This is a genomic window from Larkinella insperata, from assembly GCF_026248825.1.
GTDB classification, from domain to species: Bacteria; Bacteroidota; Bacteroidia; order Cytophagales; family Spirosomataceae; genus Larkinella; species Larkinella insperata.
The window spans coordinates 5137333-5195003 of sequence record NZ_CP110973.1; the positions used below are offsets into that span (position 1 = coordinate 5137333).

42 protein-coding genes (2 of these 42 only partly in view) are annotated in these 57671 nt (G+C 55.1%); 18 read left to right on the plus strand and 24 right to left on the minus strand.

All coding sequences use genetic code 11. From position 1 onward, the window contains the following. Positions 1–2870, minus strand: partial view of a PAS domain S-box protein gene (locus OQ371_RS20695; RefSeq protein ID WP_265990238.1) — the 5' portion only. 2041 nt of this gene lie to the left of the window's left edge; 2870 of the gene's 4911 nt are visible here — the first part of the coding sequence; the start codon lies at positions 2868–2870; the stop codon falls past the left edge of the window. Between the two features lie 390 nt (positions 2871–3260). Between OQ371_RS20695 and OQ371_RS20700 the strand changes: the two genes are divergently transcribed. Next, positions 3261–3761, plus strand: coding sequence for a response regulator (locus OQ371_RS20700; protein ID WP_265990239.1), 501 nt, complete (start codon positions 3261–3263; stop codon positions 3759–3761). Between the two features lie 420 nt (positions 3762–4181). Here OQ371_RS20700 and OQ371_RS20705 read toward each other — a convergent pair whose 3' ends face one another. Beyond that, positions 4182–4436 carry a hypothetical protein gene (locus tag OQ371_RS20705; RefSeq protein WP_265990240.1) on the minus strand — a complete coding sequence of 85 codons (255 nt, stop codon included), beginning with the start codon at positions 4434–4436 and terminating at the stop codon, positions 4182–4184. A 417-nt stretch (positions 4437–4853) separates the two neighbouring features. On the opposite strand from OQ371_RS20705, the gene OQ371_RS20710 reads away from it, so the two are divergent. Continuing rightward, positions 4854–5039, plus strand: a complete 186-nt coding sequence (locus tag OQ371_RS20710; protein WP_265990241.1) for a hypothetical protein — start codon at positions 4854–4856, stop codon at positions 5037–5039. Between the two features lie 134 nt (positions 5040–5173). Here the strand turns inward: OQ371_RS20710 and OQ371_RS20715 are convergent, their stop codons facing one another. The 4 genes from OQ371_RS20715 to OQ371_RS20730 form a co-directional block, all read right to left on the minus strand. Beyond that, positions 5174–5590, minus strand: coding sequence for a helix-turn-helix domain-containing protein (locus OQ371_RS20715; RefSeq protein WP_265990242.1), 417 nt, complete (start codon positions 5588–5590; stop codon positions 5174–5176). 743 nt (positions 5591–6333) lie between these two features. Then, positions 6334–6594, minus strand: a complete 261-nt coding sequence (locus OQ371_RS20720; protein WP_265990243.1) for a hypothetical protein — start codon at positions 6592–6594, stop codon at positions 6334–6336. Between the two features lie 672 nt (positions 6595–7266). Then, positions 7267–7656, minus strand: coding sequence for a response regulator (locus OQ371_RS20725; RefSeq protein WP_265990244.1), 390 nt, complete (start codon positions 7654–7656; stop codon positions 7267–7269). Between the two features lie 133 nt (positions 7657–7789). Further along, positions 7790–8371, minus strand: a complete 582-nt coding sequence (locus OQ371_RS20730; protein WP_265990245.1) for a hypothetical protein — start codon at positions 8369–8371, stop codon at positions 7790–7792. A 182-nt stretch (positions 8372–8553) separates the two neighbouring features. Between OQ371_RS20730 and OQ371_RS20735 the strand changes: the two genes are divergently transcribed. Then, positions 8554–9360: an MBL fold metallo-hydrolase gene (locus OQ371_RS20735; protein ID WP_265990246.1), complete on the plus strand. Its 807-nt coding sequence runs from the start codon at positions 8554–8556 to the stop codon at positions 9358–9360. Between the two features lie 121 nt (positions 9361–9481). On the opposite strand, the gene OQ371_RS20740 is transcribed toward OQ371_RS20735, so the two are convergent. The 4 genes from OQ371_RS20740 to OQ371_RS20755 all read right to left on the minus strand — a co-directional run bounded on the left by OQ371_RS20740 (position 9482) and on the right by OQ371_RS20755 (position 16758). Beyond that, positions 9482–12961, minus strand: a complete 3480-nt coding sequence (locus OQ371_RS20740; RefSeq protein WP_265990247.1) for a PVC-type heme-binding CxxCH protein — start codon at positions 12959–12961, stop codon at positions 9482–9484. Between the two features lie 2 nt (positions 12962–12963). Continuing rightward, entirely contained in the window at positions 12964–14214 is a 1251-nt protein-coding gene (locus OQ371_RS20745) for a GDSL-type esterase/lipase family protein (RefSeq protein WP_265990248.1), read from the minus strand. A 97-nt stretch (positions 14215–14311) separates the two neighbouring features. Then, positions 14312–16210: an AAA domain-containing protein gene (locus OQ371_RS20750; protein ID WP_265990249.1), complete on the minus strand. Its 1899-nt coding sequence runs from the start codon at positions 16208–16210 to the stop codon at positions 14312–14314. 56 nt (positions 16211–16266) lie between these two features. Then, on the minus strand, positions 16267–16758 hold the full coding sequence (locus OQ371_RS20755) for a GNAT family N-acetyltransferase (RefSeq protein ID WP_265990250.1): 492 nt from the start codon (positions 16756–16758) through the stop codon (positions 16267–16269). A gap of 214 nt (positions 16759–16972) precedes the next feature. On the opposite strand from OQ371_RS20755, the gene OQ371_RS20760 reads away from it, so the two are divergent. Further along, positions 16973–18295, plus strand: coding sequence for an MFS transporter (locus OQ371_RS20760; protein WP_265990251.1), 1323 nt, complete (start codon positions 16973–16975; stop codon positions 18293–18295). Between the two features lie 88 nt (positions 18296–18383). Next, a complete protein-coding gene (locus tag OQ371_RS20765) occupies positions 18384–19175 on the plus strand; it encodes an NIPSNAP family protein (protein WP_265990252.1) in 792 nt (263 codons plus the stop codon). A gap of 44 nt (positions 19176–19219) precedes the next feature. Here the strand turns inward: OQ371_RS20765 and OQ371_RS20770 are convergent, their stop codons facing one another. The 4 genes from OQ371_RS20770 to OQ371_RS20785 form a co-directional block, all read right to left on the minus strand. Further along, complete coding sequence (locus OQ371_RS20770; protein WP_265990253.1) at positions 19220–20071, minus strand: hypothetical protein; 852 nt, start codon at positions 20069–20071, stop codon at positions 19220–19222. Between the two features lie 178 nt (positions 20072–20249). Next, on the minus strand, positions 20250–21719 hold the full coding sequence (locus OQ371_RS20775; protein ID WP_265990254.1) for a RagB/SusD family nutrient uptake outer membrane protein: 1470 nt from the start codon (positions 21717–21719) through the stop codon (positions 20250–20252). Positions 21720–21837: 118 nt separating this feature from the next. Continuing rightward, positions 21838–25266: a TonB-dependent receptor gene (locus OQ371_RS20780; RefSeq protein ID WP_265990255.1), complete on the minus strand. Its 3429-nt coding sequence runs from the start codon at positions 25264–25266 to the stop codon at positions 21838–21840. A 130-nt stretch (positions 25267–25396) separates the two neighbouring features. Next, positions 25397–26488 carry a FecR family protein gene (locus tag OQ371_RS20785; RefSeq protein WP_265990256.1) on the minus strand — a complete coding sequence of 364 codons (1092 nt, stop codon included), beginning with the start codon at positions 26486–26488 and terminating at the stop codon, positions 25397–25399. Between the two features lie 272 nt (positions 26489–26760). On the opposite strand from OQ371_RS20785, the gene OQ371_RS20790 reads away from it, so the two are divergent. After that, positions 26761–30105, plus strand: coding sequence for an FG-GAP-like repeat-containing protein (locus OQ371_RS20790; protein ID WP_265990257.1), 3345 nt, complete (start codon positions 26761–26763; stop codon positions 30103–30105). On the opposite strand, the gene OQ371_RS20795 is transcribed toward OQ371_RS20790, so the two are convergent. Continuing rightward, entirely contained in the window at positions 30079–30663 is a 585-nt protein-coding gene (locus OQ371_RS20795) for an RNA polymerase sigma factor (protein ID WP_265990258.1), read from the minus strand. The two genes, OQ371_RS20790 and OQ371_RS20795, sit on opposite strands and share 27 nt — an antisense overlap. 381 nt (positions 30664–31044) lie before the next feature. Between OQ371_RS20795 and OQ371_RS20800 the strand changes: the two genes are divergently transcribed. Continuing rightward, positions 31045–31413, plus strand: coding sequence for a YopX family protein (locus tag OQ371_RS20800; RefSeq protein WP_265990259.1), 369 nt, complete (start codon positions 31045–31047; stop codon positions 31411–31413). A 114-nt stretch (positions 31414–31527) separates the two neighbouring features. Here the strand turns inward: OQ371_RS20800 and OQ371_RS20805 are convergent, their stop codons facing one another. Then, complete coding sequence (locus OQ371_RS20805) at positions 31528–32583, minus strand: zinc-dependent alcohol dehydrogenase (protein ID WP_265990260.1); 1056 nt, start codon at positions 32581–32583, stop codon at positions 31528–31530. A 664-nt stretch (positions 32584–33247) separates the two neighbouring features. On the opposite strand from OQ371_RS20805, the gene OQ371_RS20810 reads away from it, so the two are divergent. After that, the gene (locus OQ371_RS20810; protein WP_265990261.1) at positions 33248–33856 is read left to right on the plus strand and encodes a glycoside hydrolase family 30 protein; all 609 of its coding nucleotides are present in this window, start codon (positions 33248–33250) and stop codon (positions 33854–33856) included. Between the two features lie 280 nt (positions 33857–34136). Next, a complete protein-coding gene (locus tag OQ371_RS20815; protein WP_265990262.1) occupies positions 34137–34613 on the plus strand; it encodes a response regulator in 477 nt (158 codons plus the stop codon). 20 nt (positions 34614–34633) lie between these two features. On the opposite strand, the gene OQ371_RS20820 is transcribed toward OQ371_RS20815, so the two are convergent. Further along, the gene (locus tag OQ371_RS20820; protein WP_265990263.1) at positions 34634–35608 is read right to left on the minus strand and encodes an outer membrane beta-barrel protein; all 975 of its coding nucleotides are present in this window, start codon (positions 35606–35608) and stop codon (positions 34634–34636) included. Between the two features lie 191 nt (positions 35609–35799). Between OQ371_RS20820 and OQ371_RS20825 the strand changes: the two genes are divergently transcribed. From OQ371_RS20825 to OQ371_RS20855, 7 genes are all read left to right on the plus strand, one after another. Further along, positions 35800–37182: a glycoside hydrolase family 88 protein gene (locus tag OQ371_RS20825; protein ID WP_265990264.1), complete on the plus strand. Its 1383-nt coding sequence runs from the start codon at positions 35800–35802 to the stop codon at positions 37180–37182. Then, entirely contained in the window at positions 37179–38057 is an 879-nt protein-coding gene (locus OQ371_RS20830) for a sugar phosphate isomerase/epimerase family protein (protein ID WP_265990265.1), read from the plus strand. Before OQ371_RS20825 ends, OQ371_RS20830 begins: the two co-directional genes overlap by 4 nt. Before the next feature lie 60 nt (positions 38058–38117). After that, on the plus strand, positions 38118–39263 hold the full coding sequence (locus tag OQ371_RS20835) for a Gfo/Idh/MocA family protein (protein WP_265990266.1): 1146 nt from the start codon (positions 38118–38120) through the stop codon (positions 39261–39263). Beyond that, positions 39260–40030, plus strand: coding sequence for a 3-ketoacyl-ACP reductase (locus tag OQ371_RS20840; protein ID WP_265990267.1), 771 nt, complete (start codon positions 39260–39262; stop codon positions 40028–40030). Before OQ371_RS20835 ends, OQ371_RS20840 begins: the two co-directional genes overlap by 4 nt. 121 nt (positions 40031–40151) lie before the next feature. Next, a complete protein-coding gene (locus OQ371_RS20845; RefSeq protein WP_265990268.1) occupies positions 40152–41450 on the plus strand; it encodes a Gfo/Idh/MocA family oxidoreductase in 1299 nt (432 codons plus the stop codon). Positions 41451–41566: 116 nt separating this feature from the next. Next, positions 41567–42811 (plus strand): MFS transporter, encoded by a 1245-nt coding sequence (locus OQ371_RS20850; protein WP_265990269.1) that lies wholly within the window; start codon positions 41567–41569, stop codon positions 42809–42811. Then, a complete protein-coding gene (locus tag OQ371_RS20855) occupies positions 42795–44276 on the plus strand; it encodes a hypothetical protein (protein ID WP_265990270.1) in 1482 nt (493 codons plus the stop codon). Before OQ371_RS20850 ends, OQ371_RS20855 begins: the two co-directional genes overlap by 17 nt. Here OQ371_RS20855 and OQ371_RS20860 read toward each other — a convergent pair. The 3 genes from OQ371_RS20860 to OQ371_RS20870 form a co-directional block, all read right to left on the minus strand. Next, positions 44273–45346, minus strand: coding sequence for a sensor histidine kinase (locus OQ371_RS20860; protein ID WP_265990271.1), 1074 nt, complete (start codon positions 45344–45346; stop codon positions 44273–44275). The two genes, OQ371_RS20855 and OQ371_RS20860, sit on opposite strands and share 4 nt — an antisense overlap. Positions 45347–45560: 214 nt before the next feature. Beyond that, positions 45561–47852 carry a GH92 family glycosyl hydrolase gene (locus tag OQ371_RS20865; RefSeq protein ID WP_265990272.1) on the minus strand — a complete coding sequence of 764 codons (2292 nt, stop codon included), beginning with the start codon at positions 47850–47852 and terminating at the stop codon, positions 45561–45563. A 71-nt stretch (positions 47853–47923) separates the two neighbouring features. After that, positions 47924–50329: an ATP-binding protein gene (locus OQ371_RS20870; RefSeq protein WP_265990273.1), complete on the minus strand. Its 2406-nt coding sequence runs from the start codon at positions 50327–50329 to the stop codon at positions 47924–47926. Positions 50330–50841: 512 nt separating this feature from the next. Here OQ371_RS20870 and gyrA point away from each other — a divergent pair. Together gyrA and OQ371_RS20880 are read left to right on the plus strand one after the other, a co-directional pair. Then, entirely contained in the window at positions 50842–53391 is a 2550-nt protein-coding gene (gyrA, locus tag OQ371_RS20875) for a DNA gyrase subunit A (protein ID WP_265990274.1), read from the plus strand. Between the two features lie 72 nt (positions 53392–53463). Further along, a complete protein-coding gene (locus tag OQ371_RS20880) occupies positions 53464–54906 on the plus strand; it encodes a tetratricopeptide repeat protein (RefSeq protein ID WP_265990275.1) in 1443 nt (480 codons plus the stop codon). A 595-nt stretch (positions 54907–55501) separates the two neighbouring features. Here the strand turns inward: OQ371_RS20880 and OQ371_RS20885 are convergent. From OQ371_RS20885 to OQ371_RS20900, 4 genes are all read right to left on the minus strand, one after another. Further along, complete coding sequence (locus OQ371_RS20885; protein ID WP_265990276.1) at positions 55502–55693, minus strand: hypothetical protein; 192 nt, start codon at positions 55691–55693, stop codon at positions 55502–55504. Beyond that, a complete protein-coding gene (locus OQ371_RS20890) occupies positions 55690–56418 on the minus strand; it encodes a Dph6-related ATP pyrophosphatase (protein WP_265990277.1) in 729 nt (242 codons plus the stop codon). Before OQ371_RS20890 ends, OQ371_RS20885 begins: the two co-directional genes overlap by 4 nt. Before the next feature lie 74 nt (positions 56419–56492). Continuing rightward, the gene (locus OQ371_RS20895) at positions 56493–57611 is read right to left on the minus strand and encodes a YncE family protein (RefSeq protein ID WP_265990278.1); all 1119 of its coding nucleotides are present in this window, start codon (positions 57609–57611) and stop codon (positions 56493–56495) included. Then, a protein-coding gene (locus OQ371_RS20900; RefSeq protein ID WP_265990279.1) for a TonB-dependent receptor plug domain-containing protein crosses the window boundary here: on the minus strand, positions 57608–57671 show its final stretch. Its footprint extends 1853 nt past the window's final position; only the last 64 of its 1917 coding nucleotides appear in the window; its start codon lies off the right edge, out of view; the stop codon is at positions 57608–57610. The genes OQ371_RS20895 and OQ371_RS20900 overlap by 4 nt, the downstream gene beginning before the upstream one ends.

The following is a 57671-nucleotide window of genomic DNA, read 5'->3' on the forward strand; positions in this document are numbered from 1 at the left end:
GCCTGTTCGAGCATCCAGCGGTATTGGCCGTCGCTGCGCAGCAGGCGGTATTCGGTGGTGAACGGCTGCCGGTCTGCAAAGCGGGCGTGGTAGGTGGCCAGATACTGCACCCGGTCGTCGGGATGAATGCCCTGGGCCCAGCCCTGACCGACTTCTTCCTCCATCGAACGACCCGTGTAGTTCAGCCACGCCCGGTTGAGGTAGCTATACCGCCGGTCGACGCCGGCCACCCACGTCAGCGCGGGCGAATTGTCGACGATGGCGTGAAACCAGGCTTCACGTTCCTGCGACAGGCGCTGGGCCCGGCGGTGCTCGGTAATTTCCTCGATGGCCATCAGAATGGCTTCCTTCCGCTGCTGACGGACCACCCGCCGGGCGTTGAGCAGCAGCACCTTCTCCAGGCCGTTTGGTAAGGTGTATGAATACTCAAATCCTTGGATCTGAACGTCCTGCGTAATAACGCCCGCCAGCCGTTCGCGCAACCGGGCGCTGTCCCACTGCCGGCCGTTGAGCTCGTACAGCAGCCGGCCTTCGACATCTTCCCGGCGAATTTCAAACATCTCGTAAAAAGTCGAATTGGCACTCCGCACGCGCAGGTCGGCGTCGAGAACGAGGGTGGCTTCGCGCAGGGTGGCAAAAATGGCTTCGGCAAACTCGTAGGCTTCCGAAAGCTGCTCGTTGCGGACCTGGAGTTCCTGGTTAATGGTCAGGAGTTCCTCGTTGGTCGATTCGATTTCTTCCTTGCTGGTTTCCAGCTCCTCGTTGATGCTCTGCAACTCCTCGTTGCTGCTGACGATTTCTTCGTTGGCCGATTGCAGTTCTTCGTTTCCGGCTTCCTGTTCTTCGATCAGCGAATGCATGTCGCGCCGGACGGTCGCCAGTTCCTCTTCGAGTTCCTTGATCCGGCGGTTTCGGGCTTTGACCGGACCGGTTTCGGGGATTTCCGGCGGGCTGGTTTCCTGAAAGACAATGAGAAATAACCGTTCGTCGCCGTCACTTTCGAGCGGAGCGGCTTCGATGGCGACGTAGTGGGTTGAGCCGCCGACTTTCATTTCCAGCCCGCTTTTGCGAACAGACTGCCCTGATTTGAGCACCTTATGAACGGCATTGCGCAGTTCAAAGGAGAGCGAAGGCCGGGCCATTTTCAGCAGATTCAGGCTGGCGCGGCCCTGCGAATGTTCCAGATACAAGGCCGTTGATCCGCGAAAGCTCAGAATGTCCAGGTCCTGGTTGACGACCACACTGGCGGGAACGTATTGGTTGAGCAGCAACGCATCAATCCGTTGTTCAATGTCGTTGATGGGGGGCACGCTTGGCCGGTTGGACGGAGGTCGCCGGGCTACCTGGGGGGGAGGACTGGGCTCAATCGTGCGGGGCTGAAGCTCAAAACTGGCCCGCCGGGCTACGTCGTTTTTACGGGCGTAAATCTTGTAGGCTTTCTCGACCGGGATAAACAGGGAGGCCGAGGAACCAACGGTTTCGGATTTGCCCAGCAACAGATACCCCCGCGGGTTGAGCCCGTAATGAAACATGGTCAAGGCCCGGCGTTGCAGGCTGCCGTTGAGGTAAATGAGCAAATTCCGGCAACTCACCAGATCGACCCGCGAGAAGGGCGGGTCTTTGAAAATATTGTGGGGCGCAAAAACGCAGAGGTCGCGGATGGATTTGTTGATCCGGTAATGATCGTCCTGCTTGGTGAAAAAACGGTGGAGTCGCCGGGGAGCAATGTCCATGACTTCCGAGCGGGAGTAGCTACCCAGCCGGGCCTTGGCAATGGCGTTTTCGCTCAGGTCCGTGGCAAAAATCTGAATAACCATCGAGGAAGCCCGGTCGCCCAGTACTTCCATCAGCAGCATGGCCAGTGAATAAGCCTCCTGGCCCGTTGAGCAGGCCGGTACCCAGATTCGCAGCGGTTCTCCTTCGTTGTTTTCACTGATCATGCGCGGGAGCAACACCTTCTTGAGGTATTCCATCACCTCCGTATCGCGGAAGAACGACGTCACATTGATCAGCAGGTCGCTGTAAAGCAGGTTGGCTTCCTGAGGATTCAGCCGCAGGTGCTGGGCGTAATCTTTCAGGGTTTCCAGTTTGTAGAGCAACATCCGGCGGATGATCCGGCGCCGGATGGTGGTTACTTTGTACTGACTGAAATCGACGCCTACCGACTTGCGGAGAAACGCCAGAATGGGTTTGAGTTCTTCATCGGATGTCTGGCTTTCTTCGGCGTCATCGGCCTGGGCCGTCAGTTGAAATACATCCGACTGCTGGCTGAGCCGCCCGAGTTCACTGGCAATTTGTTCGGGCGGTAAGACCAGATCCACCACGCCTTCGGCAATGGCCGAACGGGGCATTCCCTGGTACAGAGCGGTATGGTCCTGCGCAATGGTGATACCCCCGGCATCTTTGATGGCTTTTAAACCCTGGGTACCGTCGCCATCCAGCCCCGACAGGATCACGCCAATGGCTCCGGTTTTCTGGCGGGCCGCCAGCGAAACAAAAAACCGGTCGACGGGCATTTGAACCACTTCATCGTCGGTTGCCAATGCCTTCTGACGGGAAAATTGCATCAGCAAACCGTCGACGATTTCCATGTCCTTTCCGGGCGGAACAATGTAAACGTGGTTGGGAGCAATGGGTTCCTGGTCCCCGGCTTCGATCACGGGGATCCGGCTGACCTGACTCAGCACATCGGCAATCGTATACTTGGCATTCGGGTCGGGATGCTGCACATAGACAAACGCAAATCCCGTGGTGGGGGATAATTCTGCCAATAGGGCCGACAAAGCTTCGAGTCCACCCATTGATGCTCCAATCGCCACGACCGGAACGGGTTGAGCGGGAGAATCTCGAAGCGATTTTCGTTTGGCCATAAATCAGGACACGTTAAAGTTTATACACGAAATGGATGCTTTCCCGGTAGAATCGGTTGGTCTGCACATCCAACAACGGATTAAGAGGGCCGGCTGTTTGCAAGACTGAGCGCTCAAAAACCGGTTACCGTCGGTAATATACGATTAATTTAATCGCTTTAAGATTGACGCATCGGTCAATCCGGTTTCATTCAAACTGGGCAAAAGCGCTTCCAAATTACCCTAAAAATTTACCTTGGGTCAAGTCGGAATGGCAATGTCTGGGCATTTTGTTGGCTGTAGGTATAGTCTCGGTGGACAGTTTTGACCGTGGTCAATATTTTGGAGCAACGGACAATCGGTAAGGCAATCAGAATCGTATATGGCTCTGAACCACCCTGCGGATCGTAAATGTACAAAACATTCATCACGAATCAGGCTGTCCCCCAGAAGAACCGTACCCAGCGCTTGGAAAAAGCAAAAATTCTGATCATCGAAAATAGCCCGGAGCAGGGGCCGTTGATCGAAACGTCCATGCAGTATTTTTTTACGGAGGTGGAGCTTGTTCGAACGCGCACGCGGGAGCAAGCCCTGGCTTACCTGGAGGGATGCTTAATGACTGGGCAGGCGTTGCCTTTATTTATCATGCTGGATTTGTACCTGCCCAACAAAGCGGATAGCTGGCGGCTGCTGGAGCAGTTGCGGGGCCACGGCAGTGCCATGAGCTCCCTTCCTGTAGTGATGTTGAGTGCTTCGGATTACGATGAAGACATCGCAGAGTCGTACAGCCGGGGAGTGACTTCATACTTGGTCAAGCCCGTCGAAACGGAGGGCTGGAATAAGCTCCTGCGGGCGCTGAAACGATATTGGTTGAGTACGGTTTTGCTGCCTGATTCGCCAGATAAGCCTTGAACGTTTTAGAATCACTTAAAAAAGACTGAGAGGAGGTTTTGCATTAGATCCCGCTTAGGCCGTCAAGCAGCGTTTCTTCGGGGCGTTTTGCCGTTGCGTCGGGTGCGGAAAAAGGTTGGCATTAGGAACAAATACAATGCCAATGGTAACTATCTTAGAAACAATAGTAACAATATTGGCAATTCAACGTTAAAAAGGTGGTTCGAGATCATATGAAATATTCTGGAGGCATCGTTATCATACGGCACAAAAGTTGTTTATAGCTTCTAAACCGTAACTATTTCAACTTTATATCCATGAACCATTGCATTGATTTCGTTCCTTTTAGTAAGCCCCAGAAGCAGTATCCCTGGGCCATGCTGTATGTTTTTGGCCCGACCTTTCGGTTTGGTTACTTTATTTCGGCGAATTGACGCCCTCTTAATAAGGATTTAGTACCTGTTCATATTCCAGTTGAAGTTCCCGGATGGCATCATCAACGGGCATGCCGTCAAAGGCTTCAAGCGGGAGGTCCGTCTGCCTTCCTTCCGGATCAGTCAGGCTGGCCGACCGAATCTGGTAGCCCGTAGCAACGAAGAAATTCAGCGCATTGAGGTGCGAATCGAGCTCGGTGGCGTAGAAGCTGTGATTAAAGCGTTCGCCCGTAGGAGAGTCTATGATGAAGTGTAGCAGCATCAGAATAGCAGACGGGAACCGGATAGGCCGGCAAGCCCGGTCATTTTGAAGCTGTAAAAATAACCGGATGAATGGTAACTGGCAACCCGCTTAATAAGAAAGCCCGGTCTAGTTGCGGGTCCTTTATTTCCGGAGCGGTTAGTCCAACGGTTTAGTGATGGTTAATTGAAAAAAAAGTCCTTTTTTATTTTCATTAGTCCACAAAATGCCGTTGACAGTCGCATCCGTCCGTGTTTTCAGGTAAAAAATTGATGAGCTATTTTTCAATTTAAACCGTTCACTCAATAAAAAACGCGCAATAAAAACTGCCGTTAATACAAAAACGTTATAAATATCGGATTAATGTCTTATTCTTACTGAGGCAAGTGGTAGCGTCACAAAGTAGCCTGCATTTCCTGTTTTAACCAACGTCGACCCATGAAAAAACAGATTCTTATTTTAAATATGCTGGCCTTCTTTTTCGCCCTGGCTACCACGGCGACATGCGGTATTCTGCAAATTGCCGGCGCTATGGTGGCGCTGGGCCTTTGTGCCGGCGCTTTGATGTTTTCTTCAGCCCGTAAGGTTGACGAAAACAACAATCCGGTATCGTCGGATCTGTGAGATCCTGCAGCCGATGGCGGCTTGCGAAGACTTGTTTCCTGAAGAATACGGGTTTCGCTCTTCAGGACAGTGAAATATAATACCACCAACGAGCGAATCGTCGGTTAGTGAGCGTCTTAAAAGATTAGTGGCCTCTACACCTTTCCCGTTTCCAGCCTTTTAACAAACCGTCGTAGCGTATCACGGCTAATGGGCTGGGTGAGCGATGAGTTAACGTACTTTAGGGCTAGATGCATGTTGTTGGGGTACAACGAAAAAGCCTGTTTAATGCGCTCAACCTGCTCCTGGCATTCCAGACTAAGCCTGGGCTTGACCCCCCGGCCCGGTTTATCCTTCAACGCCTGAATTCCACCTTCTTCCCATCGATCCATCCAGTTATAAATGCTGCGACGGTCCACGTTAAAAAGCTCCATCAGCTCCCGCGCGCTCAAACCATAGTAGCTGTAGAGAATGCACTGGCTGCGCTTCTGTAGAATGCCGCTGCCCTGTTGAAAAGCTAAATAACGAAGTTGCTTGATCTCCTCGGGAGACAAATTTTTAATGGCTCTCATAATGAATAACGGGGTTGAACAGAGAACTTGACTCAACGGAACTATTTCAAGCAAAGTGATTAATTGAATTTCAATCGATTAATAGGCAGTGGGTTAATTACCAAAGTTAGTATGAAAAAACTAGCGTATCAAGAGAACCGTTACACTATACGTTATAAATGTTGAAAAATTTATATATTCAAGTACATAAGGTGAAATTGATCTTTTAGCAGGTCCATCGGCCGGGAGCGGAGATCGGTTGATAAGACCGTAGTTTCCAGAAGATACCGCGATCATAAAATTGAAATCTACAAGAAACGCGGGATAAGTACTTGAAGATAAATTCCTTTAAAATTGCAATAATAAATAGGAGGAGTAATAATGGAAATGCCTCTCGGACATATAAACGTCTCCTGTGGCAGGCCACAGCCGTAATTACCACGGCAGAGAGGGGTTAGAAAGAATTGCCTTTGCGGTAAAGTGGCAGAACCAATCAAATAGCTGATTGCCCGTGCTGGCAAACTTTACGCGGATAAATGGATTGTTAGAAGGGGGATTCCTGTAAAAACAAGCCGACTGCACCGCAGTCGGTTTGTAAAAATACGTGTATGGCTGATGCTCGAAATGGGCATCAATCCTTCGTATGACGCAGGCGCCTATAAGAAGTCACATCGGTCCGTAAAAAGGTGGGGATCGTATCTATCCCTGAACTTTGGCCTTCGGGCAGAGACACCGGAAAGCCCGCCCGCTCCAGGAGTAATGCATTAGCTCAACTGCCTTCGTGCCACCGCCGACAGGATGGTGTGCCCTTCCAGAGCCAGCGCTTTGGCCGACCGGGTACATACTACCCAAAAAAGATCGTCTTTCTGATGCTTGACAATGGAATAGGTCTTGCCCATAGCCCGGTACAACCGATTGCATTCGCGCAATGCCTCGATGTGGCTGTTGTATTGACGCAGTTGAGTTTCGTACAGGGCTTTGGCCAGCCGACTCAGCCGAATGTAAGATCGGATCGATTCAATCATGATGTATAGGTCGTTAAATGTCCCAACCGTCACTATCGCCCTACAAGTTCGGTGGTCAAAAGAGCGATAGGCGGAAACTTAGCTTTAAAAGAGAGCCTGGCCGGATGGTCAGGGCTCTCGTAAAACGTTGAGTAAACCAAAGGTGAATCTGCAAATGCTGTACCAGAGACAGCAAACTGACGAAAATCAGTTGGTATTTTCGTGTCCGTTAATACCCCGGGGTAAAGTCGTGCTATACGGCAAGCGGATTGGCTTAGTAAAAAACAAACCCGGCTTAAACAAGCCGGGCTGTAAATCTTTTTCTCTGTCCTACCTATACTCCGGTAGTACCGTATTTAAGGGCAAAATCAATGCCATGTTACCAAGACGATAGTATAAGTCACATATATTCATTTAAAATTGCTAAAGTCGTTAATGAGTGTGGACAAATAGATGCAATAAATATCGGCGTGGTGTCTGGAAAACGCTGGCACCCTTGCTGAACAGCCTGAAGAAAGGGGCTAAAATAGACAATCCCGCCATTTGACGGGATTGTCTATACGAATGACGGAATAACAGACGGTGTTGATAGGAAAGCAGGATTTTCGCCTGGAACGCGTCTGGTAAATTGGTTTATTACGGTTTCCCGATTCAGGTTTCCTCCAGGCCAGCGTCCCGCCGGATTTGCCCTTTTCAGCGGACCTCCGAGATGGGTTTAAGCAGGTTTTCGATTTTTTGCAGCAGATCCGGAATTTCAAACGGCTTCGGCAAAAAGGCGTCGGGCGTGGACTGGATCACTCCCTGCCGGGCAATGGGCATTTCGGCCCCCGACATGAGAATAACAGGCAGTTTACGGCGGGATGCCTTGATGTTCTCCAATACTTCAATTCCACTTTTCTGGGGCATCAGCAAATCCAGAAGGATCAGGTCGGGTTGTTGCAGGGAAGAAAGAAGCCAGTCAATCGCTTCCTGCCCGTCTTTGGCAATCAGTACCTCGTACCCGGCTTTCGTCAAATGGATAGTCAATAACTGCCTGTATGTGGCGTTATCGTCAACAATAAGAATGGTTTGTTTGCGATTCATTTTTTTTTGTTGCATCCTACGGTGTTACTGCGGATTCATTGGGCTTAACGATATTATCCGGACAAAATCTCGTCGGGAGAATTTCACTAAACGGGGTGCGTGTTAAAATCAATTTCAAATGTTGTTGCATCCTTTATTTAGGAACCGAATCCTGACCGGGCTGCGTCAGGTCCAGAGCCAATCCTTTCTCAATCCAACCCCGAACGTCATATCCTTTCTTGGATAACAAATCCACCAAATCAACGAGGTTGTACGGTGTTGTGTATGAGCCGTCGTGCCGCCATTTAATCTGTAAGTCTTTTCGAATAAAAAGCTCAACCGCCTGACCCGATGCCGGCGAAAACGCAATCTGAACGCCGGATTCCCGGCCGGTTTGTTCTTCCCGATACACGCTTATCTCCATCTTCCCTTCTTCCAAACCAAGGGGAGCGTTTGAATACTGCACCAGTTTGAGAACCTCCCGGGCGTCTTCCTTTAAAAGCCTGGTCAACGGCCGAAGAAACGGTACAATCTGGTCAATTGGAATCCAGTCGCCCGATACACCATCGATCGGGTCCGGGAAACTGATGTAAGCACGGTCCTGATCGGGATGATCTTCTTCTCCCGTATGAAGTCCCATTAGCAGGGCCAGCCGCCACCCCGAACTGTCGGATCGGTAAACCACTCGAAAGCCAATTACCTGGGCCAAATCCCGAATATCCAATTGAGCGGTCATACAAAGATAATGGTGGGCTGTCACCAAATATGGGATGTCTGCTAACAATAGCTTAATTCGGAGGCTTTTTGTTTGTTACTTTGGATGCAATGTGTTTAAATATTTAGTTAACGGCGTAGAGACCGTTTAACGCCACCCCGAAAACCGTTGGCTAACCCTTCCTTTTAATTCCGTTAAAGACCATGACTGAATCAATGATCTGCACCACCTGCGGAACCCAGTATCCGCCCAACCAGCCGCTGCCCGAGCTGTGTCCGATCTGCAACGACGACCGCCAGTACCTCCCCGAAACGGGCCAGAATTGGACCCGGTTGGCCGAATTGAACAAAACGCACCAGGTCCGGATCAGTCAGCTATCCGCTCAAATCTGGAGCCTGAAAATGCAGCCGGATTTTGCCATTGCTAACCGGGCGTTGCTGGTTCAGTCGCCCGGCGGCAACATCCTGTGGGACTGTATGCCGCTGCTCGACGAGCAGACGGAAGATTTCATCCGGTCGGTTGGCGGATTGAAAGCCATTGCTTTTTCGCACCCGCACTATTATACGACCATGAACGAATGGGCTGCCCGGTTCGCCTGCCCGGTTTACATTCATGAAAACGATCGGCCCTGGATTCTGTATCCCGGTGAAGCCATCCGGCTCTGGAACGGGGCGCGTCATGAACTCTGGGACGGTATTCAGATCATCCATACGGGCGGCCATTTTCCGGGTAGCTGCGTGCTGCACCTGCCGTCGGAAACCGACCGGGGCACGCTTCTGTGCGGAGACAGCCTGTTGCTGTCGCGCAGCAAACGCCATCTGGCGGTGATGTTCAGTTACCCCAACCAGATTCTGTTGCCCCGGGACGAGTTTGCGGCTTTCGACGGACGGACGGCGGGGCTGGCGTTCGACAACCTGCACGGCGCTTTCGATCATCAGGACCTGACGGGCAACGCCATGACGGTTTTTACCACGTCCATGCAGCGGTACCGGGATAGCTACGGTTTGTAGATCATCGACGGTTCCTATCGTTACTATACGGTTTCAGCCGCCTGGTTTCAAGGAGCGTAAAAACAGAAAAACCGACGTTTGCCGCGTCGGTTTTTCTGTTGATAAATCCAGGTTCGCTGCGTCACCGCCCCATCACCAACCGCGTTTGGGCGGGAGTGTTGGCGGCATCCTGCAATTGCAGGCTCAGGGAACGGTCCTTGTAAGCGGCCCGGTCGACGGCCAGCGTGATGGCGTGAACGCCCTGCGGCAAATCGGCAACGATGCCCTGCTCGGTGAGTCTGGCGGGTTTCGAACCAATCCAGGCGGTAATGCCGGCCGTCGAAGGAAACGCGAGATTCACCGTGCCCGGACTAACCACCTCAATTTCAAACCGCACGAAGCTGTACCGTTTGCCGTTGCTGCCGTCAACCATCGGCAACTCATCCAGCGGCAGATCACCGGCCACTTTGCTGTAAACCGGCTGCCAGTACGCTTTCGCGTTGTCTTTAGCGAGGTAACCCGCGCCTTCCGCCTGAATCTTTTTCGACACATCCTTGGTGGCCGAAACCGTGTTCCAGCGCCGGACAAACCGGGCCGTGGGCACGCGGAACTGGCCGGATTCCCCCATTTTCGACAGGAAGCCGATCAGGTCGATGAATTCCTGCTTGTCCAGACTGGCCGTCAAACCCGCGGGCATGAGCGAACCGGGCACGCGTTCGACGGTGCTGATCTGGCTTTTCGGCACGGATACTTCCTGGCCGGAAATGTCGCGCACCACGATGTCCGAAGTGCCGCTGCCGACGATGTAGCCCATCATCTCGCTGCCGTCTTTCTTGGCTACCCGCTGCAATTCGTAGCCTTCTTTGATGGACACGTTCGGATAAAGAATCGAGCGGGTGATGGTTTCGATGGGTGAACTGGTTCCGAGGCTGCTCAAATCCGGTCCGATGCGGCCCCCGGCCCCGCCAATGGCGTGGCAGGTCTGACAGGTCAGCGCGGCCCGCCGGAAAATGAGTTCGCCTTTCGCCGGATCAGCCGTTTCCCGAACCAGCTGGGCTAGCCCGCTGATTTCCTGGGCCGACAGTTCCTGCGGCATTTTTTCGGGCGGCAACACCCCGCCGGACGCTTCCAGGGCGGTGGTCAGCAGTTTAACGTTTTCGTCGTTGCGCCGGTTGTAGGGCACCCGCTGCTGCAGCAGTTGCCGTCCTTCTTTCGCCCGGTTGGCCGGAATCTTTTTCGCCGTCAGTTCGTCGGCCAGGGCTTTGGCGCCCGGCCGGTTCGTCAGAAATGCGGTAAAAAGCTCGGAAACGTCGGTTTGGGCGGGTAACGTCCGCAGCAGTTCCGCCCCAACTTTTGCCCCTTCGGCAGTATTCACGGCAATTAGCTGAGCGGCCGCCATCACCCGAAGATCGGCCGAGTTTTTGGCCGTGGTCAGGTCCGTCAGGAGTTGCCGGGCTTTGTCTTTGTCGAGGGATGCCAGGGCCGACAGAGCCGCTTTTTTCGTGTTTTTATCGCCTTTCTGGGCCAGATTCACCAACGTGCCCGTCAGGTCTTCCAGCCGCCACAAACCGATCAGGCGGATGGCGCTCGTGGCTACGGCATCGTCGTCGTTTTCGATCAAACCCGTAATGCGATTCAGGTTCTGCGTCGGCTTGACACCCCGGCGAGCGGCTTCTTCCAACGTTGCCAACTGAGCGGCCACGGCTTTGCTGCCGCCCTGAACGGCTTTTTCAAACAGCATGTTCAAGTCGGACGATTTGCCGTATTTGGCGATGGAACTCAGAACATCTTTCTGGTATTCGTCCGGAACCTGATCTTTTTGGTAAAGCTGCGTCAGTTGCGCAACGGCTTCCGGGCTGCTCACCGATTTAAGGGCAAAAGCCGTGTTTTTGGCATTGCCGAAAAAGCCCGCTTCTTCCTTCAGCCGACTCGCCCACATCGGTTCGAGTTCCCGGACGGTTTGCCAGAGCGCGTAATCCAGAAATTCATCCATCGGTTTATCCAGTACCGTCAGGGCCGTCCGGGCGGCTTCCGCCGAGGGAACGGTCCGGAGCGCAATCACGGCTTCCATCCGGACCTGCGGGTGGTTGTCGGCCACGGCTTTGGTCAGCAGCGCCGGAACGTCTTTCACCTGATTGTGCCAGAGCGACAGCGCCCGAACAGCAGCCGCCCGCGCCTGGGGTGTCTTGGCGTTCAGCAGCGTCCGCAGAAGGGGTTCGTTGACCACTTCCAGCGTCTGGTAGGTCCAGAGCGCTTCGAGCAGATGGTGTTCGTACTGGGCGTCGTTTTTATCGAGTTCCTGCACCCATTTTTGCAGCGCCGGAACCACTTCCTTCGCGCCCCGGGCTTTCAAGACCTGCTTGGCCTGCGAGCGGGTCCAGTCTTCCGGCAGTTTCAGGGCGTCCAGCAATTCGGTTACCGAGGCTTTGGTCAACTGCGGCTTTTTCACCAGTGGACGGTTTTTGGCCACAATCCGCCAGATGCGACCGTGCTGCTGGTCCCGGCGCGGGTCGTGGAAGTCCACTTCGCCGTGTTGAATAATCGGGTTGTACCAGTCGGCCACGTAAATCGCCCCGTCGGGTCCAACGGAAATATCCACCGGGCGGAAGGCGACGTGATCGGTCCACAGCAAATCTTCTAGTTGTTTGGATGCGTAGCCGCTGCCCTGTTCTTCCAGCCGGAAGCGGTTGATTCGGTTGGCCCGGAAGTCGTTGGTAATCAGCGTGCCCTGCAGGTTATCGGGCAGGTGACGGCCCGAAATGACGTCCAGGCCGCTGTGTTTGGGTTGGCCCGGATTCAAGCCGCGCAGGATGCGGGCTGCCCCCGGTGCGGTCACAAACGTAGCGCCCGGAAACCCGTAGTTGATGCCTTCGCCCCCCGCGCCGTCGGTCAGAAACGACTGGCCCCAGCGATCGAACTGAAGGCCCCAGGGATTGATCAACCCCCGCACGTACACGTCCATGTTCAGGGTTCTGGTGTTTAGCTGCCAGGCGCCCCCGCCTTCGAGCCGTTTGATGCCCTGGGGCGTTTCAACGTGGCTGTAGATGTAAATCGACTGGTTGAAGTACAATAGCCCCTCCGGCCCCCAGCGAAAGGTGTGAATCAGGTGGTGGGTGTCACCCGTACCGAAACCGTTCAGAATCCGACGCTTTTTATCGGCTTTGCCATCGCCGTCCGTGTCGGCAAAGTGGAGAATTTCGGTGGAGTTGGCCACGTATACCCCGCCATCGCCGGGCAGAATACCGGTGGGCGTGATGAGTCCTTCGGCAAAAATCGTCGATTTGTCGGCCTTGCCGTCGCCGTCCGTATCTTCCAGCACAAACACCTTGTCGTTGGCTTCCTCGCCGGTTTTCAGGTGCGGATAAGCCGTGCTGCTGACCACCCACAACCGACCGTCGGCGTCCCAGTTCATCTGGATGGGTTTGGCCACCAGCGGTTCGGCGGCAAACAGCGTTACTTCAAAACCGTCGGCAATTTTGAAGGACTCCAGTTCTTTTTTTACATCCGGATTCGGAATGTCTTTGCGGTCGTCCTGGTGGAAAGACGCGGTCATCACCAACCCGATTGGCAGGATGATGGCGCGTAAAACGTTCGGAAACCGTCTTATTTTCAAGGCTTTCATGCTTATTTCAACAGGGTAAGGGAATAGACTTTTGATTTGGGCTGGCGGGTCAGGGCAATCTGACTTTCGAGCCATTTGATGAGGATGTTCTGTTCTTCCAGTCCCTTCACGTGCCGGCCCTGCTCGTAGGAGCGAAAGCCCAGAATGTAGGTCTGGTTCAGCGGGCGGTACTGGAAATAAAACAGTTCGTTCTTTTTCAGGATCAGCTGGCGCAGTTGTTCGGCCTGGGTGTAGGAAGCGCCCTGCCGGATGGGAACGCCCTCGGCCCATTGCTTCGCCGATGCCGTGATCACCTCTTCGTGGTCGGCGGTGAGGGTGTAAAATCCTTTTTTCAGACCGGTTATTTTAAGCGTCCGGCCGTCGGCCACCCCGGCTCCGGTTTCCGGGTCGTGGTCGGGTAGGGGCAGCGGCAGGTAGCGTTCGTCCATCGTAAACTTCAACGAACCGTTCTCCTTGCCGGCGTCCAGAATTTTAGTCGGGGCAGGGGTTTCGGCGCCGTTTTTACCCACGTTGATCGCAACGGTTTCGACCGCGGGAGCCAGCCCGAGTCCTTTTTCCAGCGCGGTTGCCAGGTAATAATAACCGGTTGCGTTCAGGTGCACGCCGTTTTCCAGAATGGGCGCTTTCTGGCTAAGTTCCTGAATCCGTTTGTACAGATCGATAAACCGTTTGCCGCGCTCGGTCGCCGTTTTGGCAATTTCAGCCGCGTAGCGCTCCAGCATCGCGTTGCGTTGACCCACGTTCTGCGACGAATCAAACGCGACGACCGGGATGGGGGAGAGCAGAACGGTCTGGGCACCCAGTTGGTCAATTTTATCGAGCAGTTTGGTCAAACCCTCCTTGAACCGGGGTAAACCCGCTTCGCCCTCCTGCGCTTCCACCCCGCCGTAGCCCAGAAAAACGATGGTCGGTTTGGCCTGCGTCAGTTGGTTCATCAGGTGTTCGTAAGCCGTCGGTGGGTTGGTGAAGGTGCTGCGGGCATCGCCAAACACGTTGTCGCCCGTCCAGCCGAGGTTCCGGAACGTCACGAAGCGGTCGGGCCAGCGGGTAGTCAGGGCCAGTTCGAGGTAGCCGTACTGGAAGTCATTTTCAAACAGGGAGTTGCCGAGGAAAACCACCCGGTCGCCGTCTTTCAGCTCAAAGGGGGCGCTGGCGGTTCGGGGTTGGTTTTGGGCAAAAACCCGTCCGTTCAGAAGGATAACGATTAGTAGGAAAAGGAAACCAAGCGTGGCCGGAGCCTTAAGCTTTCTCATGCATTGTTAATTAAAAGTAATCAAAGGGTTTGGGGTATTGTAGCAAAAGGCAAACAAGGAGCTTTTTCTACTGACAAAAAGCCGCTCCCAAGCGATTTTAGAGCCATTCCCAGGCGCTCCGGTAGCCGTTGAGGTTTTCTGAATACGTAATGAAATCGGCGTAAAAGGGCAGCCCGGCCAGCGTCGCACTGTCGCCCACGATGATCAGCTTTTTGCGGGCGCGGGTCATGGCCACGTTCATCCGGCGAATGTCGGACAGAAAACCGATGTCGCCCGCGGCATTGCTCCGGGTCATGGAAATATAGACAATGTCCCGTTCCTGGCCCTGAAAACTGTCGATGGTGTTGACCGAAATCGTGCGCAAATACGGCTGTAACTCCGGCGTGTGCAGCAGCTGCTCGTTCAGAACGGCCAGTTGCTGTTTGTAGGGCGAAATGACGGCGATGGTCGGGAAGTTCTCGGGCAGATAATGCGGGCCCAGTTCGGCCACCAGTTCGGTCAGGTGCTTCATCAGCAGGGCCGCTTCCTCCGGATTGGTGGAGCTGGTGCCCTCCAGTTTTTCGTCGAACCCGCAGCCCGCCGTATCGATGAATTGCAGGGAGGTGTCGCCCTCAAACAGCGCATGAGCCGCCACCGAGGGGTGGGCCTTGACCTGGTTGGCGTAAAACACCTGCGAGGAATAGCCCATGATGTGATGGTGCATCCGGTACTGCTCCTCCAGCAGGCTGACGGCTTCGGGGTGCCGGGCCACGCTTTTTTCCAGCAGGGTGGTATTCAGCCCCTTGCGGGCGGCTTCGGTCGATTTGATGGTCGGCGGCAACTGGCAGTGATCTCCGGCCAACACCACCTTCTGGGCTTTCAGAATCGGAATCCAGCAGGCCGGTTCCAGCGCCTGCCCGGCTTCGTCGATGACCACCGTATGGAAGCGCAGGTTCCGGATCATGTACTGGTTGGAGCCCACGAGCGTAGCCGTAATGACCTGCGCTTTCGTCACCAGATCGTCCACGACGTACTGCTCAATATCCGTCACCTCCTTCATGATGCGGTGGGCTTCATCAAACAGGGCTTTCCGCTGGTCGCGCTCGGCTTTCCCGAAATTGCGCTTGTACTTGTGGGCCATGTTTTTGAACTCGGCAGCCTGTTTCTTCAGCTTCTTGGCGTCCTTCATCTGGGGGTGGTCGGCCATTTTCTGGTCCAGTGTGAGCGCCATCAGCCGCTCCGACACGCGGGCCGGATTGCCCACCCGCAGGACGTTTAGCCCCTGTTCATGGAGTTTTTCGCTCAGCAGATCGACGGCGGTGTTGCTGGGAGCCGCCACCAGAATTTGCCGATGATCCTGCTTCACCAGGGCTTTGATGGCCTGCACCAGCGTGGTGGTTTTGCCGGTACCCGGCGGGCCGTGAACGATGGCCAGTTCGTTGGCCGCCCGGATTTTGTCGACCGCCCGTTGCTGGCTCTCGTTGAGTTGCGGCATGGGCAGGGGCGGCAGGTCGGGGTGGAACGTCGGGGACGCCTGGCCGGTCAGAATCTGGACCAGCCGGTTTTGCGGTTTCTCGGTCAGGGTGCTGGCCAGCTTGAGGGCGTCCTGCATTTCGTCGTAGCTCTTGTCGTCGAACAGCAGTTCAACGCCCAGCTTGCCATCGCGCGACCAATCGGGCAGTTCGTCGGTCAGCAGGGTAATTTTAAGCCGGTTGCCGCTCTGGTGGGCAATGGTGCCTTCCACCCGGTCGGTTTTCGGGTCGTGGTTGCTGAAAAATACGGCGGGCATTCCGGCCCGGAACTGGTGCGATAGATCGTGGTGCGTGGTGCGTTCCACTTCCACCGTCAGGTAATCGCCCCGGCTGGGTTCGGAGCCGCGGATGGCGATGGGGTACCAGGTCAGGCCGTTGGACCGGCGCTCGGCAATGGAGGTGGTTTCGGTGAGTTTGCGGTATTGGGTACGGTCTTCTTCCCGTTCAATTTTCAGTAACTCAAGCAACTGTTTAAAGTAATCCATTCCCAAAGATAACGCTTATTCCAGCGCCCTGAAAACGGGAAAAAGCCATATTTTGGTCAAAACCGCATCACGTAATACTGGCAGAGAAAGGTTTGCCCGAACTCCTCGACGGGCCGCTGGAACGTAGGGCTAAAACCGTTGCGTTCGTAAAACCGCATCAGGGCCGGGCGGGTGGCGTCGGTTTCGAGCTGAATTTCGTGAATCCCCCGTTTGCGGCACTCGCTGCGGCAAAATTCCAGGATGGGCGCGAACAGGTTTTGCCCGGAAAAGAGCCGCCGAATGGCCAGTTTGTGAATGAAACCGGCGGTGTTGTCGGGTACGTCTCCGAAATAAAGCGGGTCTTTCCATTGCAGGATAAACGTAGCCGCCGGAACGTCGTCGGCGTAGAGCACGTAGCTGTGGTCGCGCGTGTCGGCGTCGAAGAGGTTTTCGGCGGTGAGCGTGTTGGGTTGCCACAATTCCTGCCCGGAATCGGTCAGCCACTGGCCCACCTCGCGGACAATCGCCAGAAAGTCGTCGGGGCGGTCGTTACGAAACGTAAAGGTCATGGTGTTGTGTTGCCGAAAAAAGGTATGATCGGTTACTAGGTAAAGCACATTCCCCAAAAATTTGTTCACCAAGGCGGTTTTGCCTCAAAAAAAGATGATTTGGTGCGATCTTGTTGAAGGTTCCTTAAACATCTTTGCGGAACGGATAGTTAGAAAATCGCCTTTCTTTGTCTAGCCGGATGCTCGGGTGGCCGTAGGCGTAACAACTATCTATATGCCTGCGGCCCGCCCGACATCTATTTACCCGCTGACACTGAGCCAAAACCGGTATTTACGGTACGGCGTTTTTTTCTACCTCTACGTGATGCAGGGCATTCCGGCGGGTTTTTCCCTGACGGCCCTGGCCAATTACCTGACCGCCGAGGGCGTCAAACCGTCGGTGATCGGTTCGTTTGCGGCCATTATCGGTTTGCCCTGGGCGTTTCAGTTCGTTTGGGGAACCTTCATCGACCGCTACCAGGGCTCGGCGATGGGCCGGCGGAAGCCGTGGGTCGTGGGGGCGCAGAGCCTGGCGTTTCTGGCTTCGCTGAGTTTGCTGGTCATTCGGAACCCGGTGGCGGAAGTGCAGACGCTGGCCTGGCTGTTTTTTGCCCACAGCGTGTTTGCGTCGGTGCAGGATGCGAGCGTGGATGCCATGGCGATTTCCGTGATTCGGGAAGGGGAGCGGGGACGCGTCAACGCGTTTATGCGGGCGGGTTTTCTGCTGGGCATGGGGCTGGGGGCGGCCGTGTTTTCGCACCTGCTGCGCCAATACGGTTTTTTCAGCGCGGCCCTGACTTTGTCGCTGAGTTTGCTGGCGCTGACCCTGCTGACGTTTTTCATCCGCGAGCGCCCGGAAGATCGCCTTTTGCCGTTTTCCCGAAAACCCCTGACGGCTTTTCCGGACGCCGTCGTCCAACGGACGGTATTGACGCAGCACGATTTCCGGTGGCTGTTTACTGAACTGTTTAAAGGCTTACTGGCCCGGCGGAGTCTGCTGCTGTTTGGGGCGGTGGTGGCCGCTTACCTGAGTGTCAGCCTGTTTGTCCGCGCCTACAATTACCACCTGATCCAGGTGCTGGGCTGGGCCGATACGTCGGTTTCGTTTCTGACGGGAACGTACGGCATGCTGGTAGCGACGATCTCGGCGCTCGTGGGCGGCTACCTGGCCGACTGGCTGGGCAACCGCCGTTTTCTGCTGATCGTGCTAACGCTGATTGCGGTGTACCTGCTGAGTTTCAACCTTATGGCCGACTGGTGGCGGTGGCCTTCGGTTGCCCAGGGCGGGCTGATTGCGTTCTACTTCATGGACCCCTTTATCAGCGTGGCCGCCATGCCGCTGCTGATGGCCGTTTGCCGACCGGGCGTGGAGGGTTCGCAGTTCACGACTTATATGGCGTTTGTGAATTTGTCCGACATCGCCGGAACGTTTCTGGCGGGGCAGGCGCTACTGCACATCGGAGCGCCGGTGATCGGGCTGATGGCGGGGGGGCTGGTGGCGCTCGCCCTGCTGACGGTGCTGTTTCTGGTGCGAATTCCGACTGTTGGGACTCGGTAAGCGGACCGTTGGATTACTGACGAAAGCAGGAAGAGGTAGACCGGCTATTTTTTCTACTTTCGTGGAAAAAACCGTGTCACCACTTCCAATGAAAAGACGTCAGTTTGTCAAGTCATCCCTTTTAACCACTTCGGCGGCTGGTTTGCTGAATCCGCTGGATCAGTCCGCCCATCAACAAAATACCGCACCGGAATTTTATGAACTCCGGATTTACACCCTGAAAAACGGCAAACAGCAGAAGGTGGTCGAAAATTACCTCCAGAATGCCGTCATTCCAGCGTATAACCGGCTGGGCAGCAAAACCGTCGGCGTGTTTACCGAACACCTCCCGCAGAGCCAGAGCAAACTGGTGGTGGTCATTCCGTTTTCGTCGCTGGACGAATACTTCAGCCGGCCCGAAAAACTAAGCAAAGATTCGGCGTACCAGCAGGCGGCTGCCGACTACCTGAACGCGGAAGCGACCAATCCGCCCTACGAACGCATCGAAAGTTCGCTGATGCGGGCCTTTGCCGACATGCCCAAACTGGAAGCGCCCGAGAAAAAACCGCGCATTTTTGAGCTGCGTCGCTACGAAAGCCACAACGAAACGGCCGGAAAGAAGAAAATCGAGATGTTTAACGAAGGCGGGGAAATCAAAATCTTCAAGCGCGTCGGCCTGACGCCGGTGTTTTTCGGGGAAACGCTCATCGGCGCTTTCCGCCCGAACCTGACCTATATGCTGACGTTTGACGACATGGCGGAGCACGACCGCAACTGGAAAACGTTCGGCAGCGATCCGGACTGGAAGAAGGTGAGCAGCCTGCCCGAGTACGCCAACGACCGCATCCTGTCGAACATCAACCGGATGTTTCTGATCCCGACGGCTTTCTCGCAAATCTAATGCTGTATTACCGGGAGCATTCGATGCTCCCGGTAGTCAACTTCTTACTGCGGGCATTCCCACTCGTAGCCGTTGATGAGCAACCGAATTCGGGGATCATCGGCGTATTTATGCATTCGAATCTGATATTTGAGCCGTCCGGCACTGTCGTAAATATATTTCAGGTCGAATTCTATCTGAACACCTGGTATGATTGCGTGCATATCGGTACGCAGGTTCCGGTCGGATTTTCCAAAGAACGTAACCGGATCGGGAACCGGATTCGGTTTGGTTAAATCATACTCGTAGGTGGTTATGTTCCCTCCCTCATCAGCCCTGACCAGGTTGCCGTTTTCAATCGTGTACGTATAGGGTCCCCGGCGGATGACGTACCCTTCGGCATCGTAGGTAACGTTTGAATCAATGACCATTCCCTGGCTATTGAGGGTGTATGTCTTATGGTAAGACGGGGGGACCGGATAGTGAAAATAATCCGGGGTGTCTTTTACATCGATTTGAGTTGGCGAAGTGTAGGTGTACTCGTAGGTAAAGTTTGCCGTTGGTCTCTTCAATCGATTAACGGTTTTTATGACCCGCCCCTGGGCATCGTATTCGTACGAGGTATTGCTCTCTTCGGCCCCGATCCGGTAGGTTTCGTCTTTCCAGCCAATGGCGTAAGAAACTCCATTGATTTGCTGAATGTCACGAACAAAGAAAAGGCCTTCGTTCCAGCCGGTAACCTGCTGGCCCACTGTCACGGTTTCGCCGGGCTGGAGCGAGCGATAATTCAGGTCGGATAGCCGCAAACGGATTCGGCAGGGATTGGTTTCCTGGGGTGGAAAGTGATCCTGCACGGCGCAGGAACCAATCAGAAAAATTAAACAGGCGGGGAGAAAAGAACGTAGTAACGTGTGCATGATCTGAAGGGTTTAGACTTACAGCATAGACATCTTTTGCCGGCTCAACGTTGTAATGCGTCTTGTAGAAATTGTATAAAATGGTCGAAAAGTTATAGTTTGGTTGGCGGTTCCGCAAAAAGAAACCCCGCCCTTCAACCGGCGGGGTTCGGGATACAATCGGGAAACGCTAGGGGTGTTACCTGGGCGGGTACTGCGTCAGGTTTTTCATCAGATCCAGTTCCGCCGTCGGCACGGGCCAGTATTCGTGCTGGCCTTTCACGAATCCTTTTTTGCTCAGCTTTTCTTCCAACTGCCCCCAGCGGGCCAGGTCGTAAAACCGGTGGCCTTCGTAGACCAGTTCAACCCGGCGCTCGTTCTGAATAATCGTCCGGAGGCTGGCCTGGGCCGTTTCCGTCACGGCGGCCAGTTTAGCTCGCGATCGCACTTCGTTCAATGGTTTAAGCGCATCGGCTGATTTACCCAGTTCGTTGAGCGCTTCGGCCTGATTCAGCAGCACTTCCGCGTAGCGAATGATGGGGTAATTCACGTCGAAGTTGTCCACCTGCGCCATGATTTTTCCCTCGGGCAAAAATTTACGGACGTTGGCGTTGTTGAAATACTGCGTGCGCATGGGCAGGCTCGGAAACACTTTCGGGCCGGTTCCGTCCACGTCGATGGAGTCGGCGGGCGTGGCTCCGGCAATCAGGACGGATTTCCGCCGAATGTCGCCGGGAGCAAACAGTTTCTTGGATTCCTCGCTGGGCGTGTACCAGTTGGCCCAGCCAATGGTCGGGCTCCACATGGCGGCAATGGAGTTTTCGGAAGCATCCGACCAGTACCCCGGCGCAAAGCCCACCGACTGAAAATCCATCAGGGATTCGGAACTGTTGTCGGCCTGGCCATTGAACATCGCGATGTAGTTGGGCACCAGCCGGTATTGCCCCAGCGTGATTACCTGCTGCGAGGCATCGGCGGCCTGTTGCCATTTTTTCTGGTAGAGGTACACCCGGCCCAGGAAGCCCTGCGCGGCCCCTTTGGTGACCCGGCCGACGGGGTTGCTGGCGGCCACCGGAAGGTCCGGGATGGCCGCGGTCAGATCGGCTTCAACCTGTTGGTAAACCGTCGCCTGCGGAGTCCGGGCCAGATCGGCGTACTCGGGTTGCGTCAGCACTTTGGTGAAAAACGGAATGTCGCCAAACGTGATCGTGAGGTTCCAGTAGTAGAGCGCCCGCAGAAATTTGGCTTCGGCCAGGTACTGCTTTTTCAGGGCCTCGTCCATCGTAACGGGGGGCACTTTTTCCAGGAAGGTGTTGGCCCGGAAAATCCCTTTGTAGGCGTCGTACCAGCGGGCGCGCGAGAACGGGTTATCGGGAAACCACCGGAAATCGCTGGCGTTTTTAAAGTGAAAACCGTAATCGCCCGTGTCGCCGGTTTTTTCGTCGATGTCGTCGGACGGACAGCTTCCCAGAACGATCACGGATTCGCGGTATAATCCTTTCTGGCCAATCACGTCGTACACCGCCGTCAGGGCTTGTTCTACGTCTTTGGCGTCTTTGAAAAAGTTGGATTCGGCAACGCCGTTGGTGAATTCTTTGGTGACAAAGTCTTCTTTACAGCCAAACACCAGGGTGGCAGTCAGCAGGAGAGAAAGTAGGCTATATTTCATGATTTCTTCAAGTATCGAGTTGGTTGTTTTGGAGAGAAAAGAGCCAGGAAAAAAGACAAGAGAACCATACCCAGCATCCAGTATCTTTCATCTATTGTCTCCTCTCTCTTGTCTCCATTTAAAAATCGAATCGAACACCCAGCGACGAGGTGCGGGCCTGCGGATACAGGTCGTTGTAAATACCGGCCCGGGCGCTGTTGTTGTCGTCGAGCCCGACTTCCGGATCAACCCCGCTGAATTTGGTCAGCACGAACGCGTTCTGAACGGCCACGTACACCCGCGCCGAGCTAACTCCCAGTTTCTTAAGACCCGGGCCGCTGATGGTGTATCCCAGCTGAATGTTTTTCAAACGCAGGTACGAACCGTTCTCGACCAGGTGACTGGCCACGCGGCTGTTCAGGTTGGGGTCCGACAGGATGGGGCGCGGAATGCTGTTGCTCGTTCCCGGACCGCTCCAGGCGCCGGTAACGGTTTCAATTTTGTTCCAGGCCCGGCCCGAGCTTTCCAGACTTGTCCGGTTCAGGTTCAGAATGTCGTTGCCGCTCACACCGAAGAATTGCAGGCTCAGGTCAAAGTTCTTGTAACCGGCATCCCCGCCGAAACCGTAGGTAAACGAGGGCGTCGGGTTGCCAATGATGGTTTTGTCGGATTCGTCGATTTTGCCGTCGCCGTTCAGGTCCTGGTATTTGAAATCGCCCGGGGCGGTTCCGGCGGCCTGGTAGGGGGTGGCTTCGTTGCCGTCGAGGGCGTTGGCGGCTGCCACTTCAGCCGGGGTCTGAAACAAGCCTTCGGAAATCAAGCCGTAGTACACGCCCAGGGGCTGGCCTTCGCGGATGATCGTGATGGCGCCCGAACCCGGGTAAGTCAAGCCGACAATGTCGCGGCTGCCGCCCAGCGAAACCACTTTGTTGTTATAAGTGGTCAGGTTCCCGTTCAGGTTGTAGCGCAGCGCGCCCACCGAGTTGCGGAATCCCAGGTTGAATTCCATGCCCTTGTTGGTCAGGCTTCCCACATTGCGCACGGTGGTTTGCAGGCCCGATACGCCCGGCAGCGTCAGCGTCAGCAGCATGTCGGTGCGGGTCCGGTTGAAATATTCCGCCGAAAAGCTCAGGCGGTTGTTGAACAGCCCCGATTCCAGCCCGATGTTGTATTCCGTTACGGTTTCCCACTTGATGTCGGGGTTGCCCAGGTCGCTCAGGGCCGCCCCGATGGACGACTGGCCCGTCTGGTTGCCGAAGGCGTAGTTGAAGCCGCTGCCGACGCGGGCCAGGTACATGAAGTTTCCGATGGCATCCGAACCCACCTGACCCCAGCCCGCCCGGAGTTTCAGGTCGCTGACCACGGCATTCTTGGGAAAGAAACCTTCCTCCGACACGCGCCAGCCCCCCGAAATCGACGGAAAGACGCCGTATTTTTTATTCGCTCCGAACTTGGAGGAACCGTCCTGGCGCAGGTTGAAGGTCAGCAGGTACCGGTCGGCGTAGCTGTAGGCAATCCGGCCAAAGACGGACGCCAGTGATTCTTCGCCCGAACTGGTGGCCGTGCTCAGCGATTTGGCTCCCTGGCTGGTAATTTCTTGGAAAGCATCGGTGTCGTAGGTGGCGTTCTGGTACGCCGAGCGGCCTTTGTAATCGAGCGCCGTCGTGCCCAGCAGCAGGTTTACGTTGTGCTTACCGAAATCCTGGGTGTAGGTCAGGGTGTTTTCCCAGGTCCACTGGCGGCCCAGCGATGAGCCCACGTTCAGCGACGAAAGGCCCGCCGAGTTGAGCAGCCCCGACGTCCAGATCGGGTTGAAGGTGTAGCTGGAACCGTTGTGCACGTTGGCCGAGAAGCTGGTGCGGAAAACCAGGCGTTTGATGGGCTGGTACTCCGCGTACAGATTGCCGATCAGGTTGTACTCTTCGTTGTCGATTTTAGGGCGTAGCTGATCAAAAACCGGGTTGGAGGGCCGTTCAAACCGGCTGTCGACCGGGCCCGCAAACGTGCCGTCGGGATTGTACACCGGCATGGTCGGCAAGGTCTGGTAGATGTTGGTAAACACCCCGCCGATGAATTGCCGGTTGCCCGCGCCGTTGTCCCGGCGGTTGATCCGGGCCACCGACAGGCTGTTGCCAATTTTCACTTTGTCGGAAATCTGGTTGTCGGTATTCACCCGCACCGACATCCGCTCAAACCACGTCCGGATCATCATCCCGTCGTTGTTGAAGTAGTTGGCCGACACAAAATATTTGTTCTTGGCGCCCCCGCCTGCAATCGAAAACTGGTGTTCCTGAATCCGGCCGGTCTGCATCATTTCGTCGATCCAGTTGGTGCCGACGCCCAGTGTGGTGGGGTCCGCAAACGGGGCGGGTTGACCGGCGGCCACGAACGCCGTGTTCATGTTTTGTCCAAACTGGGTAGCATTCAGCGGATTCGGCAGCTTTCGGGTCGGGTTCTGAATCCCGTAATAACTGCTCCAGCTGAGCCGGGGCGTTCCCGAACTGCCGCGTTTGGTCGTGATGAGCACCACCCCGTTGGCCGCCCGCGTTCCGTAGATGGCTGTCGAAGCGGCATCTTTCAGGATGTCGATGGATTCAATATCGTTGGTGTTGATGGTCGCCAGCGGGTTGGAATTTTCGCTGTCGCCACCGCCCACCTGCACACCGTCGATGATGTAAAGCGGGTTGCTGTTGTTGATGGCACCCACCCCGCGAATCCGGACGCTAATGCCGCCCCCGGGCTGACCGCCGTTGGTGGTTACGTAAACACCCGGAACTTTGCCCTGCAGCGCATTGTCGAAGCTGGGCGACTGCACTTTCGTAATTTCGGACGCTTTAACGGAAACAATGGAGCCGGTTACGTTGCTTTTCTTCTGCTCGCCGTAACCCACCACCACCACTTCGTCGAGGGATTTGTCACTGACCGACAGCGAGATATCAATGGTGGTTCGTCCGCCCACGACCAGCTCCTGCGATGCGTACCCTACGTAACTGAAGACCAGCGTGGTATTTTCGTCCGGTACGACGATTCGGTACGCTCCGCTGGCGTCGGTGTTGGTGCCCCGGGTAGTGCCTTTGATAACGACGTTAACGCCCGGGATGCCTTCGCCTTTTTCGTCGGTTACTTTACCGCTGACGTTCTGGTCCACCACGGCTTCGTTCAAAACCGGCACGGACAGAAGGCTGGTGCTGGGGCCGTTAACGGTTTCTTTACGCAGGATGATGGTTTTGCCGGAAACCTCATAAGCCGCCCCCAGCGGTTTGAGCAGGTCATCCAGAACTTTTTCCAGGTTTTGCCCGGCCGCTTCGTAGGTAACCTTCTGGTGCGACGGGATGAGTCGGGAGCTGTAGACAAACTGCACATCCGCCTGCTGCTCAATCTCCCGGAAAACGCGCTTCATTTCCAATTGTTTGGCCCGCAGCGTTACTTTTCGGGCCAGCAGGTCCTGCGCCTTGCCGTCGAGGGCGAACGTCGTTCCTACCGCCCAGATCAGCAGCAACAGGGGTAAAAGTCCAACGCGCATAAGTAACCGGAGGGAAAGGGTTCGGTAGAAAAAATTTTCTTTCATACATTTGAAGGGTTTTGTTGGAATTTAAAGGTTCGGCAAAATCATCCCCGTACCCGGCAAAACCGGGTGATGCGTTCGTCCAGCACGGGGAACTTCCGGTCATTCATGCTGCAACATGAATGACCTTTTCTTACGCATTACAGCCTTTAATGTCGAGCACAAGCTGACCGTCCTGCATCGAATAACTGCCGTTGAGGGCCGTGCAGATAAACTGAAGCATTTCGTGCAGCGACTGGTCGGCAAACCGGGCCGTCAGCGGGCAATCTCTGACCTGATTTTCGTCGTAAACAATGCGAATTCCGTACGCATCTTCCAGCGTTTTCAAGACCGTCGGCAAAGGCGTATCGTCAAACGCAAACTGGTAAAAAACGGGGTCCCGTTCGGTATCAGTCGGCAGCAAAGGGCTTTTCGTCATGCGGGCTTTCTGCCGGGAATACTCCACCTGCTGATTGGCTTTCAGCACCACCTCCGGGGTGTTCGGAGAAGCCGCCGTTGGCAGATGATTCCGGTGGAATACCGCCACCCGGCCCGTTTTGACCTTTACGGAGATGCCGGGGTCGTCCTGAAAAGCCCGCACCGAAAAACTGGTTCCCAACACCTTGGTCACGATTTCACCGGCAAATACCAGAAAGGGCCGCTTGGGATCTTTCCGGACTTCAAAAAAAGCATCCCCGGTCAGGTGAACTTCCCGCTTTCCGGCTTCGAAAACCGCTGGAAACCGCAGCTTGCTCCTGGGCTGGAGGACTACCACGCTGCCGTCGCTGAGGTTCACCAGCAGGGGCTTCTGGGTCAGGTTCTCACGCTCCGTCAACCGGGAGGGGGGCTGTTCTTTCGACGTCCGTGACGACTCGGACCGCAGAAGACGGTTTTCCCATAACCACCCGCCCAGGGCCAGCAACAGCGCCACCGAAGCCGCGGCCAGCCAGCGGTTTCGGTTAAACCAACCCGAATGAACCACCCGCCCTTCGGTTTCACCTGCCGTGGCCCGGGTCACCGTCTGCCGGATGGACTCTTCCAGCTCGGTTTCCCCCAACGGCTGCTCCCGAACCTGCAGGGCCAGCACCAGCGCCCGGGCCTGTTGGACCACCGCCGTTTTTTCCGGATGTTCGGCCAGCCACTGTTGCCAGATCGCGTGGGTAGCAGGGGTCGGGTGCAGCACCCAGTCCCGGAAAAGATCGTCCCAGACGAATTGTTCAGCCGTGTAAGTAAGATACTGTTGCATTGGATTGCGTGACCGTTTCAAACGATGATAGACGGAAGGAAAGGCCGGATACTATAATTTGTCCGAAAAAAATCGATTTCTTTTCGGACGGTCCAGGCCCACAAGCCGGTAGGCTTGACTTTCGATAACGTCGGGAGCAACCCGGGGTTATCCAGCGTTATCCCCGGGCGGGGTTGCGGGATTTTTGCGCTTGGGTAGAGTATTTGGGGAGCGGGGATGTCTAGTAGGAAGAGAAGCGATCTGCTTGATGCCTAAACCGTGTGTCTGTTTCTATGAAAGCCGTTCTGCCGCTCGTCGGCCTGTTGCTGGGATTGTGGAGCTGCCACTCCGCCGATGAAAAACTGTTTACCCGAATGCCGTCGGACGAAACCGGCGTGCACTTTCGGAATACGGTGGCCGAGGACGAGCGGCATAATCTTTTCGATTATCACCTGGTGTACAATGGCGCGGGCGTCGCCGTGGGCGATCTGAACAACGACGGTTTTGCCGACTTGTACTTTGCGGGCAATCAGTCGGGCGATAAAGTATACCTCCATCGGGGAGAGGCCGGCGGCAAACCACTGCGCTTCACGGATGTTACCGAAAAGGCAGGAATTCAGCCGCGGGGCTGGTCGGTGGGCGTAACGCTGGTGGACATCAACGCCGACGGATTTCTGGATATCTACGTCTGCAAATCCGGCAATTATCCGGGCGTCGAGCGCGCCAACCAATTGTATATCAATCAGGGCGCTTCGGACGGCGGGACGGTTCGCTTCAAGGAAAGTGCCGCGCAGTACGGACTGGCCGATACGTCGTACACCACACAGTCGGCTTTTTTCGATTACGACCATGACGGCGATCTGGACTGTTACTTGCTAACGACCACCGGCCTGGTGCAAAACCCGAACAAAATTGAACCGGCGGTGATCGACGGCAGCGGTTTTTCACCGGATAAATTGTACCGCAACAACGGCAACGGCACGTTTACAGACGTGAGCGGTCCGGCCGGCATCCGGCACGACGGCCTGGGGCTGGGCGTGGCCGTGGCCGACCTGAACGACGATGGCTGGGAGGATCTTTATGTCTCCAACGACTTTCTGAACAACGATTACCTGTACATCAACAACCACGACGGCACTTTTCGCGAGTCTGCTGGTCAGTATTTCAAGCACCAGAGCCGGTTTTCGATGGGCAACGACGTGGCCGACGTAAACAACGACGGGCGGCTGGACGTAATGACGCTCGACATGCTGCCTGCCGGTAACCTGCAACGCAAAAAGATGACCGGGGCGGGTCATTTCGAACAGTTCGAGCTGGAGTTGCGGGCGGGGTATCAGCCCCAGTACATGCGCAACATGCTGCACATCAACCAGGGCCCGACCCCGGGCGGTCAGGTGCTGTTTTCCGAAGTGGGGCAACTGGCGGGGGTGCACGCAACGGACTGGAGCTGGGCGCCCCTGTTTGCCGATCTCGACAACGACGGCCACAAGGACCTGTTTGTGACCAACGGCTACCTGCGCGACATCACCGATCTGGATTTTGTGGCCTACAACGTCAATTTCTGGCAAACCGGCAACACCCAGGCCGACTTTCGGCGCTCCACCATCGAACGGGCCGCCAAAATGCCCTCCTGGAACAACGTCAATTTCTTCTTCCGAAACCGGGGCGACCTCACTTTCGAGGATGCAACCGCCTTCTGGTTTGGCGATGAAACCTCGCTCTCGAACGGGGCCGCCTACGCCGATCTGGACAACGATGGCGACCTGGACCTGATCGTGAACAACATCAACGAGGAAGCCTTCATTCTGCGGAACAATTCACCCAAAACGAATTTTCTGGACGTGCGGCTGAACGGTTCGGACAGGAATACGTTGGGGTTGGGCAGCAGGGTGACGGTTTTTGCGAACGGCCAGCAACAAACGCAGGTCCAGGCCGTAACGCGGGGCTACGCGTCGTCGGTTGATTACCGGCTGCATTTTGGCCTGGGAGCCCGCCAGCGGGTTGATTCGCTGGAAGTGGTCTGGCCGGACGGCCGACGGGAATTGCTGCGAAATAGGCCGGCGAATCAGGTGTTGACGCTGGAGTATCGCAACGCAAAACCAGACCGGAAAACAAACCCGGTTCCCGAAAACCGTCTCTGGGTTGACGCGACGGCCCGGAGCGGTGTGCCGTACGCCCACCGGGAAGAGCCGTTTCTTGACTACAGCACCGAGGTTTTGCTGCCGCATAAATTCTCCCAGCAGGGGCCGAAGCTGGCGGCTGGTGACGTCAACGGCGACGGGCTGGAGGATTTTTTTGTGGGCGGGGCCTACGGGCAGTACGGGAAACTGTTTATCCAGACGGCCAGCGGGTTTCGGCAGCAGGCCTATACTGACGAATCAAAACCGAAGCAGGAAGAGGACATCGGGGCGCTGTTTTTCGATGCCGACGGCGACACCGATGCCGATTTGTACATTGTGAACGGGTCCAACGAGTTCGACGACCGTTCGGCGTATTTGCAGGACCGGCTTTATTTGAACGACGGGAAAGGGAAATTTCGTCCGGCTCCGCAAAAATTGCCCCCCATCCGGCGAAGCGGCTCCTGCGTTCGGGCAGCTGACTTCGACAAGGACGGCGATCTGGATCTGTTTCGGGGGGGGCGGCTGGTGCCGAGTCAGTATCCGCTGCCGGGCGAAAGCTTTCTGCTGCAAAATAACCGGGGCTCTTTTACCGACGTGGCCGATGCCGTGGCTCCGGGTCTCAAATCCGTTGGCATGGTGACGGATGCGGTCTGGGCTGATCTCGACGCCGACTCCTGGCCGGACCTGATCGTGGTGGGAGAACTGATGCCGATAACAATTTTCAAAAACAACCGGGGTCGGCTGACCAAACTGGATGCCTTTCCGCAGTCGGACGGTTTCTGGAACTGCGTCAAAAGCGGAGATTTTGACCACGACGGCGATCCGGACCTGGTGGTGGGCAACACGGGCCTGAACACCCGCTACCGTTGTTCACCCGCGGAGCCGCTGAGTGTGTACGCGGCTGATTTTGACCAGAATGGTACGCTCGATGCCGTTTCGTCGTACTTTCTGACGGGTCGTGAGTACCCCGTTCCGCCCCGGGATTTATTGATGAAGCAAATGCCGTCGATGCGTAAGAAATTTGAGCAGTACGCTGATTACGCCCGGGCCGAACTCCGGGATGTTCTGACCTCCGGGCAGATTGATAAAGCGCAGGTCAGGCGGGCCTATGGGCAGGAAAGCGTCTGGATTGAGAACCGGGGCAAGGGGCAGTTTCGGATCAGGCCATTGCCGCAGGAAGCTCAGTGGGCGCCCGTTCAGGACCTTCTGGTGGAAGACTGCAACGACGACGGGCATCTGGATGTGGTGCTGGTGGGCAATGCGTACGACGTGGAACCCGTTGTCGGGCGGCATGATGCCTCGGTTGGTCTGGTGTTGCTGGGCGACGGGAAGGGGCATTTCAAATCCCAATCGTACGATAAAACCGGGTTGGTGGCCGACGGAGATTGCCGGTCTGTTTTGTCGGTAGGCGGGAAGGCCGGACGCTGGCTGATCGTTGCTCAAAACAACGCACCCGTACAGGTATACGCCCGTTCGCGGACAGTGGGGATGTTAGCCAAAACACGCCAGAAGCAGTAAAACCAGCAGAACCTTGGTTTTTAACTGGGATTTCAGCCATTTCAGGGCGAGTTGAGCCAGGTTGGATACCGACTGCGGAGAAATGTTCATGACCTCGGCAATCTGGTCGCGGCTGAGTTCCTGAAAATATTTCAGGTAGATGACCTCCTGTTGGCGTTTGGGCAGTGAGTGAAGCAGCCGCAAGCACTGCCTGGCGGTTTGCAGCGTTGACTCTTCCCGGATGAAGGCTTCCTCCACCGAAAATTCAACCTCGAAATCCTGTTCCGCGTAGAGATTATCGGGTTCCAGTACCAACCGGTTGGCCATTACGACCCGGTGAATCCGTCGGCGTAGTGACGCCATCAGGTATGGTTTGGGCGGAATTTCCCGATCGAGCACCCCTCTTTTTTGCCAGACTTCCAGAAAAACATCCTGAATGCAATCCTTGACGAGTTCCCGGTTGCGGGAGAACTTGCATCCGTACTGAAACAGGGGCTGAAAAAACAGGCGAACCAACCGTTCATACGCGGTGGCGTCGCCCGAAATGGCCTGCGTCCAGAGGAGGTAATGGTTGTCCATCGTTTGTTAAAAAGCCGTCTCTACAAGTAACCTACTGTTTACTTCCATTATAATCCAGTAGAGTGTAGTAAAGTCAGCGTGGCAACGAAGGTAAGCAATTGGTTAGGAAAAATTATGACAAAAAAGTGATTTTTTTAGAGTTTGTGATGATAGTAGAAACGTGTAAAGGATGGTCAGGTAAGTGGGTAACCGTTTACCAGGACTAATATCTTTAATTTTGTGCCAAATAATACAACTCTATGGCTTAAGGTTGTAAAATGGGATTTTATGATATAGATTTGTTATAAATACTAGCAGAACTTTATTACGATCAAGCGCATGCAACCCATCCAATCCCGTATTTGGGACGGCCAGAAGATGCATTATTTGGCCGGACTCCCCATGACTCCGGAACCCTACCTTACCATCTGGCTCCAGGAAGCGCTGGCCTTGGTCAGTCAGGTGCCGCCCGCCGACGAGCTTCCCCTGACCACCACGTTCTCCTGGCGGCTGATGCGCACCATCGGGCAGTCGGATCGGCAGGGAATTCTGCTGTACGAAAGTGATCTGGTGGAATGGGACGGGCGCATATTTGAGATTGCCTGGTCGAGCCACCGATGCGGATATGCCCTGTTTCAACCCCTGGGTACCAGTGAATTTCCCGCCTTTTCACTCAGCGCCCTGCACGCCCGGCAGGTGCGGATTTTGGGCAACCGTTACGAAAACCCGCACCTCCTGGAACAACGGTATATTTCGCAGTTAGCCGCCTGATTTTCCGCAGCGTAGCCGAACCCTTCGTTGAACCAAATTAGAATTCGTGGACAGCCGTCCGCTGGATAGCGTCCTTTTCGTGACATTCAGCGGGCGGCTGCCCTGCGTATGGGCTTATAGGGTCAGGGCCACAAAGACGGCCTTGGTTTCTTCTTTGTTCTGGGCCGTTTCAAATGCCTGGTTGATCTGATCCAGCGGGAAGCTGTGGGTGATCAGTTTTTTGGCGTTTAATTTTCCTTTGGCCATCAAATCCAAGCAGATCTGCATTTCGCGGTCGATGCCCCACCAGGCGTAGCTGGCACTCGGAATTAATTGAATCTGCGCCATCTGAATGCGTTGCCATTCCAGCTCAATGGAGGTTTTGCCCGCGTCAAATCCCCCGACGATGACCACCTTCCCGCCAATCCGGGCGAAGGATGTGGCCTGTGGCAACGTAACGGGCATGGAGGGACCCCCGGCGCATTCGAAGGCAATATCCACCCCCCGGCCGCCCGTAAATTCCATGACTTTCTGGTAGGCGTCTTCCTTTTTGGAGTTGACCACCGCATCGGCTCCCAGCTCCAGGGCCAGTTGCAGCGAAGAATCCACCACATCGGTGATGATCACATCCGCTCCGTTGGCCTTGGCCAGTTGGAGCTGCCCCAACCCGATGGGCCCCGCCCCAATGACGGCTACCTTGTCGTTCAGTTTAAGCCCGCTGAGTTGAACGGCGTGCAGACAAACCGAGAAAGTGTCCAGCAGGGTAGCTTCTTCAAAACTTACGTGGTCGGGCAATTTATAAAAGTTCTTGGCCGGTCCGATCAGGTAACTAGCGAAAGCCCGGGAGACGGTTTCCATGCGAACTTCGTAGAGGTGGGGGCACAGGTTATATTGTTGCGACTGGCACCAGGGACAGGTCTCATCGCCCAGTAGGGTTTCGATAACGACCCGGTCGCCCGGTTTGACGTTGGTAACCGCTTCCCCGACTTCCACGACCTCCCCGGCCAGTTCGTGACCCATGATTCGGTGTTCCAGCTCTGGTTCGGCGTGTTTCCAGTGCCGAAGGTCAGTTCCGCAGATGCCCGCGACCCGAACCCGGGCGAGCACCCAATCGGGTTTGGGAATCTTAGGAGTTTCTACCTCAGTCACTTTAAAATCGCCCTCGGCCGTCTTCAGGGCAGCCTTCATCATACTTTCCATATTTGTTATTTTTATTGATTAATCCGCGGCCTTTTGGGCCGTAAAAACTGGGGACAGATTAGTGATCACGGTCAAAAAGGCCGGTTTTAGCAATACTTCGGATAAAGAAAAAAGTTGTTCGGAGAACCCGGCAAATGAGGCTACGGCAATCTGGAATAGGGCCCCGTTCTGATGTCGGTATTGTTGCCGGAATCCTGGGCACCATTCCCTTATTTGGGTCAATAGCCCGTCTGGTAGATCGTTCTTGAGCTAGGTTTATCAACATGAAGCTGGAGGGCGCTGACTTACCCCGGTTTTCTCACTGCACGCGGTAGAGGACACCGTTTGATGAGCTGGCAAACCGTATACCTGCTCAGGCATCCATTCCCTATGGAAAAGCTTTTTGCATCCTGCGTGGTCGGACTTAGTTCGCACCTGCTCTACGCCCAGCCTTCGCCGGCCCCTCCCAGCCGCGCCCGTACCGATTATACCAGGGTTACCGTATTTACCACGGCCTCCCAGACCGCGCTTCGGCTGTCGGAGACCGGTACGCTGACCTTAAAGCCGGCAGCCCAACCGCTCGAAACGGAGCTGTTTGTTTACGTTGACCCTTCGCATACTTTTCAGCAACTGGTGGGCATTGGCGGGGCCCTGACGGACGCAGCCGCTGAAACCTTTGCCAAACTGCCCCGGCAAACCCAGCAGGAGCTGCTTACGTCCTACTACCCTGGGCTTCCACTGGTACGAAACCTGGACGGGAGCCGGGATGAATTTCGAAAACCTGAGCCGCGTACACGAAGCGTTTCCCGACAAAGCGTTGATTTTTACCGAAGGATGCATCGAAAAGTTCAACCGAAACCAGCTCAACGCCGGGTGGCTGGGCGAACGGTACGGAATGTCGATGATTCATGATTTTAACCGGGGTACGGTTGCCTGGACCGACTGGAATATCCTGCTCGACGAGAAAGGCGGTACCAACCATGTTGGTAATTTCTGTTTTGCCCCCGTTCATGCCGACACCCAAAGCGGTAAGTTGATCTACACCAGTTCGTACTATTACCTCGGGCATTTTTTTAAATTCATCCGGCCGGGTGCCCTGCGCGTCAGCAGTGCCGCCAGTCGGGATACCTTGCTGACAACGGCCTTTCGAAACCCGGACGGGAAACTGGCGGTGGTGGTGATGAACCCTTCGGATAACCGGCAGGCATTCCGGCTTCAGGTGGGCGACAAGGCCGCTGAGTCCAGCAGCCAGCCGCACTCCATTACCACTTTTGTTGTGGAGTAAATCGAAAAAAGACGACCGGGCCAACGACCCGGTCGCTTTTGGTGGTGAGAATTAAATTCATGGCGTCAGGTAGTAAACCCCCGCTGCAAGCCGTGATACCCAAAAAGAAACCCTGAATGATGAAACGGCCCGGTCGCACTGTCAGGCAAATGGCTGGTCGGGTTAGCTTCGACCATAGCCTCATTAATTGGTTTTTGGTGCGGGGATTAGCAGCAAGGAGAATCTTTATCTTGTTGGTTAATCGGATATGTGAAATGAAAAGTGCTGAGTACGGATGCCTATGAACCCACACCACAAAGCAGAGCCGCAGGCTCCTGAACACGCCGGAAAAATTTTGGTCATTGAAGATTCGCTGGATCAATGGACCTTATTTAAAAAAGCCCTTGAAGAAGTAAACCCCCAAATAAAACCGGTGCTGGCCAATAAGCCGCAGGTTGCCTTCGACTTGCTGGAAGAATGCCAGCAAACCGGCTCCGGCTTTCCCCTGCTGATTGTGCTGGATCTGTACGTGCCCAAACGACAGGATGGCTGGCAGGCGTTGGAAGTGATTCATAGTATGCCTGCTTCTATTAGCCAGATTCCGGTAATCATGTTTACGTCTTCAACCGATTTGGAAGATCTGATTGATGCCTACCAACAAGGCGTTCAATCCTACGTGATTAAACCAAAAACGGTTTCAGAATGGATGGACTGCTGCCGAATCCTGAGCGATTATTGGTGGCAGGCCGTAAAACGGTCACGAACGAACCCACATTAATAAACGTACCCGGTTGCCCGTTAAAATTTGAACCCCAGACTGGCGCTGACCATCCGAAGTTTGGCGTTTTCGACCCGGTACGCATCCCGGATGCCGTGGTGGTACGCCACATCGAGGGTAATGGGCCCCAGGTCAACGCCAAGACCACCCAGCAAATTGATTACCGTTTGGTTGTAATCCGCGTCGGTTAATTTAAAATCGTTTTTGTCGGCCTTCAGCAGATACGATAGCTCGGCCCCCGCCTGAATCCGGATGCCCGTTCGCTTGGACCGGGTCATCAAGGGCCGGTAGCCGATCTGGAGCGGAACCTGAATGTAATGCGTGTTGATCGTGCTGTTGAGTTGGTTCAGCGAAGCGCCCTTGTCGTCTTTGCTGTAGCGTTTGGACGAAATGCCCACGTACTCGGCGCCCAACTGGCCAAACAGCCGACCACCCCCGCGCACGTACAGACCCAGCTGGTAACCCACCCGGGCCCGCGAACCTAGGCTGTCTTGATCCGTTGAATAGGTCGAAAGATTCGGTCCCATATAAACGCCCACCGAAACGTTATCGCGTTTGAAGGTTGCCGGTGAAGCGGCCGGCTCGCGCTGACCTTCCGTGGACGCGGTAGCCGCCTGTTTTTGCCGGAAAATTTCCTGTTGAATGCTGTCAATTTTGTGGCCCTGCGCTTCCATTAACATGCGTAACAGCCGGATTTCGCTTTGGCTGGCCGGTGGCTCCGGGAAAGCCGGTTGGGGGGCTGCCGGTTGGCCGGGGCGGGCGCTGGGGACGGGTGAGGAAGGCTCGGCTACCACCGGTTCCGGAACCATCGAAGCGGGGTTGCCGGAGAGCGGTGAGCTGGGAATTCCGGAATTGGACACTCGTTTTTCCGTGATCCGCTTCTCGTAGAGAATGGATTCGGTACGTTCAATGACGGGGGACTGAACGGGCTGCTGGGCCTGGGCGGAAAGCTGAGTGACCAGAACAAAGGGCGCTATCAAAAAGAATCGATTCATGAGCTTATGGCTAAAATGAAAACACGTTACTCTATTGGAAGGAATGGGCGCGAAAAAGTCACAACCCGGAGCGGCCCTGCTCCCAAAAAGCGCGGAAGAACTAATTTTTCCCGAAAACCGGTAAGTAAACGCCCCTTTTGTCTTATACGGGTAATTCCAAGGATTTTTCTCGTTTCCCGATTACCTGATCCATGATTCAAATCAACAACGCCCTCCAACCGGCCGACTTCACCACCCGACTTCAACAATTCTGGGATCTATCCGCCCAAAAAATTAACCTCATTGACACCCACTACGATACCGCCAAAGGGTCCCCGGTTTTTACCGTGCAGGGGCATTACACCACCCGCGGCTGGACCGAGTGGACGCAGGGCTTTCAGTTTGGCTCGGCCATTCTGCAATTCGACGCTACCGGTGACGAGCGCTTCCTGGAAATGGGGCGCCAGAAAACCCTGACGGTCATGGCTCCGCACATCAGCCACATTGGCGTGCACGACCACGGTTTTAACAACGTGAGCACGTACGGCAACCTGCTGCGGCTCATACGGGAAGGCAAAACCGAGTTCAACGAGTGGGAAAAGAATTTTTACGAACTGGCGCTCAAAATCTCGGGAGCCGTGCAGGCCAGCCGCTGGACCACCATGAAAACCGGCGGTTTTATTCACTCCTTCAACGGTCCGCACTCGCTTTTCGTCGACACCATCCGGTCGTGCCGGGCGGTGGTGCTGAGCCACAGCCTGGGCCACGTCTTCCAGGGCGAGGGCGACGTGGTGATTAACCTGCTCGACCGCGCCCTGCAGCACATGAAAGCCACCGCCGACTACTCGGTGTTTTACGGCGAAGGGCGCGACACCTACGACCTCTGGGGCCGCACGGCGCACGAAAGCGTGTTCAATACCAAAGACGGCAATTTCCGCTGCCCCAACTCCCAGCAGGGCTACACGGGTTTCTCAACCTGGACGCGCGGCCTGGCCTGGGCCATGTGCGGTTTTGCCGAACAACTCGAATACCTGGATACTTTCGAGAAAACCGACCTGGAACCGTTTGGCGGCTGGACGGTGGTGGAAGCGTACCTGCTCAAAGCCGCCCGCGCCACCTGCGACTTCTACATTGAACACACCCCCACCAACGGCATTCCGTACTGGGACACGGGCGCACCGGGTCTGGCCAACATGGGCGACTACCTCGCCAAACCCGCCGACCCCCACAACGACTTTGAGCCAGTAGACAGCTCGGCGGCCGCCATCGGGGCGCAGGGACTGCTTCGGCTGGGCAAATATATGTCCGAGCGGGGTGATGTGGAAAACGGCCTGCGGTACTGGCAGGCGGGGTTAACAGTGTTAGATTCATTATTTTCGGAGCCGTACCTGAGCACTGACCCCGATCACCAGGGGTTGATCCTGCACTCGATTTACCACCGGCCCAACGGCTGGGATTACGTGCCGGAAGGCAGCAAGATTCCGTACGGCGAGTCGAGTATGTGGGGGGATTACCACGCCCGCGAAGTGGCGCTCTACCTGCAACGGGTCGTCAACAATGAAACGTATTATACCTTCTTCGGCGCTTTGTCATGAACCCAGCCTCGCAACCAGAACCGTCGGCGGGAGAACCTGCGTTCCGGGAATCTCCATTCCGGGACTTTTCAAAACTTTGCGTACACACGATTACGACAAAACCGTGGTCGGTGGAAGAAGCCGCCGAGCATTTTGCCCTCTCCGGAATTGGCGGCATTACGGTCTGGAGGGATGCGCTCGCTAACCGCAACATCCACCAGACCGGCCAGCTCCTGCGCGATCATAACCTGACGGTGGTGTCGCTCTGCCGGGGTGGATTCTTTCCGCACCTGGAAGCCGGTGGGCGTCAGGCAGCAATCGATGAAAACCGCCGGGCCATCGACGAAGCCGCCGAACTGGGGGCACCGCACGTGGTGCTGGTTTGCGGAGCCGCTCCCGGCCAGCCACTGACCGAATCCCGCCAGCAAATCCGTGACGGTATTGCCGCCCTGTTGCCGCACGCCGAAGCCAGCGGGGTGAAGCTCGCCATTGAACCGCTGCACCCGATGTACGCCGATAATCGTTCGGCCATCAACACGTTAGGGCAGGCCAACGACATGGCCGAAGACCTGAATTCACCGTGGGTGGGCGTGGCCGTCGATGTCTATCACCTCTGGTGGGACCCGAATCTGGAACAGGAAATCCGGCGGTGCGGTAAAAACGGCCATTTGTTCGCTTTTCACATCTGTGACTGGAAAACCCCGACGGTGGACCTGCTCAACGACCGCGGATTGATGGGCGAGGGCTGCATCAACATTCGCCAGATTCGGTCTTGGGTCGAAGCAACGGGCTTCAGCGGGTTCAACGAGGTCGAAATCTTCTCGAACCGCTACTGGGCCGAAGATCAGAAGGAGTTTCTGGAAAAAATCAAAAACGGCTATTTGTATCATTCATAAAAACCGTAAACCATCGTTTAATCCGTCCAGCCACCTGGCCATCAAACCATTTAATCAACAGTGAAAGAACACAAAGTCGGTATTATCATGAACGGCGTCACGGGCCGGATGGGTACCAATCAGCACCTGCTGCGTTCCATTGTCGCCATCATCAAACAGGGCGGGGTAAAAGTCGGGCCGGATGAGGTCATTATGCCCGATCCGATTCTGGTCGGCCGGGATGTCAATAAACTCGAAAAATTATGCCAGCAGTCGGGCGTAACCAAGATGACGACCAACGTCGATGAAGCCCTGGCTGATCCGCATAACATCATTTATTTCGACGCCCAGACCACGGGCCGCCGGGCCGAGGGTGTCCGCAAAGCCGTGGAAGCCGGAAAACACGTTTATTGCGAGAAGCCAACGGCCGTCAGCACCGAAGTGGCGATGGAACTGTATGAACTCTGCAAAGCGGCCGGTCTGAAAAACGGCGTAGTGCAGGACAAACTCTGGCTGCCCGGCCTGCTGAAGCTCAAGCGGTTGATTCAGAACGACTTCTTCGGTAAGATTCTGTCCGTTCGGGGCGAGTTCGGTTACTGGGTGTTTGAGGGACACACCATCCCGGCCCAGCGCCCCTCGTGGAATTACCGCAAGGAAGACGACGGCGGCATTATTGTAGATATGCTTTGCCACTGGCGCTATGTGCTGGACAACGTGTTTGGAAACGTAAAATCCGTGTCCTGTCTGGGGGCCACGCACATTCCCGAGCGGATCGACGAGCAGGGAAAACCGTATACGGCCACCGCCGACGATGCCGCCTACGCAACGTTTGAACTCGAAGGGGGCGTTATCGCGCAGTTCAACTCTTCCTGGACCACGCGGGTTCGGCGCGACGACCTGCTGACGCTGCACGTCGACGGCACGAAAGGCTCGGCGGTGGCCGGGTTGCGCGAGTGCTACATCCAGCATTACGGCAACACGCCCAAACCCGTCTGGAACCCCGACATCGAGCAACCCATCAAGTTTTTCGAAGGCTGGGCCAAGGTGCCCGAGCAGGAGCCGTTTGACAACGCCTTCAAGGTGCAGTGGGAACTGTTTCTGAAACACGTCGTGAAAGACGAGCCGTTTCCGTGGGATTTGCGGGAAGGGGCCAAGGGCGTTCAACTGGCCGAGAAAGGCATTGAAAGCTGGGAAAAACGGTGCTGGGTTGATATTCCGGAATTATGAAACGGGTCGCGTTTGTAACGGGCGGCAGCCGGGGCATTGGCTACGGCGTCGCCGAACACCTGGCCAAAGCGGGTTTCGATCTGGCTATCAACGGGGTCCGGCCCCAGGAAGCCGTCGGGGAGGCCCTGGCGGGGCTGCGGGAACTGGGGGCGGATGTGCTCTATTGCCAGGGCGATATTGCTTCCAAAGAAGACCGTACCCGGATGATGGAGCAGATCATGGCCCATTTCGGGCGGTTGAACGTACTGGTTAATAACGCGGGGGTTGCCCCGAAGGAACGGCGCGACATCCTGGAAGCCACCGAAGAAAGCTTCGAGCACGTTTTGTCGACCAACCTGCAGGGCGCTTATTTTCTGACCCAGGCTGCGGCCAACTGGATGATCCGGCAGAAAGCAGAGCAACCCGACTTTACGGCCCGCATCATCAACGTTTCTTCGATCTCGGCCACGGTCGCTTCCGTCAACCGGGGCGAGTATTGCGTGGCGAAAGCGGGGTTGAGCATGGCAACGCAGTTGTTTGCCGCCCGGCTGGGGGAGTTCGACATACCGGTGTTTGAAGTCCGGCCCGGCATCATCCGCACCGACATGACCGCGGGGGTGGTCGGTAAATACGACAAACTGATCGACGAGGGCCTGACGGTGCAGAAACGTTGGGGCTTTCCCGACGATGTGGGCCGGGCGGTAGCGTCGCTGGCCCGGGGTGATTTCCCGTATTCGACCGGTCAGGTAATCATGGTCGATGGCGGGATGACCATACCGAGATTGTAGTTTTTAAGTTGTTTCGCGGAGTTAAGCGGAGAAGCGCAGCGTTAAAGGCTCCGCCAGGCTCCGAAAATCTCCGCTTAACTCCGCGATAGACCACTTTTAACTTCCTAAACCTCGTAAAAAAATGCAGAACGACTCCCGACGTACCTTTCTCAAAACTGCCGCCACCGGCTCGCTGGCCGTGCTGGGTCTGCCGACCATCATCCCCGCCCACGCCTTCGGGGCCAACGACCGCATCCGGGTGGCCGTTATCGGCGTCAACGGTCGCGGTAAAAACCACATCTCCGGCTTTTCCGCTTTGCCCAACGTGGAGGTCGTTACACTCTGCGACGTGGACAACGTGGTGCTCGGGGAGCGGGCGGCCGAGTTTGAGAAAACCTACTCCCGCAAGGTGAAAACCGAGCCGGATTTGCGGAAAGTCTACGAAGACAAAAACATCGATGCCGTCAGTATTGCCACGCCCAACCACTGGCACGCGCTGGCGGCCATCTGGGCGTGCCAGGCCGGAAAAGATGTGTACGTCGAGAAACCGGGTACGCACAACCTGAAGGAGGGCCGGAAGCTGATCGAAGCGGCTGCCAAATACAACCGCATGGTGCAGCACGGGGTGCAGTTGCGCAGTTCGACGGCCATTCAGGAGGCCATCAAGCACCTGCGCGACGGGTTGATCGGGAAGGTATACATGGCGCGGGGCCTGGTGTATAAATGGCGTCCGGATATTGGTAACCAGGGCACCAGTGCGGTTCCGGCGGGGCTCAACTGGGATCTCTGGCAGGGACCGGCCAAGGCGCGCGAGTTCAGCAAGAATTACGTGCACTACAACTGGCACTGGTTCTGGGACTACGGCAATGGCGACATCGGCAACCAGGGTATTCACGAAACCGACCTGGCCATGTGGGGTCTGGACGTGGGGTTGCCGGAGGAAATCAGTTCGATGGGCGGAAAGTACCTCTGGAACGACTGCAAGGAAACACCAGAAACGCTGATTTCGACCTACCGGTATCCGAAAGAAGGCAAAATTCTTCAGTTTGAAGTACGCCCGTGGATGACCAACCGGGAAGATGGTATTGAAATCGGCAACCTGTTTTACGGCGACAAGGGCTACATGGTCATCAACGGTTACAACGATTACAAAACGTTTCTGGGCAAGGAACGTACCCCCGGACCCGCCGGTCACGCGGGCGGGGATCATTACCTGAATTTTATCGAAGCTGTGCGCTCGCGCGACAAATCGAAGCTGAACGGTCCGGTGGAAACCGCGCATTTGGCGTCGGGTCTGGCGCATTTGGGCAACATTTCGTACCGGCTGGGCCGCCAGTTAAAATTCGATCCGAAAAAAGAAGAGTTCATCGGCGATTCGGAGGCCAACGCGCACCTGAGCCGGCCGTACCGCGCGCCGTATACGCTGCCGAAGCACGTTTAATTTCCGGTTTTACGTCCAGGGTTTACAGGGGGAAGGCCGTAGCCCGCAGCCCGCAGCCCGCTTTTAAGTAACCTTACGTTAAACCGTTCCTGTAGACCTTTAACCTTAACGACAACATGGTTGATGAAGCCAAAACTGAAAGAAGCCTGAGTAGCCAACTGCTTCAACTGCCGGTGATTGTGGCCGCGCTGGGCTACCTGGTGGATATGTACGATTTATTTTTGTTCAGCGTGGTGCGGGTGCCGAGTCTGAAAGCGCTGGGCGTGGAGGGCGATCAGCTCCTGCCCGAAGGCATTGCGCTCCTGAACTGGCAAATGGCCGGTATGCTCATTGGCGGTATTTTCTGGGGCGTCATGGGCGACAAACGCGGGCGGCTTTCGGTGCTGTTCGGCTCCATTCTGATTTACTCGCTGGCCAACATCGGCAACGGCCTGATCAACAGCCTGCCGATGTATGCCGCACTGCGGTTTGTGGCCGGGGTCGGGCTGGCGGGCGAACTCGGGGCCGGGGTAACGCTCGTCACGGAAGTGCTGCCCAAGCAGATTCGGGGCTACGGAACCATGATCGTGGCTACGATGGGGGTGCTGGGCGCCATCCTGGCTTACTTCGTGGCTGATTTGTTCCAGTGGCGAATTTCGTATTTCGTGGGCGGTGGACTCGGTTTGATGCTGCTGGTGCTCCGGATCAACGTTTTCGAATCGCGGATTTTTGAAACGGTGAAAGAACGTCAGGTCAAGCGGGGTGATTTACTGATGCTGTTTTCCAGCCGGGAGCGGTTTGTCAAATACCTGCAGTGCATTCTGGTGGGCCTGCCCATCTGGTTTGTCGTTGGTATTCTGATTACGTTTTCGCCGGAGATCGGCCAGGCCATCGGTCTTTCCGAACCCGTTGTGGCGGGAAAAGCCGTGATGCTGTCGTTTTCCGGGCAGGTTGCGGGCGACATTGCCAGCGGGATGCTGAGTCAGTATTTCAAAAGCCGCAAGAAAGTCATCGGCGGTTTTATTACGCTCTCGCTGGTTTTTGTGCTGGTCTACCTAATGGCCCCGCTCAACGATTTGACTACGTTTTACCTGGTGTGCGTGTTCCTGGGGTTTGCCAACGGCTACTGGGCGCTGTTTGTCACGATTGCCGCCGAGTTGTTTGGCACCAACCTGCGGGCGACGGTAGCCACCACCGTCCCGAATTTCGTGCGCGGGGCCGTCATTCCGCTCACTTCACTCTTTGTTTACGGAAAATCCCAGGTGGGTACGTTGAACAGCGCCCTCGGGGTGGGTTTGCTCACGGCCGCCCTGGCGTTTCTGGCGTTGTATTTTATGGAAGAAACCTTTAAGAAAGACTTAAATTATGTGGAAACGGACTAGTCTGGCCGGACTGGTAATCAGTGCCTTTATTGCCTCCAATACCGTTGTTGCGCAGCAAAAAGCGAGTGGAATTTTTCGGCTTCACCCGCAAAATCCGCACTATTTTCAGTACCAGAACAAACCCATGATCGTCGTCGGCTCGGGCGAACACTACGGTGCGGTCATCAACCTGGATTTCGATTACGCCAGGTACTTACGGGCCACGGCCGCCGACGGCATGAACACCACCCGGCTGTTTACGGGCGCATACATCGAAAAGCCGGGTGTCTTCGGCATCCAGAAAAACACCCTGGCGCCGGTCGAGGGCCGGTTGGTGCTGCCCTGGCGCCGGAGCAACGAAGCCGGGTTTGCGCTGGGCGGCAACAAGTTTGACCTGAACCAGTGGGACCCGGCGTATTTCGAGCGGTTGAAAAATTTTATGACCGAAGCCCGTAAGGCCGGAATCATCGTGGAAATCAACCTGTTCTCGGCGCACTACGGCGATGGGTGGCTCAATTGCGCGTTCCACCACAAAAACAACGTCAACCAAACCGACAGCGTGCACTCGCAACGGGTCAATACGCTGGAGAACGGCAACCTGCTGGCGCACCAGGAACGGTATGTGCGCAAACTGGTCCGCGAACTCAACGGTTTTGATAATTTCTACTTTGAAATTCAGAACGAACCCTGGGCCGACCAGACGGAAATGATCCTGAAACGCAACGAATACGGCCCGGACAACGACTGGCGCTCCACTCTTCAGGTAGTTTCCCAACGCTCGAATGCCTGGCACCGGCGCGTGGCCGGCTGGATCAAAGACGAGGAGAGCAAATTGCTGAATCCGCATTTGATTTCGCAGGACATCAGCAATTTCCATTACCCCATCGCCGATGCCGATCCGAACATTTCGGTTTTCACGTTTCATTATGCGCTGCCGGAAGCCGTTGCCGAAAATTACCACCTGAACCGCGTCATTGGCTTCAACGAAACGGGTTTTGCCGGGCGCGAAGACGCTACCTACCGGCGGCAGGCCTGGCGGTTTCTGATGGCCGGGGGCGGGTTGTTCAACCAGCTCGATTATTCGTATTCAGTCGGGGCCGAAACCGGTCAGGATACCGCCTACAAAGCCCCCGGGGGGGGCAGTCCGGCGCTGCGGGCGCAGTTCAAAATTCTGAAAACCTTTTTCGAATCGCTGGATTTCATCCCGCTCAAACCCGACCCGGCGGTGGTAGCGGTGGCCCCCGGCGCCCGAACGCAGGCCCTGAGCAACGGGGCTTCGGAGTGGGTGATTTATTACGAGCCGATGGCTGTCAAACCGTACGAATTGAGCCTGAACCTGAAAAAAGGAACCTACCAGGCCGCGTGGACGGATGTGGTAACGGGACAGAAGCTCACCACCGTACCCGTCAGCAACGGGCGACTGGTGGTGCCCGAGGGGGCCAACGACAAAGTGGTGGTGATCCGGGCCGCTTCGGCCAAGCGTTAAACCTGCGGAACGGTGGCCGGTTTGAGCAGCGGCAGGGTAACGGTAAAAAAGCCGTCCTGCTCGGCGATGATCGGCTCCGATTCGCCCAGCAGCCGGTATTTGGCCACAATGTTGGTCAGTCCCACGCGGTTGGAAACCACCCGGGTCGTTTTGCGCTGGAGGTTGTTGCGCACCCGGAGCCAGTTTTCGGGCGTCAGGTCAATCTGGATTTGCAGCGGTTTTCCGGCCTGAATGCGGTTGTGTTTGACGGCGTTTTCCACCAGCAGTTGCAGGCTCAGCGGGGGCAGTTGGCGGTTGTAGGAAGCGGGCGGCACCTCGAGCGTGAGCGAAACGCCCGTTCCGTGCCGCATTTTCAGCAGGTGGTAGTACGACTGAATAAAGGTCAGCTCGTTTTCCAGCGTCGTCAGCGTATTTTCGTTGGTTTGCAGCAGATACCGGTACACTTTCGCCAGTTCATCGACGTATTGCTCGGCCTGCTTGGGTTCTTCACTGATGAGCGACGAGAGGGCATTGAGGCTGTTGAACAGAAAGTGCGGATTGATCTGGTTTTTCAGCACGTCCAGCTGATTCAGCAACACCTCGCGTTTGTAGGTTTCGGCCTGCAAACTGTTTTCCCTCCATTTGGTCAGCGAATAAAGGCCCTCGTACAAACCAATAAAAAGAATGATCGTACAGGCCCCCAGCCAGAGGTTGTTGGTCGCCAGTTTTTCGGGGTGAAAATTTAAGGAAGGAATGGCCTGAAAGGCGTAGAAGGGAATCAGGGTGGATGCCCCGATGGTCGACACAAACACCAGAAACTCCAGGACGATGCGCGTTAAGGTCTGCCGAATTTCGGGAAACCGTTTCATGATTCGAAAGATCACAATTTCCTGAACCACCAGTAACGTCATGCAGACGACGTAGGCAAAAACCGTGGTGGGGAGCCAGATCCGCCAATCGGAAAGGAAGCGGTCGCCGAACCAGTTGTAGACGCCAATGGGGGCCGACCAGGATACCAGGCCCACAAAAATCCAGATGCGTCGCTTTGAAAAGCGGAGCAGAGGATGCTGAAAAATCCGGCGAAACGGCATGAACGGTATGACAGAACGAGCGACGCGTCGGTGTGCGACAGGCTGCGCTATTTTATGGCTAATATATGATTTTTGATTGGTGGAAACAAACCGATGGCAGACCCTTCCGGCCGGAACCGTCAGCCGCGATGCCTAAAACCGTCGGTCAGGATAAAGGGCAAAAAAAGCGGAGCCACCCGAAAGGTGGCTCCGCTGGATTATGGGTAGTAATCGCTTACCGTTTCTCGTTCGAGAACGAATACGGGAAGGCCGAGGGCTGGGTGCCGCGCTGCTGGTTGGGCGTGGGGCGCATCGTAAACTCAACGGTTCCGCCCTGCAAAAGCGCCCGGTGGCTCAGCCAGTTGGCCGCGTGCGGTTTCCCGTTTACCCGGACGGCGTCCACGTACCGGTTTTTCTCCGAGTTGGTGGGGGCGTTGATCACCAGTTTTTTACCATTTTCGAGCGTAATCGTCGCTTTTTTAAACAACGGAGCGCCCAGTACGTACTGATCGGTTCCGGGGCAGACCGGGTAGAAGCCCAGCGCCGAAAAGACGTACCAGGCCGAGGTCTGGCCGTTGTCTTCGTCACCGCAGTAACCGTCGGGCGTGGGCAGATACAGCCGGTTCATGGTTTCACGAATCCAGTACTGGGTTTTCCAGGGCGCTCCGGCGTAGTTGTAGAGGTAAATCATGTGCTGGATCGGCTGGTTGCCGTGGGCGTAATTGCCCATGTCGGCAATCTGCATCTCCCGGATTTCGTGGATCACGCTGCCGTAATAGCTCTCGTCGAACACCGGGGGCAGGGTAAAGACCGAGTCCAGCTTGGCGACGAAATTCTTGGGACCGCCCATCAATCCGATCAGCCCCTGTACATCGTGGAAAACCGACCAGGTGTAATGCCAGCTGTTGCCTTCCGTGAACGCGTCGCCCCACTTGAACGGGTTGAACGGCTTTTGGAAGGTGCCGTCCTGGTTCTTACCGCGCATCAAACCCGTGGCCGGGTCGAAGAGGTTGCGGTAATTCTGGCTGCGTTGGGCAAACCGGTCGATTTCGGCCTGCGGGCGTTTGAGGGCTTTGGCCAGTTGGTAAATCGTGAAGTCGGCGTAGGCGTATTCCAGCGTCCGGGCGGCATTTTCGTTGATCTTCACGTCATACGGAACGTAGCCCAGCTTGTTGTATTCTTTCACCCCGCGCCGACCGACCGCATCCATCGGCCCTTCGTTTTCGGAGTTTTTCAACACCGCTTCGTAGAGCGTATTGATGTCGTAACCGCGCAGTCCTTTCAGGTAGGCATCCGCCACAATCGAGGCCGAGTTGGAGCCGATCATCGTGTTGCGCAGGCCCGGACTGGCCCACTCGGGCAACCAGCCACCTTCGTTGTAAGCGTTCACGAGTCCTTCCTGCATCTGGGCGTTGAGCGACGGATACATCAGGTTCAGGAACGGGAACAGCGAGCGGAAGGTATCCCAGAAACCGGTGTCGGTAAACAGGTAACCCGGCAGCACCTTGCCGTTGTAGGGGCTGTAGTGAACCACTTTTTTGGCCGCATCGATTTCGTAGAACTTGCGCGGAAACAGCAGCGAACGGTATAAACAGGAGTAGAAAGTCCGGGTCTGGTCGACCGTGCCGCCTTCGATTTTGATCCGGCCCAGTTCCTGGTTCCAGGCGGCTTTGGCTTTCTGTACTACGGTTTCAAACGAGTCCGAGCCGATTTCGGTCAGGTTTAGCTCGGCCTGTTCGGGGCTGATAAACGAGGAGGCCACCCGGACGTTGACGACCTCGCCCTTCCGGGTTTTGAAGCCCACCACGGCTCCGGCATGATCGGCCTGGACTTCCAACGCCTGGTTTTCGGTCTTTTTGCCGTTGAAAACCTGGCGAACCGTAAACGGTTTGTCAAAAATCAGCACGAAGTAATTCTTGAAATTGTCGGGAACGCCCCCGCTGTTTTTGGTCGTGTAGCCGATGATTTTGTTTTCGCCGGGAATGATTTTGACGAACGAACCCTTGTCGAGCGCATCGATGACCACCGAAGCGCTATCGGTTTGCGGGAAGGTAAACCGGAAGCGGGCGGCCCGTTCGGTGGGGGCAATTTCGGTCGTTACATTATGATCGGCCAGATACACCTTATAATAATAGGGTTTGGCGATTTCGGCCTTGTGGGAAAACCAGCTCGCGCGTTCGTTTTCGTCGAAGCGGATTTTACCGGTGACGGGCATGATGGCAAACTGGCCGTAATCGTTCATCCAGGGCGAGGGCTGGTGCGTCTGCTTGAAGCCGCGAATTTTGTTGGCGGCATAGGTATAGGCCCAGCCGTCGCCCATTCGGCCGGTTTGGGGCATCCAGAAATTCATGCCCCAGGGCAGGGCGATGGCCGGATACGTGTTGCCGTTCGACAGGCTGGGTTTGGAATCGGTGCCCATCAGCACGTTGACGTACTCAACCGGGTCGGTGACCTGACCAACGGTTTGGGCGGAAACTGTTCGGGTAATAACAAGGAAAACAAAAAACAGGAAGGAAGAAGTGCGCATGGGAAATCGGGGGGGCTGTGCCGTAATTTTTGGTGCAAAGGTAAAGACCCGCTGGGGGAATTCCCTACTTCTTACTCGGCTAACTTGAGGTGTTTGAGAATTACCTGGGCGAGGTTGCCGGGGCTGTAGGGCTTAACCAGAACTTCGTCCAGGCCGGCGTCGTTGGCCCGCTCGCCAATTTCCTGGGCCAGACTGGCCGTTACGGCAATGATCGGCAGCGTTTCGTTGCGCTTGCGGATGATGCGGGTAGCCTCGTAACCGTCCATAACCGGCATCTGCAAATCCATCAGAACCAGGCGGTGCTTTGTGGAGTCGAGCATGTTGACGGCTTCCTGGCCGTTGTTGGCCACATCGACCGTCGCCCCCAGCTTACTGAGGATGTTTTTGGCCAGCAGCACATTCATGGCGTTGTCTTCGACCAGCAGAATGGTGATACCGTGCAGGGGTTTGTTGCCGGAAACCGATTTGTTTACCTTCAGCGGTTCGGGAGCCGGAGCGGCTACCCGGGGGAAGGTTTGCGTAAAGTAAAAACGGGAGCCCCGGCCGGGCTGGCTCTGCAGGCGGAGTTCGACCTGCTGGAGCTGAAGGATTTTGTGGCTGATGGTGAGGCCCATGCCCGTGCCGCCGTAGGTTCGGGACAGGGACGAATCGACCTGGGTAAACCGGTTGAAGATCAGTTGCTGCTTTTCGGGCGCAATGCCAATGCCGGTATCTTCGATGGCAAAAGTAAGGGTGGTGGTTTGGGTTTGCTGTTCATCGACGGTCAGACTGACAACGACCCCGCCCTGCTCGGTAAACTTGATGGCGTTCTGGACCAGATTGGAAACCACCTGCGCCAGACGATTGGGATCGCCGACGACGTTGGGCGTAAACCGGGGGTCGATGGTCAGATTCAGCGCTAGGGATTTTTCCCGGGCCACGGCCTGGAAGCTCGACACCACGTTTTGCAGAATGCGGGCCGGGTCCATTGGAACGGACTCGAGCGCTATTTTACCGGCTTCAATCTGGTTCAGATCCAGGATGTCGTTAACGATATGCAGCAGGTTGTTGGCCGAATAAAGCATCACGTCGAGGTGTTGCAGTTGATCGGGCCGCGGATTATCCTGCCGCAGCAGGTGGTTCAGACCAATGACGGCATTCAGCGGAGTACGGATCTCGTGGCTGATGGTGCTCAGAAACTCGTTTTTCACCCGCAGCCCTTCTTCGGCCTGTTCTTTGGCCTGCCGGAGCGTGAAGGCAAACCGGTACGAGAGCACCAGAGATTGCAGAAAGAAGAAACCGATATAGCCGAGGAACAGAACGATATTTTCCGGAATGGCGATCTGGAAATACTTCAGAATAATCACGATAAACACCGCCAGCAGAACCCCGGTACTCATCAGCGAATACTTGGCACCGGGCCGCTTCCGCCGGGCGGCCAGCCAGTAAACGTGAAAGGCGTAGCCGATGTAGATAATCATCAGCCCCAGAAACGGGTCGATTAGCTGGGTGAAATAAATCGGCGGCAGGAGCAGGGTTGCTACGGTAAATACCAGACAAATGCCGGTTAGCAGCCGGATGACGTGGCGGTTGACATCGGCCGGATAGAGGGACCCCGTGTAAAGCACGAAAACGGCAACGCTGACGAACAGCGACAGGTACTCCAGGTGAACCAGGAGCGACCAGCGGGCGGTTTCAAATAAAGCGTGAAGGGCGTAGTGATCGCTGCCCACGATGCGGTAGCTGTAGAGCAGGCAGAACAGCGAAAAATAGAGGATGGATGTTTCGTGCCGCCCAAACAAAAACAACCCCAAAAAAAACAGGCCGCCCATAAACAGACAGCCCGTGAGGAAATAGTCGAGGGCATACTCCCGGTCGATGGCGACCCGCAGTTCTTCGGCTGAACCCAAAAAGATGGGCTGGTAAGGGCCGCCTTTTGAGTGGTGAAAGTTTGCAACCTGCAGGAGCAGTCGCAGGGTATCGGATGTTTGGGGAACAAATTTGATCTGAGTTGACCAGAACGGGGTGGTGCTTTCGGGCGAAGTGCCCGGTGTTCCGCTGCGGGTCAGTTCCTGATCGTTGACAAAAAGCCGGTAAGCGGTGAAAAAGTCCGGTAGTTTCAGGGCCAGCGGGGGCGCCTGGCGGGGGAGCAGGATGGTGAGCGAATACGTGGCGTAACCGTAGGCGGGGAGGGGATGGCCGTTCCAAGTTTGTGTGCTCCAGGGTTCCGGAAAAGTACTGTATTCAAACGCGGGTGAGCGGTCGCCTGGCGACAGTAGTGATTTCCAGTACCATTTCCAGGCTCCGTTCAGCGGCACCAGTTGCTGGTCAAACCGGACGGTGCGCAGGTCCAGGAGTCCCTGCTGGGCAACGGGGTAATCGGATTTTTGCCTTTCGGGAGCATAAGTCGAACAGCCCATCAACAGCGTAGCCAGCAGGCTCAGGAGATAATGGGGAAGGAATGTAAGGGTTTGGTCCGACAAACGGCGTTTCTGCATGATACTGTACTACTTCCTGCGTTGCGTTGTGAATCTGGTGCAATAAAACTTTACAGGTTGATCGACAGAGAGCCCTCAATTATTAGTCCAAAACGAAATGTTCCTGCCACGAATTGTGCAGAAAGTACATCGGTAAAAATACGGAAAAATTTATTATTTGCCGGGTGAACTTCCGGAATAGTCGTATACGAATTGCCCAAACTACCTGATCGGTTGTAAATTGGATAATACGGTGTTGAAATGGTAAACAGATCGTCGCAGAAATACGGAGTCGTAGCGGCTGATTTCCGGGGGCTGAGCGGGCGTTGGTGAAAGATTGGTGAACTTGGCCCGGAATTTGTCCCAAATTGCACTTGCTTCGGAAAACGCTTTTATTTGTGGTGATTTTTTTGCATATTTGTATGATAGGCACACCATTGAAAAGGCCTTTCTCCGTTCGGTAGATTTCTCGGAACGGTTCCATTTTTTAACCATCGCTTGGTCCGGATTGTCGGACAGAGAATTAACTTCTTATGGCAGAAGAAACAGAAGAACAAAACGACGCCACCAACATTATTCCCATTAACATTGAAGACGAAATGCGCGGGGCCTACATCGATTATTCGATGTCGGTTATTATCTCCCGGGCTTTGCCTGATGTCCGTGACGGTTTGAAGCCGGTGCACCGTCGGGTGTTATTTGGGATGGCTGAATTGGGTGTAAATTATAACAAACCGTACAAGAAGTCGGCGCGTATCGTCGGCGAAGTACTGGGGAAATACCACCCGCACGGTGACTCGTCCGTGTACAGCACCATGGTGCGGATGGCCCAGGACTGGTCGCTGCGCTATCCGCTCGTGGATGGACAGGGTAACTTTGGTTCCATCGACGGGGACGCTCCGGCGGCCATGCGGTACACCGAAGCCCGTCTGAAGCGGATTGCGGAGGAGATATTGACCGATATTTACAAGGAAACCGTTGATTTCCAGCCCAACTTCGATGATTCGCTGGAAGAACCTAGCGTGATGCCGGCCAAGCTGCCCAACCTGCTGCTAAACGGCTCGTCGGGAATTGCCGTCGGGATGGCCACGAACATGGCACCCCACAACCTGACGGAGGTGGTCAACGGAATTGTTGCCTACATTGATAATCACGACATCACCATCGATGAGTTGATGGAGTACATCACGGCGCCCGATTTCCCAACCGGCGCGACCATTTACGGGATGGAGGGCGTGCGCAACGCGTTCCGGACCGGTCAGGGTCGGGTGGTGCTGCGGGCGAACGCGACCATTGAAGAGAATAAGGGCAAGACCCAGATTATTGTAACCGATGTTCCCTACATGGTTAATAAAGCCATGATGCTGGAAAAAACGGCGGAATTGATCAATGATAAGAAAATTGAGGGCATCTCGGCCTTTCGGGATGAATCCGACCGCGACGGTCTGCGCGTGGTGTATGATTTGAAGCGGGATGCGGTTCCGAATGTGGTGCTGAACAACCTCTATAAATATACGCAGTTGCAGTCGTCGTTCAACATCAACAACGTGGCGCTGGTGAAAGGCCGCCCGGTGTTGCTGAACCTGAAGGACATGATCCGGTATTACGTGGAGCACCGCCAGGAGGTGATTACCCGCCGGACTCTGTACGAACTGCGCGAAGCCGAGAAACGGGCGCACATCTTGGAAGGTTTGCTGATTGCGCTCGACAACCTTGATGCGGTGATTGAGCTGATCCGGAGCTCGCGCGACCCGGATGTGGCCAAAAACGGTTTGATCGAACGGTTCCAGTTGACCGAAGTGCAGGCCAAAGCCATCCTGGAACTGCGTCTGCAACGGCTAACGGGGCTGGAGCGGGATAAAATTGTGGCCGAATACGAAGAGCTGGCCCGGTTGATTGCCGATTTGAAAGGTATTCTGGCCAGCGAAGAGCGGAAGCTGGAAATCATTAAGGAAGAGCTGCTCGAATTGAGAGCCCGTTACGGGGATGCGCGCCGAACGGATATCAACATGCTGGGCGACGGTAACATCAGTGATCTTTCGCTGATTGCCGATGATGAAATGCTGATTACCATTTCGCACGAGGGCTATATCAAACGCACGCCGTTGACCGAATACCGGACCCAGAGTCGGGGAGGGGTTGGTTCCCGCGCGGCCAAGACCAAGGAAGATGACTTTACGGAGCATCTGTTCATGGCGACGATGCACAACACGCTGCTGATCTTTACCCAGAAAGGCCGTTTGTACTGGTTGCCGGTGTATGAACTGCCCGAGGGAGCCCGCGATTCGAAAGGGCGGCCATTGGCAAACTTCATCAACATTGAGTCGGACGACAAAGTGCGGGCGGTCATCAACGTGAAGGACCTGAAGAATGCCGACTACATTAATAATAATTATATCGTAATGTGTACCGAGCAGGGCACCATCAAGAAAACCCTGCTGGAAGCTTACTCGCGTCCGCGCCAGAACGGGATCATCGCCATCACGATCAACGAGGAGGAGGGAGACCGGTTGCTGAACGTGTGTATGACTAACGGTCAGAACGACATTATCATTGCATCGAGCGAAGGAAAAGCCGTTCGCTTCAACGAAAGCCGGGTGCGTCCGATGGGCCGTACGGCGGCTGGGGTTCGGGGGATCGATCTGGAACCGGGCGTAAAAGCCGTGGGGATGGTTTGCATCGGTCGCGACGACGCCCAGTTGCTGGTGGTATCCGAGAAAGGATTTGGCAAACGCTCTCCGCTGGATGAATACCGGGTGACCAACCGGGGTGCCAAAGGAGTCGGTACGCTGAAGGTTACGGATAAAGTCGGTAATCTGGTGGGTATTCTGGAAGTAACGGATGCCGACGACCTGATGATTATTACCAAAGCAGGAACGGCCATCCGGATGCACGTGGACGAGGTTCGGGTCATTGGCCGGAACACCCAGGGCGTGCGGCTGATCAACCTGCGCGACGGTGACGAAATCTCGTCGGTAACCCGGATTGCCCGGGAAGAAGATGAAGAACTGGAAGGAACGGAAGGGGAGAGCAGCGCATCGGGCGGGAGTCCGGAAGAGCCAAGCTCTGAGCAAATGGCTTGATTATCCCGTATTTTATTCGGTACTTTCCAAAATTATTTATGTAACCAACGTTCAACCCCAAATTTAAGTCACATGAAAAGACTCTCGTTCTTTCTACTGGCGGGATTTTTATCAGTAGGAGCATACGCGCAGCAACAAGGGCTCGATGCTCTGACCGAAAAAACTTTCCAGTCTGAGAAAGAAAAAAGCGACAAGGCAATCACGGACGAAAAATCTTCTGTCAAGCCCAAAACTTGGCTGGATCGCGCCAAGACGTACGAGAACATCGCTACGCAGGCCATCAAACTCGATTCAAACGCTGCCAATGTTGCCTACGAAGCCTACCAGAAAGTTATCGAGCTAGATAAAGATAAAAAATCCGGTGGTCCAGGCAAAATGGCCAAAGAAGCTGAGGAAGCCCTGAAAGGCCAGCCTTTGTTTCAGGCTTTTATGAACTCGGGTATCTACAAGTACCAGGCCAAAAACTTTAAGGATGCGGCTACGCTGATGACCAGAGCGGGTGAGATTAACCCGAAAGACACCACGGCGGCTTTGTACGCGGGGATTTTCTCCCAAAACGCCGAGAAGCCGGCCGATGCGAAAGCCAACTTTGAACGGTACATTGCCAACGGTGGCAAGGACGTTTCGGTCTACACGACGCTGGTGAGTTTATACTACCAGGACAAGGAAGTTGAGAAAGCCGTTGCTACGATTGATAAGGGTCTTTCGGTGTTCCCGAACAACAAAGACCTGACTACCCAGCGGACCAGCATCCTGGTAACGTCCGGCAAAATGGATGATGCCATTACCAGCCTGAAGGATCAGATCGCAAAAGAGCCAAACAACGTCAACAACCTGCTGACGCTGGCCGGTATCTACGACAGTAAGCTCAGAGACCAGTCCGATGAGCTCAAAAAGCTGAAGGGCGATGCTAAGAAAGGTCCGAATGCAACCAAGCAGCTGGCGGACGAGAAAACGGTGTTGAAAGAATCGCAAAACGAGTTGACCCGTTTGACGGCCCGTCAGAAGCGTGAACCGAAGAACGTCGATGTGAAAAATCAGATCACGCGCGTAAAGCAGATGATCGCTGATTCACAAACGAAAATCACTGGTCTGGAAAAAGAAGTTCAGCAGCAGGCTCAGCAGAGCCAGGCCGCCGGTAACCAGGAGCAAAAACTTGCCGAGTTGACCAAATCCGTCGATGAAAGTCGCGGAATGGTGAAAGAGTATTACAACAAGGCGTTGCAAGTGGACCCGAATAACTTCGATGCCAACTTCAACCTGGGCGCTGCTTACTTCAACGAAGCCATCCAGATCCGGGAACAACTGGGCGCGATGGATATGAAAGAGTATCAGGCCAAAGGAAAAGAAATCGAAGGCCAGGTATGTGGCAAGTTCAAACAGGCGTTGCCGTATTTCCAGAAAGCGAAATCGGTGAAAGATACCGATCAGGATCTGAATGACAACCTGACAAACCTGCAGAACATTCTGAAGCAATTCGAAGACAACAAAGTGGTTTGTATCGAAAGCAAATAATCAGAACAGTCGTACTGTTAAGCGGGTCGCCTTTAAAGGCGACCCGCTTTTTTAGTGTCCGGTTTTCTTATCAAATGACCAAAACGGCTGGAAATAAGCTAGTTAAGTAGGTCTGTTGAGGGGGTGTTAGGAAGCAGGAGAGAGCGGAAACCGGCCAACCGGGTCCGCTGGAGTGCGGTTGGCAGTAACGGGTATGGCTAGGGACAGCCATTTAGTGAATTATGCGTGCTTGAAAGCGGATTAGATACAGAACTAGTATCAAAGTTAATACCATGATTACCTAAACCGTCGACGTTTTTGGGTTAATTGAATAACTCAAATGTTTTCAAATTAAATTCGGAGTTTCTCGAAGAGATGGTGAGCATAAGGCAATCGAGCGGAGGGTACTGGTTGAAAAGGAAATAAACTGGATGAGGAAAGGAATGGGGAGATAGGGCATTTACAGAAAACCTAGTTAACATAATATAAATTATACAACAACTATTTTATGCGCAAGTAAGGGTTTAAATACCATTATAAGGTATTGGTACATAGTATGTTGTATAATGCTGTATCTATCAATGATTTAAGGATTCACGTGGAACAAATAAGGGAGTCAGGAGATGATAGAACCGTAATTCTTTTCAATTTCATACCGTATTTTTATCCGTAGCCAGATTTTTCGCCAGCCCGTAGCCTGTCGCAGTTGATCCTGGTATTGATGCGCTACTCGCCGGAGAATTCGCCGGTATGTATAACGCCGGTGCTGAAATTGCCAGCCTTTGCCGAAGATGAGTGATAAGTTCATGGATATTTATGTTTGCGTTTCTTTTTGAAAGATACTAAATCCTGAAACACAAATTCCGTATCCCATTGATCATCTGACTGTGTGGGCGCCGGATACGAACGCCGAACGGTTTCGCCCTTCTGGAAAGCTACCGGACTTTTAAAAATGGGTCCGTCGTATACAAACGAATGATATTCGCCATTCTCACCGCACGGGTCCACCGCTGGCGGCAAGTCGGCCAGCACGGTTTCGTCCAGTTCCCGGCCCGCCCAGCTTTCCGGTAACAGTTTGGCATTGATGCAAACCAGCACCGCTTTGAACCCGGACTGGTTAAACCGGGTCAGTAACGAAGTCGTATTGTGCTGCCACAGCGGAAACACGGCCTGTAAGCCGACCTCGCTTACTTGCTGCTCCCGGTAGTGCCGAAGGTCTTCCAGGAAAATATCGCCGTAAATTACGTGCGTAACGCCCTGTTCTTTAAACATATTCAGGGATTGCTTTACGGCCTGATTGTACGATTCCAGGGAAACATCGCCCGAAAGTTTTAGTGTGTACAACGGCAAGCCCAGCGCCTTGGCCTGGTCTTCAATCAGTTCCGCCCGAACACCGTGCATCGTAACGCGTCCGAGCAGTTCGTTCACGTTGGTCAGTAAGCCCACCACCTCGTACTGAGCGGATTGCTGACAAAAAAATAAAGCGAGGGCCGAATCCTTGCCCCCGCTCCAGCTAATGATTGCTTTGTGCATCCTAAAAAGATGAAAAACAAAAGAAAAAAGACAAGAAACCGAATGGTAAAAGTCTTTCCTCTTTTGTCTTTTCTTTATTTAAAATAAAATACCGTCGGCGCAATTTCAGCTTTCACCGAATCGATTAACGTGCCACTGGCCTGGTAGCGGTACACATAACCTGCCTGTTTGTAAGAAGGTGTAACGCCCCCGTATATAGTGCCCGTGGTGGGGTCAACGGCCAATCCGCTGAACAACCGCTTGATAAAAGGTGTGGTAGTCGGAACGCTCGTGTCGGTAATGGCAAAACGGTACACATCGCCTTTCTCTTTGTAATTATCGGCGGCATCGTAATAACTGTTCACGAAGTAGAAATACTGTTTGTCGGCGCTGAGTCGGAAACGGCTGGCCGAGCGGGCCGGGTCACTCCCAATTTTCAGGCGGGATTCGATGGCTTTGCTCTGGGGATTGATCCGCACCATTTCACCACCCGAATACACCCACAGTTTCCCGTTGGCGTCCACCGCAACCGGGCTTGGATTCCGGCCAATTTCAATGCCGGTTTTCAGCTGGTCGTTAATGGCATCGACTACCGTCAGTTTCGTGGCGCCACCGGCCGAACCGGCAAACACCTCGTTACCCACCAGCAGCAGGGTCTCCACTCCTTTCACCGCCGGAATCTTCCTGGTAACGGTATTGGTCGTCAGATCCACAACTGCAATGTAACCGGGATCTTTGTAGAACGTGCCGTTTGCGTAGTCGCCGGAAACATCCCAGCAGCTAACGTAGACTTTATTTGCACTGACCCGCACCGCCGACCGGGGATTTTCAATATCCGGGGATTTTAACGTTGCCAGTGATTGGAACGTGTTGGCGTCCACGATCTCTACTTTATCCTGTCCGGCGGTTGTATTATCGACCAGAATCAGTCCCTTGCCGTCGGATTCGGTGTAATCCTGAAGACTACCCGTTAAGGAGCGCTGGTTGACCTGATTAAAAATATCGTAGGTTGGTGCCGCGCCGTTGGGCGGTAAATACGTAATGGTGCCGTTGTTGTCGGTGAAGTTGCCCTGGTTGATGACCAGCACGCCCGCGCCGTTGGGCAAAGGCTCCGGATCGGTCTTGTCGTTGTTACAGGACCAGTTTAAGGCGACCAGCAGACTAAGCGCCAGTTTCAGCCGGACCGCCGAAGCGGTGGTTACTTTTTTGATCATTGTTTGGTATGCAGATTACAGATTAATTGAACGGCAAAATGGCGCCCCGGCATGGCGTTG

Excerpts from the sequence above, each read along its gene's own strand:
- OQ371_RS20700 (WP_265990239.1), top strand. The coding sequence starts at position 3,261 with ATGTACAAAACATTCATCACGAATCAGGCTGTCCCCCAGAAGAACCGT.
- OQ371_RS20705 (WP_265990240.1), bottom strand. The coding sequence starts at position 4,436 with ATGCTGCTACACTTCATCATAGACTCTCCTACGGGCGAACGCTTTAAT.
- OQ371_RS20710 (WP_265990241.1), top strand. The coding sequence starts at position 4,854 with ATGAAAAAACAGATTCTTATTTTAAATATGCTGGCCTTCTTTTTCGCC.
- OQ371_RS20715 (WP_265990242.1), bottom strand. The coding sequence starts at position 5,590 with ATGAGAGCCATTAAAAATTTGTCTCCCGAGGAGATCAAGCAACTTCGT.
- OQ371_RS20720 (WP_265990243.1), bottom strand. The coding sequence starts at position 6,594 with ATGATTGAATCGATCCGATCTTACATTCGGCTGAGTCGGCTGGCCAAA.
- OQ371_RS20725 (WP_265990244.1), bottom strand. The coding sequence starts at position 7,656 with ATGAATCGCAAACAAACCATTCTTATTGTTGACGATAACGCCACATAC.
- OQ371_RS20730 (WP_265990245.1), bottom strand. The coding sequence starts at position 8,371 with ATGACCGCTCAATTGGATATTCGGGATTTGGCCCAGGTAATTGGCTTT.
- OQ371_RS20735 (WP_265990246.1), top strand. The coding sequence starts at position 8,554 with ATGACTGAATCAATGATCTGCACCACCTGCGGAACCCAGTATCCGCCC.
- OQ371_RS20740 (WP_265990247.1), bottom strand. The coding sequence starts at position 12,961 with ATGAAAGCCTTGAAAATAAGACGGTTTCCGAACGTTTTACGCGCCATC.
- OQ371_RS20745 (WP_265990248.1), bottom strand. The coding sequence starts at position 14,214 with ATGAGAAAGCTTAAGGCTCCGGCCACGCTTGGTTTCCTTTTCCTACTA.
- OQ371_RS20750 (WP_265990249.1), bottom strand. The coding sequence starts at position 16,210 with ATGGATTACTTTAAACAGTTGCTTGAGTTACTGAAAATTGAACGGGAA.
- OQ371_RS20755 (WP_265990250.1), bottom strand. The coding sequence starts at position 16,758 with ATGACCTTTACGTTTCGTAACGACCGCCCCGACGACTTTCTGGCGATT.
- OQ371_RS20760 (WP_265990251.1), top strand. The coding sequence starts at position 16,973 with ATGCCTGCGGCCCGCCCGACATCTATTTACCCGCTGACACTGAGCCAA.
- OQ371_RS20765 (WP_265990252.1), top strand. The coding sequence starts at position 18,384 with ATGAAAAGACGTCAGTTTGTCAAGTCATCCCTTTTAACCACTTCGGCG.
- OQ371_RS20770 (WP_265990253.1), bottom strand. The coding sequence starts at position 20,071 with ATGCACACGTTACTACGTTCTTTTCTCCCCGCCTGTTTAATTTTTCTG.
- OQ371_RS20775 (WP_265990254.1), bottom strand. The coding sequence starts at position 21,719 with ATGAAATATAGCCTACTTTCTCTCCTGCTGACTGCCACCCTGGTGTTT.
- OQ371_RS20780 (WP_265990255.1), bottom strand. The coding sequence starts at position 25,266 with ATGAAAGAAAATTTTTTCTACCGAACCCTTTCCCTCCGGTTACTTATG.
- OQ371_RS20785 (WP_265990256.1), bottom strand. The coding sequence starts at position 26,488 with ATGCAACAGTATCTTACTTACACGGCTGAACAATTCGTCTGGGACGAT.
- OQ371_RS20790 (WP_265990257.1), top strand. The coding sequence starts at position 26,761 with ATGAAAGCCGTTCTGCCGCTCGTCGGCCTGTTGCTGGGATTGTGGAGC.
- OQ371_RS20795 (WP_265990258.1), bottom strand. The coding sequence starts at position 30,663 with ATGGACAACCATTACCTCCTCTGGACGCAGGCCATTTCGGGCGACGCC.
- OQ371_RS20800 (WP_265990259.1), top strand. The coding sequence starts at position 31,045 with ATGACTCCGGAACCCTACCTTACCATCTGGCTCCAGGAAGCGCTGGCC.
- OQ371_RS20805 (WP_265990260.1), bottom strand. The coding sequence starts at position 32,583 with ATGATGAAGGCTGCCCTGAAGACGGCCGAGGGCGATTTTAAAGTGACT.
- OQ371_RS20815 (WP_265990262.1), top strand. The coding sequence starts at position 34,137 with ATGAACCCACACCACAAAGCAGAGCCGCAGGCTCCTGAACACGCCGGA.
- OQ371_RS20820 (WP_265990263.1), bottom strand. The coding sequence starts at position 35,608 with ATGAATCGATTCTTTTTGATAGCGCCCTTTGTTCTGGTCACTCAGCTT.
- OQ371_RS20825 (WP_265990264.1), top strand. The coding sequence starts at position 35,800 with ATGATTCAAATCAACAACGCCCTCCAACCGGCCGACTTCACCACCCGA.
- OQ371_RS20830 (WP_265990265.1), top strand. The coding sequence starts at position 37,179 with ATGAACCCAGCCTCGCAACCAGAACCGTCGGCGGGAGAACCTGCGTTC.
- OQ371_RS20840 (WP_265990267.1), top strand. The coding sequence starts at position 39,260 with ATGAAACGGGTCGCGTTTGTAACGGGCGGCAGCCGGGGCATTGGCTAC.
- OQ371_RS20845 (WP_265990268.1), top strand. The coding sequence starts at position 40,152 with ATGCAGAACGACTCCCGACGTACCTTTCTCAAAACTGCCGCCACCGGC.
- OQ371_RS20850 (WP_265990269.1), top strand. The coding sequence starts at position 41,567 with ATGGTTGATGAAGCCAAAACTGAAAGAAGCCTGAGTAGCCAACTGCTT.
- OQ371_RS20855 (WP_265990270.1), top strand. The coding sequence starts at position 42,795 with ATGTGGAAACGGACTAGTCTGGCCGGACTGGTAATCAGTGCCTTTATT.
- OQ371_RS20860 (WP_265990271.1), bottom strand. The coding sequence starts at position 45,346 with ATGCCGTTTCGCCGGATTTTTCAGCATCCTCTGCTCCGCTTTTCAAAG.
- OQ371_RS20865 (WP_265990272.1), bottom strand. The coding sequence starts at position 47,852 with ATGCGCACTTCTTCCTTCCTGTTTTTTGTTTTCCTTGTTATTACCCGA.
- OQ371_RS20870 (WP_265990273.1), bottom strand. The coding sequence starts at position 50,329 with ATGCAGAAACGCCGTTTGTCGGACCAAACCCTTACATTCCTTCCCCAT.
- gyrA (WP_265990274.1), top strand. The coding sequence starts at position 50,842 with ATGGCAGAAGAAACAGAAGAACAAAACGACGCCACCAACATTATTCCC.
- OQ371_RS20880 (WP_265990275.1), top strand. The coding sequence starts at position 53,464 with ATGAAAAGACTCTCGTTCTTTCTACTGGCGGGATTTTTATCAGTAGGA.
- OQ371_RS20885 (WP_265990276.1), bottom strand. The coding sequence starts at position 55,693 with ATGAACTTATCACTCATCTTCGGCAAAGGCTGGCAATTTCAGCACCGG.
- OQ371_RS20890 (WP_265990277.1), bottom strand. The coding sequence starts at position 56,418 with ATGCACAAAGCAATCATTAGCTGGAGCGGGGGCAAGGATTCGGCCCTC.
- OQ371_RS20895 (WP_265990278.1), bottom strand. The coding sequence starts at position 57,611 with ATGATCAAAAAAGTAACCACCGCTTCGGCGGTCCGGCTGAAACTGGCG.